Origin of the sequence: Entomohabitans teleogrylli (assembly GCF_001484765.1) — a bacterium.
In the GTDB taxonomy this organism is placed as follows: Bacteria; Pseudomonadota; Gammaproteobacteria; order Enterobacterales; family Enterobacteriaceae; genus Entomohabitans; species Entomohabitans teleogrylli.
This window is the reverse complement of record NZ_KQ947376.1, coordinates 170,342-228,012: the sequence shown is the minus strand read 5'-3', so window position 1 is coordinate 228,012 and position 57,671 is coordinate 170,342. Positions and strand designations below refer to the sequence as shown.

General features: G+C 56.1%; 48 protein-coding genes and 3 pseudogenes (1 of these 51 cut by a window edge). 28 read left to right on the top strand and 23 right to left on the bottom strand.

Annotated elements, in window-relative coordinates; all coding sequences use genetic code 11:
* The first annotated feature begins 193 nt into the window (after positions 1–193).
* Both AQ981_RS01065 and AQ981_RS01060 read left to right on the top strand, forming a co-directional pair.
* Entirely contained in the window at positions 194–898 is a 705-nt protein-coding gene (locus tag AQ981_RS01065; RefSeq protein WP_058909902.1) for a heavy metal response regulator transcription factor, read from the top strand.
* A gap of 250 nt (positions 899–1,148) precedes the next feature.
* Positions 1,149–2,294 (top strand): porin, encoded by a 1,146-nt coding sequence (locus AQ981_RS01060; RefSeq protein WP_058909901.1) that lies wholly within the window; start codon positions 1,149–1,151, stop codon positions 2,292–2,294.
* 203 nt (positions 2,295–2,497) lie between these two features.
* Here the strand turns inward: AQ981_RS01060 and AQ981_RS01055 are convergent, their stop codons facing one another.
* Positions 2,498–2,815 (bottom strand): helix-turn-helix domain-containing protein, encoded by a 318-nt coding sequence (locus AQ981_RS01055; RefSeq protein WP_420809733.1) that lies wholly within the window; start codon positions 2,813–2,815, stop codon positions 2,498–2,500.
* A 265-nt stretch (positions 2,816–3,080) separates the two neighbouring features.
* Here AQ981_RS01055 and AQ981_RS01050 point away from each other — a divergent pair.
* From AQ981_RS01050 to lhgO, 5 genes and pseudogenes are all read left to right on the top strand, one after another.
* A pseudogene (locus AQ981_RS01050) lies at positions 3,081–3,467 on the top strand (LysR substrate-binding domain-containing protein); the annotation flags it as partial.
* A 228-nt stretch (positions 3,468–3,695) separates the two neighbouring features.
* Positions 3,696–4,745 (top strand): TAXI family TRAP transporter solute-binding subunit, encoded by a 1,050-nt coding sequence (locus tag AQ981_RS01045; RefSeq protein ID WP_058909898.1) that lies wholly within the window; start codon positions 3,696–3,698, stop codon positions 4,743–4,745.
* Positions 4,746–4,749: 4 nt separating this feature from the next.
* Positions 4,750–6,708, top strand: coding sequence for a TRAP transporter permease (locus AQ981_RS01040; protein WP_058909897.1), 1,959 nt, complete (start codon positions 4,750–4,752; stop codon positions 6,706–6,708).
* A complete protein-coding gene (locus AQ981_RS01035; protein ID WP_058909896.1) occupies positions 6,705–7,418 on the top strand; it encodes a FadR/GntR family transcriptional regulator in 714 nt (237 codons plus the stop codon). The genes AQ981_RS01040 and AQ981_RS01035 overlap by 4 nt, the downstream gene beginning before the upstream one ends.
* A 2-nt stretch (positions 7,419–7,420) precedes the next feature.
* Positions 7,421–8,605: an L-2-hydroxyglutarate oxidase gene (gene lhgO, locus AQ981_RS01030; RefSeq protein ID WP_058909895.1), complete on the top strand. Its 1,185-nt coding sequence runs from the start codon at positions 7,421–7,423 to the stop codon at positions 8,603–8,605.
* A gap of 33 nt (positions 8,606–8,638) precedes the next feature.
* On the opposite strand, the gene AQ981_RS01025 is transcribed toward lhgO, so the two are convergent.
* Positions 8,639–9,607: an AEC family transporter gene (locus AQ981_RS01025; RefSeq protein ID WP_058909894.1), complete on the bottom strand. Its 969-nt coding sequence runs from the start codon at positions 9,605–9,607 to the stop codon at positions 8,639–8,641.
* Positions 9,608–9,894: 287 nt separating this feature from the next.
* Between AQ981_RS01025 and AQ981_RS01020 the strand changes: the two genes are divergently transcribed.
* Positions 9,895–10,935 (top strand): oxidoreductase, encoded by a 1,041-nt coding sequence (locus tag AQ981_RS01020; protein ID WP_058909893.1) that lies wholly within the window; start codon positions 9,895–9,897, stop codon positions 10,933–10,935.
* A 35-nt stretch (positions 10,936–10,970) separates the two neighbouring features.
* Here AQ981_RS01020 and AQ981_RS01015 read toward each other — a convergent pair whose 3' ends face one another.
* Positions 10,971–11,558: a TetR/AcrR family transcriptional regulator gene (locus tag AQ981_RS01015; protein ID WP_058909892.1), complete on the bottom strand. Its 588-nt coding sequence runs from the start codon at positions 11,556–11,558 to the stop codon at positions 10,971–10,973.
* A gap of 382 nt (positions 11,559–11,940) precedes the next feature.
* Here AQ981_RS01015 and AQ981_RS01010 point away from each other — a divergent pair, with 382 nt between their 5' ends.
* Positions 11,941–12,279 carry a RamA family antibiotic efflux transcriptional regulator gene (locus AQ981_RS01010; RefSeq protein WP_058909891.1) on the top strand — a complete coding sequence of 113 codons (339 nt, stop codon included), beginning with the start codon at positions 11,941–11,943 and terminating at the stop codon, positions 12,277–12,279.
* 93 nt (positions 12,280–12,372) lie between these two features.
* A pseudogene (locus AQ981_RS01005) lies at positions 12,373–13,988 on the top strand (ABC1 kinase family protein).
* A gap of 161 nt (positions 13,989–14,149) precedes the next feature.
* Here AQ981_RS01005 and AQ981_RS01000 read toward each other — a convergent pair.
* Positions 14,150–14,425: a DUF5339 domain-containing protein gene (locus AQ981_RS01000; RefSeq protein ID WP_058909890.1), complete on the bottom strand. Its 276-nt coding sequence runs from the start codon at positions 14,423–14,425 to the stop codon at positions 14,150–14,152.
* Between the two features lie 500 nt (positions 14,426–14,925).
* On the opposite strand from AQ981_RS01000, the gene AQ981_RS00995 reads away from it, so the two are divergent.
* Positions 14,926–15,690, top strand: a complete 765-nt coding sequence (locus AQ981_RS00995; RefSeq protein WP_058909889.1) for a carboxymuconolactone decarboxylase family protein — start codon at positions 14,926–14,928, stop codon at positions 15,688–15,690.
* 183 nt (positions 15,691–15,873) lie between these two features.
* Positions 15,874–16,074: pseudogene (locus AQ981_RS27965) on the top strand (aldo/keto reductase); the annotation flags it as partial.
* A gap of 81 nt (positions 16,075–16,155) precedes the next feature.
* Here AQ981_RS27965 and AQ981_RS00985 read toward each other — a convergent pair.
* The 3 genes from AQ981_RS00985 to AQ981_RS00975 all read right to left on the bottom strand — a co-directional run bounded on the left by AQ981_RS00985 (position 16,156) and on the right by AQ981_RS00975 (position 19,771).
* A complete protein-coding gene (locus AQ981_RS00985; RefSeq protein WP_071608775.1) occupies positions 16,156–17,211 on the bottom strand; it encodes an alpha/beta hydrolase in 1,056 nt (351 codons plus the stop codon).
* Between the two features lie 539 nt (positions 17,212–17,750).
* Entirely contained in the window at positions 17,751–18,398 is a 648-nt protein-coding gene (gene zinT / locus AQ981_RS00980) for a metal-binding protein ZinT (protein ID WP_058909886.1), read from the bottom strand.
* 188 nt (positions 18,399–18,586) lie between these two features.
* Positions 18,587–19,771 (bottom strand): aminotransferase-like domain-containing protein, encoded by a 1,185-nt coding sequence (locus AQ981_RS00975; protein ID WP_058909885.1) that lies wholly within the window; start codon positions 19,769–19,771, stop codon positions 18,587–18,589.
* A gap of 589 nt (positions 19,772–20,360) precedes the next feature.
* Here AQ981_RS00975 and AQ981_RS00970 point away from each other — a divergent pair.
* Positions 20,361–23,459 (top strand): beta-galactosidase, encoded by a 3,099-nt coding sequence (locus AQ981_RS00970; protein ID WP_058909884.1) that lies wholly within the window; start codon positions 20,361–20,363, stop codon positions 23,457–23,459.
* 20 nt (positions 23,460–23,479) lie between these two features.
* On the opposite strand, the gene melR is transcribed toward AQ981_RS00970, so the two are convergent.
* Positions 23,480–24,445, bottom strand: coding sequence for a transcriptional regulator MelR (melR, locus tag AQ981_RS00965; protein WP_058910308.1), 966 nt, complete (start codon positions 24,443–24,445; stop codon positions 23,480–23,482).
* Between the two features lie 386 nt (positions 24,446–24,831).
* Positions 24,832–25,371, bottom strand: a complete 540-nt coding sequence (locus tag AQ981_RS00960; protein ID WP_058909883.1) for a LuxR C-terminal-related transcriptional regulator — start codon at positions 25,369–25,371, stop codon at positions 24,832–24,834.
* Positions 25,372–26,026: 655 nt separating this feature from the next.
* Here AQ981_RS00960 and AQ981_RS00955 point away from each other — a divergent pair.
* On the top strand, positions 26,027–26,506 hold the full coding sequence (locus AQ981_RS00955; RefSeq protein WP_058909882.1) for a hypothetical protein: 480 nt from the start codon (positions 26,027–26,029) through the stop codon (positions 26,504–26,506).
* Between the two features lie 46 nt (positions 26,507–26,552).
* Here the strand turns inward: AQ981_RS00955 and AQ981_RS00950 are convergent, their stop codons facing one another.
* Positions 26,553–27,368: a Cof-type HAD-IIB family hydrolase gene (locus tag AQ981_RS00950; RefSeq protein WP_058909881.1), complete on the bottom strand. Its 816-nt coding sequence runs from the start codon at positions 27,366–27,368 to the stop codon at positions 26,553–26,555.
* Between the two features lie 722 nt (positions 27,369–28,090).
* On the opposite strand from AQ981_RS00950, the gene AQ981_RS00945 reads away from it, so the two are divergent.
* From AQ981_RS00945 to AQ981_RS00920, 6 genes are all read left to right on the top strand, one after another.
* Positions 28,091–28,978: a 4Fe-4S binding protein gene (locus AQ981_RS00945; protein ID WP_058909880.1), complete on the top strand. Its 888-nt coding sequence runs from the start codon at positions 28,091–28,093 to the stop codon at positions 28,976–28,978.
* Positions 28,975–30,300, top strand: a complete 1,326-nt coding sequence (locus AQ981_RS00940; protein WP_058909879.1) for a radical SAM protein — start codon at positions 28,975–28,977, stop codon at positions 30,298–30,300. Before AQ981_RS00945 ends, AQ981_RS00940 begins: the two co-directional genes overlap by 4 nt.
* Before the next feature lie 68 nt (positions 30,301–30,368).
* Complete coding sequence (locus AQ981_RS00935) at positions 30,369–30,995, top strand: TorD/DmsD family molecular chaperone (protein ID WP_082683114.1); 627 nt, start codon at positions 30,369–30,371, stop codon at positions 30,993–30,995.
* Positions 30,996–31,029: 34 nt separating this feature from the next.
* Positions 31,030–33,612 (top strand): molybdopterin-dependent oxidoreductase, encoded by a 2,583-nt coding sequence (locus tag AQ981_RS00930; RefSeq protein WP_058909878.1) that lies wholly within the window; start codon positions 31,030–31,032, stop codon positions 33,610–33,612.
* 5 nt (positions 33,613–33,617) lie between these two features.
* Positions 33,618–34,160: a DMSO/selenate family reductase complex B subunit gene (locus AQ981_RS00925; RefSeq protein WP_058909877.1), complete on the top strand. Its 543-nt coding sequence runs from the start codon at positions 33,618–33,620 to the stop codon at positions 34,158–34,160.
* 12 nt (positions 34,161–34,172) lie between these two features.
* Entirely contained in the window at positions 34,173–35,024 is an 852-nt protein-coding gene (locus tag AQ981_RS00920) for a dimethyl sulfoxide reductase anchor subunit family protein (protein WP_058909876.1), read from the top strand.
* Between the two features lie 55 nt (positions 35,025–35,079).
* Here AQ981_RS00920 and AQ981_RS00915 read toward each other — a convergent pair whose 3' ends face one another.
* From AQ981_RS00915 to AQ981_RS00905, 3 genes are all read right to left on the bottom strand, one after another.
* Positions 35,080–35,451: a cell envelope integrity TolA C-terminal domain-containing protein gene (locus tag AQ981_RS00915; RefSeq protein WP_161969147.1), complete on the bottom strand. Its 372-nt coding sequence runs from the start codon at positions 35,449–35,451 to the stop codon at positions 35,080–35,082.
* Between the two features lie 82 nt (positions 35,452–35,533).
* Positions 35,534–36,046, bottom strand: coding sequence for a hypothetical protein (locus AQ981_RS00910; RefSeq protein ID WP_058909874.1), 513 nt, complete (start codon positions 36,044–36,046; stop codon positions 35,534–35,536).
* A 49-nt stretch (positions 36,047–36,095) separates the two neighbouring features.
* Positions 36,096–37,493, bottom strand: a complete 1,398-nt coding sequence (locus tag AQ981_RS00905) for a tyrosinase family protein (protein WP_161969146.1) — start codon at positions 37,491–37,493, stop codon at positions 36,096–36,098.
* On the opposite strand from AQ981_RS00905, the gene AQ981_RS27825 reads away from it, so the two are divergent.
* The gene (locus tag AQ981_RS27825; protein ID WP_161969145.1) at positions 37,477–37,719 is read left to right on the top strand and encodes a hypothetical protein; all 243 of its coding nucleotides are present in this window, start codon (positions 37,477–37,479) and stop codon (positions 37,717–37,719) included. The two genes, AQ981_RS00905 and AQ981_RS27825, sit on opposite strands and share 17 nt — an antisense overlap.
* A 355-nt stretch (positions 37,720–38,074) precedes the next feature.
* Here the strand turns inward: AQ981_RS27825 and AQ981_RS00900 are convergent, their stop codons facing one another.
* The 5 genes from AQ981_RS00900 to prpB all read right to left on the bottom strand — a co-directional run bounded on the left by AQ981_RS00900 (position 38,075) and on the right by prpB (position 44,112).
* Complete coding sequence (locus AQ981_RS00900; protein ID WP_058909872.1) at positions 38,075–38,287, bottom strand: hypothetical protein; 213 nt, start codon at positions 38,285–38,287, stop codon at positions 38,075–38,077.
* Positions 38,288–38,564: 277 nt separating this feature from the next.
* Positions 38,565–40,451, bottom strand: coding sequence for a propionate--CoA ligase (prpE, locus tag AQ981_RS00895; protein ID WP_058909871.1), 1,887 nt, complete (start codon positions 40,449–40,451; stop codon positions 38,565–38,567).
* Between the two features lie 45 nt (positions 40,452–40,496).
* Complete coding sequence (locus AQ981_RS00890) at positions 40,497–41,948, bottom strand: bifunctional 2-methylcitrate dehydratase/aconitate hydratase (RefSeq protein ID WP_058909870.1); 1,452 nt, start codon at positions 41,946–41,948, stop codon at positions 40,497–40,499.
* A gap of 43 nt (positions 41,949–41,991) precedes the next feature.
* A complete protein-coding gene (gene prpC / locus AQ981_RS00885; RefSeq protein WP_058909869.1) occupies positions 41,992–43,158 on the bottom strand; it encodes a bifunctional 2-methylcitrate synthase/citrate synthase in 1,167 nt (388 codons plus the stop codon).
* Positions 43,159–43,224: 66 nt separating this feature from the next.
* Positions 43,225–44,112 (bottom strand): methylisocitrate lyase, encoded by an 888-nt coding sequence (gene prpB / locus AQ981_RS00880; RefSeq protein ID WP_058909868.1) that lies wholly within the window; start codon positions 44,110–44,112, stop codon positions 43,225–43,227.
* 267 nt (positions 44,113–44,379) lie between these two features.
* Here prpB and prpR point away from each other — a divergent pair, with 267 nt between their 5' ends.
* Positions 44,380–46,011 (top strand): propionate catabolism operon regulatory protein PrpR, encoded by a 1,632-nt coding sequence (gene prpR, locus AQ981_RS00875; protein ID WP_058909867.1) that lies wholly within the window; start codon positions 44,380–44,382, stop codon positions 46,009–46,011.
* Here the strand turns inward: prpR and AQ981_RS00870 are convergent.
* A complete protein-coding gene (locus tag AQ981_RS00870; protein WP_338031282.1) occupies positions 45,989–46,783 on the bottom strand; it encodes a DeoR/GlpR family DNA-binding transcription regulator in 795 nt (264 codons plus the stop codon). The genes prpR and AQ981_RS00870 overlap by 23 nt on opposite strands.
* Before the next feature lie 240 nt (positions 46,784–47,023).
* Here AQ981_RS00870 and AQ981_RS00865 point away from each other — a divergent pair, with 240 nt between their 5' ends.
* The 5 genes from AQ981_RS00865 (at position 47,024) to AQ981_RS00845 (ending at position 52,349) form a co-directional block, all read left to right on the top strand.
* Positions 47,024–48,466: a glycerol kinase gene (locus AQ981_RS00865; protein WP_058909865.1), complete on the top strand. Its 1,443-nt coding sequence runs from the start codon at positions 47,024–47,026 to the stop codon at positions 48,464–48,466.
* 9 nt (positions 48,467–48,475) lie between these two features.
* Positions 48,476–49,714 carry an ethanolamine utilization protein EutH gene (gene eutH / locus AQ981_RS00860; RefSeq protein WP_058909864.1) on the top strand — a complete coding sequence of 413 codons (1,239 nt, stop codon included), beginning with the start codon at positions 48,476–48,478 and terminating at the stop codon, positions 49,712–49,714.
* 326 nt (positions 49,715–50,040) lie between these two features.
* Positions 50,041–50,808 (top strand): basic amino acid ABC transporter substrate-binding protein, encoded by a 768-nt coding sequence (locus AQ981_RS00855; protein WP_058909863.1) that lies wholly within the window; start codon positions 50,041–50,043, stop codon positions 50,806–50,808.
* Between the two features lie 67 nt (positions 50,809–50,875).
* The gene (locus AQ981_RS00850; protein ID WP_058909862.1) at positions 50,876–51,640 is read left to right on the top strand and encodes an amino acid ABC transporter permease; all 765 of its coding nucleotides are present in this window, start codon (positions 50,876–50,878) and stop codon (positions 51,638–51,640) included.
* Positions 51,627–52,349 carry an amino acid ABC transporter ATP-binding protein gene (locus tag AQ981_RS00845; protein ID WP_058909861.1) on the top strand — a complete coding sequence of 241 codons (723 nt, stop codon included), beginning with the start codon at positions 51,627–51,629 and terminating at the stop codon, positions 52,347–52,349. Before AQ981_RS00850 ends, AQ981_RS00845 begins: the two co-directional genes overlap by 14 nt.
* A 37-nt stretch (positions 52,350–52,386) precedes the next feature.
* Here AQ981_RS00845 and AQ981_RS00840 read toward each other — a convergent pair whose 3' ends face one another.
* From AQ981_RS00840 to AQ981_RS00830, 3 genes are all read right to left on the bottom strand, one after another.
* Positions 52,387–52,773: a VOC family protein gene (locus AQ981_RS00840; RefSeq protein WP_058909860.1), complete on the bottom strand. Its 387-nt coding sequence runs from the start codon at positions 52,771–52,773 to the stop codon at positions 52,387–52,389.
* Positions 52,774–52,916: 143 nt separating this feature from the next.
* Complete coding sequence (locus AQ981_RS00835; protein WP_058909859.1) at positions 52,917–54,125, bottom strand: FAD-dependent oxidoreductase; 1,209 nt, start codon at positions 54,123–54,125, stop codon at positions 52,917–52,919.
* Positions 54,122–55,519 (bottom strand): NAD(P)/FAD-dependent oxidoreductase, encoded by a 1,398-nt coding sequence (locus AQ981_RS00830; RefSeq protein WP_058909858.1) that lies wholly within the window; start codon positions 55,517–55,519, stop codon positions 54,122–54,124. Before AQ981_RS00830 ends, AQ981_RS00835 begins: the two co-directional genes overlap by 4 nt.
* 432 nt (positions 55,520–55,951) lie before the next feature.
* Between AQ981_RS00830 and gbpA the strand changes: the two genes are divergently transcribed.
* Entirely contained in the window at positions 55,952–57,415 is a 1,464-nt protein-coding gene (gene gbpA, locus AQ981_RS00825; RefSeq protein WP_058909857.1) for an N-acetylglucosamine-binding protein GbpA, read from the top strand.
* A gap of 124 nt (positions 57,416–57,539) precedes the next feature.
* Here gbpA and tcuC read toward each other — a convergent pair whose 3' ends face one another.
* Positions 57,540–57,671, bottom strand: partial view of an MFS transporter gene (gene tcuC / locus AQ981_RS00820; protein WP_058909856.1) — the 3' end only. The gene runs 1,179 nt beyond the window's last position; 132 of the gene's 1,311 nt are visible here — the last part of the coding sequence; its start codon lies beyond the right edge, outside the window — the gene reads right to left on this strand; the stop codon is at positions 57,540–57,542.

Genomic DNA, 57,671 nt, shown 5'->3' with positions numbered 1-57,671 from the left:
CATGCTCGCCGGAAATGATGGCCCGTCAGCGATATCCTGCAAAAGCGAAATAACCGCGCCAGCGGACTATCCATTCCGGGTATTACAGATTCACCAGGCTTACTGACACGCTTATCAGCAAACAGTCAAATTACTGACAGCCGCCACGTATACAGTAGTAAGGAAAATATCACCTGCTGTAGAAGGAAAGTTGATGAAACTGCTGTTAGTGGAAGATGAGGAAACCGCCTCTTTGTATATCACCCTGGCGCTCAAAGAACAGGGATACACCATCGATGTCGCGAATGACGGACGCGAAGGTTTATATCTGGCGACAGAATACGACTACGACGCCATTATTCTTGATGTTACGCTCCCCCTTCTCGACGGTTTTCAAATCCTTGATACGCTGAGAAGAACAAAACAAACCCCGGTACTCATCCTGTCCGCCAGAGACAGTCTGGATGAAAAAGTTAAAGGGCTACAGCTGGGCGCCGACGACTATCTTACCAAGCCCTTCTCACTGATTGAACTCAGCGCGCGCCTGCAGGCGCTTCTCCGCCGTCGCTCCATAGACCGCCAGGGCATCTCCCTGTTCCAGTTACACGATCTGCAGTTAGACCTGTTATCCCGAAAAGTTATCCGCAGCGGGGTCCGTATCGAATTAACCCAGAAAGAATTTGCGCTCCTCAGCCTGCTGGTCAGATATCAGGGGCAGATATTGTCAAAAATGATGATTGCCGAACGGGTCTGGGATATGAATTTCGCCAGCGATGCCAATGTCGTTGAGGTGGCGATTAAACGCCTGCGATCGAAGGTAGATACTCCTTTTGCGGTCAAACTGCTCCATACCGTAAGAGGAATGGGTTATGTGCTGGAACTGCGCGATGAGCCGGACCGGAACATGGAGATGTATTAACCTGACTCAGCCGTTCTGGTGCGCCAGAATCGATAATTATCCTTCTGACGAATTGAAATCATTAATTCCATAAATGATAAAAATCACTCATTATAAATTTCGCGAAATTAATTATCGCCTGACGTCGATATCAGATCATTTACTTATTTATCAACGGCACAAATTATTAAAAAATCGTCAACACAGCCTGACCGAATCCAGTTAATATCGAAAACGAAAACAGGTATTCATTATTCATCAAGGAGCAGGCATGGCATATAAAATAACAACACCGGCTATTTTATCCGGCGTGACGCTGGTATTGACGTCATTAACATCCCGGGCAGAAATAACTCTACTGGAACAAAATCCACAGGCTGGCGATCCATTGAGTCGTCTGAGTTTTACCGTTGGTGGAAGTATTCGCCCGCAATTCAATAATATGACTGGCGACAGCGATAACGGTTCCTTTCGGCGTAACGGTTTTGACGGCGGTACCCGTTTCCGCTTCGCCGCCGATTATTATCTGTTTGATGATATCAGCTGGATTAGCTATTACGAACTCGGGGTTAATATTCCGGCGCTGTTTGACTGGGAAAATCACTATGCCGAAGGGGCGAATAATACCTCACGACGCATGTTATATACTGGCCTGAAAAGTGATACATGGGGTACGTTAACCTTCGGTCAGCAAAACAGTATCTATTATGATGTGGTCGGCGTGAAGACCGACATCTGGGACTATGGAATGGTCGCCCAGGCGCCGGGCAACGGTATCCACGGTGACTACGATGGTTCTTACCGCTCGCGTAATATGTTGAAATACCAGAAAACCGTCGCGGATATTGATCTTTATGCCGCCTACTTATTTGCAGATTCCGAATATTTACCGGGCAACGGTCTACGTTATAAACGTAAAGGCGGCAGTTCGCTGGGGATTAATTATCGCCTCACTGACGATCTCGACTGGGGCGCGGCGTGGAACTACACCCGGGGCGAAATGCGCGATCCGTCAGGCGCCGGCAATAAAACCTATAATCAGAACCTGCTGGGTACCGCCATGACATGGATGCCGGATAACTGGACCTTTGCTTTCAGCGGCGGCTGGTACCAGAATTTCCTTACCACCAGAAGAGCCGATGTATTTAATTACTTTGCTGATGATGCCTGGGGTATTGAATACTTTGCCGGTTATACTTTTCCGATTGACCAATATGCGATCAAATCCATCCAGACCTACTTTATGGGGGATCATCTGGACTATATTAATGGCCGCAACTACCAGCGCATCGATAATGGTGTTGGGATTAGCGTTAAGCTGGACTATGGTTTGCGCGTCGATTATGAGCACGTATTTACCTCCAGTACCGACAATCTCGGCGATATGAATCTGGTGCGTCTGCGTTACGACTTCTGATTGAAAGAAATGAAATAGTCTACGGCTGAATACTCAGCACAGCCTGTGCCGCCTGATAATTATCATTACCAGGCGGCGCAGAGCAATATAAAGCGGCGGAATAAAATATCCATAACCCTGCCCTGTCAGGTTATCGCGTTCAGTAAATGAACGAAGGCGTATTCTGGCGCTCTGTAAAGAAATTAACCAGCGATAGCCACAGATTATTTTTGTCTGCGTCGGGACATTCGATAACGCAGTGGGGGTTGATGATATTTTTGCGAAAATGCGCGCGTAAAAGATTGCTGTGAATCAAATCCATATTTATCACATATGATAATTATACTTTCATTAGTTTCAACCAGGTCCTTTGCCGCCTGAAGCAGTTTCTTATCCCGAATGTACTGCCCGAGACTGATATTCATCACCTGGGTAAAAATACGCTGTAGATGCCATTTCGAATAGCCGGCGCGTATCGCCACATCTTCGATGCGCAGCGGTTTATCAAGATTGCTATCTATCCAGTGGGTAATCTCCTCCATCACGCTTTTTGATTTCAGCATACCTTACCACTTAGCGTCATTGCCCCTCTCCACCTGGTATCACCGCTGCCCGCGCAGAAAACTGCCTGTCGCCAGCAGACGTATTGAGTTCAACAATAACGACTATACCTGCGCTGGCTGACAGACAGCTGACAGCCAGCGTGCTTCTTTGTCATCATTGCCGGCGGGCAGAAGGCAGGATGAATCTGCTGCGGGCTGTGCTTCGCCGTCGTGACGCTCATCACCTCTTCAGCCTTTAGGAACTCTGGCGGATTTTCAGGCCCAGTGGCCGGGCCTTAATTTGCAGTTTCGGGTGCGCGCCTGCACGGTGGATTTTAATGAAGAGCGCGTGGATCTGGCCATCTACTACGGCGCGGCGCGCTACCCCGATTTGCATCAGGAGCGTCTGATGGCGGAAACCCTGCAGCCGGTCTGCTCTGAGGCTTACCAGCAGCAGCACCGGCTGACCTCTGCGGATCGGCTGAGCGCCGCCGGCAAACTGGTGGCCATTGGCGATCAAACGGTCGCTTCGCCGTTCGGCTATGACCTGATTTGCCCGAAAGAGAACCTCGCCCGCCCGCGCTTTCGGGCCTTCAGTGAATGGCTGAGATCCCAGTGTCGCGCCGATATGCCGGCACCGGTGGGCCGTTAATTCTTCGCCACCGCGCGTTAGTACTCAAAAAAACCACAGCGATAGCCGCAACCGACTATCGGGGTTTGCGCAAACACCAACATTTAACATTTCAATATCAATTTATTCATACATGATCACATTTTAAACACAACCGGCTAGGTGTGCATATTGTCATGTTGTATACAAGTTGGGCTTGTCATCTGAGCCCTATATATAACAACATCACCCCTGGAGAGGCTGCACACAATGAACAGCAAAAGATTCAAGTTGCTCGGCGGTATCCTCGGCATCGCGCTGGTCGTCACGCTGGCCGTTGTCGGTAAAAACGCTAATGAGGGAAAAACCTTTCTCTCGGTCGCTACCGCATCAACGGGCGGCACTTACTACCCTATCGGCGTCGGACTCGCCAACGTATGGAGTAACGCCCTGAAGGAACAAGACGTGCACGTGACCGGTCAGTCATCCGCCGGTTCGATCGAAAACATCGATTTGATGCAAAAGAACGAAGCCCAGTTATCTATCCTGCAAAGCCTGATGGCGGTCGAGGCCTGGGAAGGCGTACGCAATTTTGCGGGGCGACCGTATAAGGATTTACGCAGCATTTCCATGCTGTGGCCCAACGTCGAACACTTTGTGCTGATGGACAACAAATTAAACAGCGGCAACCTCAGCGATATCGGCGCCACCCGTTATTCGGTGGGACCGCAGGCCAGCGGCACCGAACAATCCACGATGATCATTCTGCAGGGCGTACAACTCAGCAAAAAGAACATCGATCCGGAATACCTCGGTTACGGCGACACGATTTCCGCCATGCGCGACGGACGTCTCGACGGCGGCGCGCTCCCTGCCGGGGTTCCCGCCTCCGCGGTGACCGACATGTACGCCAGCGGCGTCCGCGCCCGGCTGCTCGACGTGACCGACGAACAACTGGAAGCCATCAACGAGGTGGCCAACTCATGGTTTCGCTTCGTGATCGCCCCGGATACCTATCCAAACCAGAAACAAGCGGTCAATACCATCGCTCAGCCAAACATTCTCACTACCACCCGCTTTCTCGATGAAAAGACCGTCTACACCCTGACCAAAGCCATGTTTGAAAATCTCGATGCGGTCCATGGCGTTCACAGTTCGGCGAAATACATCTCCCTGGAAAATGCCCTCAAGGGCGTAGGGGTGCCGCTGCACATCGGCGCCTGGCGCTACTACCGTGAAGTCGGTATCGCCATTCCCGATGAGCTAACGCCGCCGGAAGCCAAAACTCTGGCGGACACCACCACCGCACAGCGAGGATAACATCATGAGCACTCACTCTGTTTCCGCCCAGGATCTGGATAAAGAAGCCGGATCCGGCAGCCGCGAACTGACCGGCATTTACCTGAAAATCACCATGGTGCTGGCGATTGCCATTTCGCTGTACGCCATCTGGTCCAACGCTCTGTCTAACTCCCAGGAGTTCTACCGTAATACCATTTTTCTGATAGGTATCCTGTGTCTCGGGTTCATTCTGTTTCCATTTTCGAAACGCCACGCCACCCCGACGTTTAACGTCTGGGATTATCTGTTCATTGCCCTGACGCTGGTGGCTTACGGCTATTTTTACCTCTACTACTATGACCTGCACGTCGTGCGCAAAAGCATTCCCGACACTACCGATTATGTGATGGCCGCCATCGGCATCGCGGTGCTGTTTGAAGGCGCGCGCCGCACCACCGGCTACTTTATCCCCGGGCTTGCGACATTTGCGATTATCTATGCCATGTTCGGGCAGTATTTCCCCGGGATTTTCGGCCACGCCGGTTTTTCCGCCGAACGCCTGCTGTACCGACTGTTTATGACCAGCGAAGGGATCTTTGGTATTACGCTGTCTACCGCCTCGACGGCAATTGTGGTGTTTATTCTGTTCGGCGCCTTCCTGAGCGTCAGCGGCGCCACTCTGCTGTTTAACGATCTGGCGATGGCGGTAGCCGGACGGCGCCGCGGCGGCCCGGCGCAGGTCGCGGTGATCTCCTCGGCGTTAACCGGCTCGCTGAGCGGCAGCGCGGTGGCCAATGTCGCCACTACCGGCACCTTCACCATCCCGCTGATGACCTCCATTGGCCTGACGCCGCGCTTCGCCGGCGCTGTTGAAGCCACCGCCTCCACCGGCGGGATGATCATGCCGCCAATCATGGGCGCGGCGGCGTTCATTATGGCCGGGTTCCTCGGTATCTCGTACAGCACCATTGTGATCGCGGCGATCATTCCGGCGCTGCTTTACTACGCCGCGTTGATCATCGCCATCGACTTTGAAGCCAAAAAGCAGGGGCTTAAAGGGATCAGTAAAGAGAATATTCCCCAGGTGAAAGCGATCCTCAAACAGCGCGGGCTGCTGCTGCTGCCGCTGGTGATTGTGATCGCCACCCTGCTGATGGGACGTACGCCGATTTACGCTGGCTTTCTCGGGATTATTTCGATTATTGTCGCCAGTTGGCTGTCACTGGATACCTCGGTGCGCATGACGCCGAAGAAAATCGCCTGGGCCCTGAATGAAGCGGCGCGCGGCGCGATTCAGGTCACGCTGGCCTGTGCGGCGATTGGCGTTATTATCTGTGTGGTGACCATGACCGGTATCGGCTCCACCCTCGCCTTTAATATCGTAGCCCTGACCGGCGGCACCCTGTGGCTGATTCTGCTGGTGGTGATGCTGGTGTGCATCGTTCTGAGTATGGGACTGCCCTCGACGGCGCTGTATATCGTGGTGGCGGTGACCGCTTCGCCGATCCTGATTCAGGCAGGCGTCAACCCGCTGGCGGCCCACTTCTTCGTCTTCTGGTTCGGCGCGCTGTCCAATATCACCCCGCCAGTGGCGCTGGCCAGCTATACCGCCGCCAGTATCGCCCGCTCCGACCCGATGAAAACCTCGTGGACCGCCGTCAAGCTGGCGCTGCCCGGGTTCGTGATCCCCTTTATACTGGTCTACAACCCGATGCTGTTAATGCAGGGCGCTGATATCAACGTTATTTCGGTTATCCATATGATTGGCAGCGCCCTGGTGGGTATCTACGCCCTGTCCGCCGCCACCAGCCAGTTCTGGAGCATTCGGACCAACTGGCTGGAAAACCTGCTGTTGATTAGCGCCGCGCTGCTGCTGATTAAACCCGGTCTGTATACCGATATCAGCGGGCTGGCTTTGATCGGCGTCGCCGCCCTCAGCCACCTCGCCCGGCGTAAAAAACAGGCTGCCGCCCCCCCTCTGACACAAGGTGAACTGGAGTGATAAAAAAAGTAACCCGTCATAAAGCGTCGCATCAGATACTCGATCAGCTTAAGGAGAAGATCCATGACGGCACCTATCCGGTGGGCAGCAAGCTGCCCTCGGAAAACGAACTGGCTGACGCTTTTGGCGTCAGTCGGGTACCGGTGCGTGAAGCGTTGGGGATGCTGGAAATCAGCGGGATCGTCTCGTCGCGTCAGGGAGGCGGTCACACCGTGGAAAACCACTCGCTGCTGACCGAATACTCACCGCTGAAAATGGAGATAGCCAGCGCTGATGAGGTCAATGCCCTGCTGGAAATGCGCGAAATCCTCGAAAAAGAGGCGGCCAGTCTGGCCGCCACGCGGCGCAGCGACGCTGACCTGCAGATTATTGAGCAGGCGCTGGCGGCGTTTAAACGCACCGCCGGGAAAAAACAGCTGATCGGCCACGAGGAAGACTACCAGTTCCATCGCGCCATTATGCTGGCCAGCCATAACCCGTTTTTGCTGCAAATCCTCGACAATATGCACGAGCTGTATCTTGGCGCGCTGATCTACTCCCTGCAGCACAACCTTGGCAACGATAGCGAACGCCAGCGGGTTATTCAGGAACATGAGCAAATTTATCATGCCATCAGAGAAGGTGATGCGCAGTTGGCGGGACTGGAGATGCTGCGCCATCTGAGCAATGTGAAACGGAAACTCAAACATCAAAACGCCAGGAAACACTGACTATGTATGACTACCTGATTATCGGCGCCGGCATTGTTGGACTGGGCGTCGCCAATGCGCTACAGGAGCAAAATCCTGATGTGCGTATATTAATTATCGAAAAGGAAACTGCCCCTGCCATCCATCAGACCGGACGCAACAGCAATGTGGTGCATTCCGGTATCTACTACAAACCCGGAAGCCTGAAGGCGCGACTGGCTAAGAAAGGCAATACGGCGATTTATGACTTCTGCCGGCAGCACGGGCTGTTCCACGATCGCTGCGGCAAAGCCATTGTGGCGACCCGCCCGGAAGAGCTGCCGGAGCTGGAAAAGCTCTACCAGCGCGGGCTGGAGAACGGCCTGCAGGTCAGCCGACTCACCGAAGAGCAACTGAAAGCCCGCGAACCTTACGTCAATGGCGTCGCCGGGCTGCTGGTGCCAGATGCCGGTATCGTCAACTACCGGGAAATCGCCAGCACCCTGGCGCGGCTGATTACCGAACGCGGCAGCGATATCCGCTACGGCCACGCGGTGACCGCCATTGAGGAACAGGGCCAGTCGGTGCGGGTAACCACCACTGAAGGGCGCTTCGAAGCGCGCTGGTTAATCAACTGCGCGGGTCTGTTCTGCGACCGTATTGCCCGCATGGCCGGCTACCCGGTGGATATGCGTATTATCCCGTTTCGCGGCGAATATTATGTGATGGACAGCTCCCGCAACCACCTGGTCAACCACCTGATCTACCCGGTCCCTAATCCGGACTTTCCGTTCCTTGGGGTACATTTTACGCGCATGTATAACGGTAAACGCGACGTAGGCCCTAACGCGGTGCTGGCGCTGCGCCGTGAAGGCTATAAAAAATCGGATATCAGTCTGCGTGATACGCTGGATGTGCTCAGTTGGCCGGGATTCTGGAAGATCGCCCGCAGCTATTTTGGCGAAGGCATGGCGGAGATGCAGCGCTCATGGAGCAAAAAACGTTTTGTGGAGAGCGCCCGCCAGTTGATTCCGGCGCTGGAAGAGCGCGATATCCACCCGGGTCCCGCGGGAGTGCGCGCCCAGGCGCTGACCATCGACGGCAAACTGGTGGATGATTTTCATATCGTCAAAGGACGACGCTCGCTGCACGTCTGTAACGCGCCTTCCCCGGCGGCCACCGCCTCTCTGGAAATTGGCCGCGAAATTGTCGCCTCGTGGCTGACATGACGGCCCGCCAGCGGGCGGCTATTCCGCCGTCCGCTAAGCGCCGTAAAATCCATTCATCGCCAGCATCAGCAGCGGCGTGGTCACCGTCGACAGTACCGTGGTGATCAGCATCGCGGTGGCGGTTTCCCCCTGCATCACATTAAATTTCTGCGCCATCAGGTAAACATTGACGCCGACCGCCATCGATCCCAGCAGTACCACCACCAGGCTCTCCTGCACCGGCAGATTCACCAGCAGCGCGATCCCCCAGATAACCAGCGGCAGCAGCAGCAATTTCAGCGCGCAGATAGTGTAGCTTTCCCGCAGCCCCTGCTTGATTTTATAGCGCGACAGACTCATTCCGAGCGTCACCAGCGAGAGCGGCGCCGAGACCTGGCCGAGCATCGACACCGGAGTATCAATAATCACCGGCAGCGGGCGCTGCAACAGACTCCAGGCAAAGCCGGTAAAAATACCGATAATAATCGGATTGCGCAGTACGCTGGCCAGGGTGGCGAGGATCCCGGACACCGACAGGCTGCCATTGCGCGCCCACTCCACCGACACCGTCACCAGCGTCCAGAGGATCAGGCTGTTAAACACCAACACCAGCGCCACCGAGGGCAGCGCCGCGGTGCCGAGCAAAATCGTCGCCACCGGAATGCCGAGCATTACATTGTTGGAGAAGATGCCGCCAAGGGCGAACACCGGCGCGGAGACCGGCGCCAGGCGGAAGGTATATTTCGCCAGCAGCCTCCCCACCAGATAAACCACAAAGCAGCCGCCAAAATAGGCGACCAGCAGACGCACATCCACCGCCGGGCTCTGGTAAAACTGGCTCATCACCTTAAACAGCATGCACGGCAACGCCACGGTAAAACAGAAGCGGTTCAGCCCCTCATTGACCGAGGCCGGCCAGCCGGCGAAGCGCCCCAGTCCATAGCCGGTGGCTATCAGAATAAATAGCGGTGACGACAGCACCACCTGGTGGGAAAGTTGCCCGAAAAAACTCACTGTCTCCATTATCCAACTCGCTTCCTTCTGACGCCAACTGACCAGGCAGTATAGGGGATTCCCGCTGCGCCGTCAGTGGGTTGACTGGACAAAGCGCCCTGGGCGTTCGCCTGATGTGACTTTGGTACTCGACGCGATGATCCGGGGCAGACTGCCGCTTACGGCCGTACGCCCTCTGCGCGCCGCATGGCCGCTCGCCAGGTTTAAAGATAGCAATTTAAAAAGTAATCGATTACATTTTAGTTTCTGGCGCAAAGGGTTGTATGCCAGAACACTCTAACTCACGAGGAAATCACATGACTGCTCCCGTTCGCGTCGGCCTGCTGGGCTATGGCTATGCCAGTAAAACTTTTCACGCGCCGCTTATCAACGCCACGCCGCAGATGGAGCTGGCGGCGATTTCCAGTAGTAATGCGGATAAAGTCGCCGTCGACTGGCCGCAAGTCCGGGTGCAGGCAGACCCGCAGGATTTAATCAACGATCCGACGCTGGATTTGATTGTTATCCCCACCCCGAACGATACCCATTTCCCGCTGGCGAAAGCGGCGCTGGAGGCCGGTAAACACGTGGTGGTGGACAAGCCTTTCACCGTTACCCTCGCCGAAGCCCGGGAGCTGGAAGCGCTGGCTCAGCAGCGTCAGTTGATTCTGTCGGTATTTCATAACCGCCGCTGGGACAGCGATTTCCTGACCCTGCGCGGGCTGGTGGAGCAGGACACCCTCGGCGAGGTGGTGTATCTGGAGTCCCATTTTGACCGCTGGCGCCCGGAAATCCGCCAGCGCTGGCGCGAACAGGGCGGCGCCGGTAGCGGTATCTGGTACGATCTGGCGCCGCATCTGATCGATCAGGCGCTGGTGTTGTTCGGTATGCCGACCGCCATTACTGCCGATCTGGCGCAGTTACGCCCGGGGGCCCAGGCCACCGACTATTTCCACGCTATTCTCTCCTGGCCCGAGCGTCGGGTGGTGCTACACGGTACCGTACTGGCGGCCGCCGAGTCCCCGCGCTACGTGGTGCACGGGCGGAAAGGCAGCTATGTGAAATACGGGCTCGATCCCCAGGAAGAGTGTCTGAAACAGGGGCAGCGCCCCGGCGAAGCGGCCTGGGGAGAAGATACTCGCCACGGCGTCCTGACCCTGGCCGGCGGCGAGGGGCTTCGCGAGCAACCGCAGGCAACGCAGCCTGGCAACTACCCGGCTTACTATGCGGCGATTGGCGCCGCGGTGCGCGGCACCGGCGAGAATCCGGTTCCCGCCAGCCAGGCTATCAATGTGATGCGTCTGATTGAATTGGGCATCGAATCAGCCCGCCGCCAGAGCACCCTGCCGGTTGCCTGAGCGGCCCCGGGGCGCAGTGAACCGGGCGCGGGGTATCATTGCCCTGCGTCGCTTGATTCAGAAAGTGCCCGCCATATCGCCTCAAAGCCAATGCTTTTGAACGATTCAGACTGTTCCGGGTGCCCGCTGGCAAACTCCATAGTGGTTTCCGCCAGGCTGAAGAAAATCGCATCGCCGAACAGGCGGTTTTCCGGCCGCAGAAACTCGTCACTGATACAGTGCCGGGACAGTTCATGTAGCTCCGGGTAGAGTTCTTCGCAGCGCTGGTGCGTTTCCACAGTGATCTTGTCGGAAACCGCCAACTGGCGCATCGCCTGGTGATAAACCGGGTTCGCCAGCCCCCAGTCGATAAGGCTGTTCCACACCTGGCGGGTGCGGGATTTCATGTCCACATCGCGCGGCATATTAGCCATCATTGCCCGGCACAGCCCCTGCTTGAGATGAAAAAATACTTCATTGAGTAACTCATCTTTGGTTGAGTAATAGCGAAACAGCGTACCTTCCGCCACACCGGCCTGGCGCGCTATCTGTGCCGTAGAGGCCACGACGCCGGAACGAGCCACCGCGCCGATCGCCGCTTCCAGCAACGCCATTTTTTTATCCTCACTCCTCGGTCGAGCCACTCAATATCCCCCTCTCAGACAAAATGATGCGTGATTGAAACATGCCAGCCGCCTGGCTGCAATAAGCGGCGCGGTGATGCGTAATTGTGCTTGACGACAGATTCATCGCATCTATAATGAGTGCCTACTCACTCATTATGAGTGTGCGCTCTGAATAATTCAAGTTGCGGGGACACAATCCACGCCCTGCCGCCTGAAGTATAACGGATACAGCAGGACCAATCAGAAGCAACACTCTGGTACTCGCGCTCATAGAGCGCCATCGCAACAGGGTCGTGGCGATGACGCGCAGTTTTAAGGATCACCCTTTTCCGCCACTGGCGGCCACAGTTTTAGCGCCCTGTTTCGGGCGTCGGTACTTTGTTCCGAAGGGAGAAACATTATGGATATACCTGCTCAGGTTATCGAAACTCTGCTGGTCTGGATTGACAAAAATCTCGACAAGCCGTTGCGTATTGAAGACGTGTCGCGCCATGCCGGGTATTCGCGCTGGCATCTGCAGCGTATGTTCCTGAAATACACCGGGCAAAATCTCGCCCGCTATATTCGCGAACGTAAGCTGACGCTCGCCGCCCGGGATCTGCGCGACACCAATGAGCCGGTGTTTGAAATCTGCATCAGATACGGGTTTGATTCCCAACAAACCTTTACCCGCCTGTTTTCCAAAACCTTCCTGCAACCGCCGGGCATGTATCGCAAGTCCTGCGCCGCGGTGATATAGAGCGTGCGCTGAATGCTATTCTGAAGAGGTATTAAACGTTTACCGCGCCGGGTTATCATAGTGATAACCGGCGTTAAACAAAGGATAGCCCACTTGCTAAAAATGATTCTGGCCACCGCCCGGGACCGGGCGCGACTGGCGGAGATCTCCGCCATTCTGATCCGCTATGGACTCCAGGATGTCGTGCGCCTGCTCGGACTGAGCGGGTTAATCGGCAAGATTTCCGGCCACACGCAGCCAGACGATACCCGCCCCCTGCCCGAACGCCTGTGCGCCGCGCTGGAAGAGGCGGGCCCGACATTTATAAAGCTGGGCCAGATACTGGCCACCCGCAGCGACCTGCTGGAACCGGCGTGGACCGATGCGCTCAGCCAGTTGCACAGCAGCGCCCGCCCGCTGCCGTGGCATGTACTGGAACCCCATGTTCACCAGGCGCTGGGAGCTGCGCCGGAAACGGTTTTCGCCTGGTTTGACCAACAGCCGCTGGCCAGCGCCTCTATCGCGCAAATCCACCGCGCGCGCCTGCACGGCGGCCAGGAAGTGGTGGTGAAAATCCAGCGTCCGGAGCTGGAAAAAACCCTGCGCGCCGATCTGCGGCTGCTGCGCTTTCTGGCGGAAACTATCGAACAGCAAAGCCCCGAACTGGCGCGCTTTCGCCCACAGCAACTGGTGCTGCATCTTGACACCGCCCTCAGTCAGGAACTGGATTTTTGTTATGAAGCGGCCAACGGCGAGCGGATACGCGAACAGTTTCGTGATGCGGATGAAATAGCGATCCCGCGAATTTACTGGCAGTGGACCACGCCGACGCTACTGGTTCAGGAATATCTTCCCGGCACCACCCCGCATAATCCTCAACAGTTAGCCGACGCCGGTTTTGACGGCGCCCTGCTCGCCCAACGCGGCGCGGCGGCATTTCTCAAAATGGTGATCGAGCATCGCTTATATCATGGCGATCCGCACCCCGGAAATGTGATGGCGTTGCCCGGCAACCGGGTGGGATTCATTGATTTTGGTATGGTCGGCCATCTTAGCGAAACCCGGCGTAACGAATTGCTGTCGCTGCTGCACGCCCTGAGCGAGCGCGATGCCGGCGGGATCGTCAATGCGCTAATCGCCTGGTGCGAACCGGGCGAATTATCGGTTACAGAACTGGAACTGGCGGCCAGCTATTTTCTCGATCGCCAGGGCAGCGTGCCCCTGCAGCTCGGTAAAGCGCTCACCGATATGCTGGCCACCGCGCGCGAATGCTGCTGTTTAAAGCGCTCATCACCGCCGATGGGGTACTGAAACGCCTCGATCGCCAGTTTGACATTGTCGCCACCCTCAAACCGTTGATTCAGGCGCAGGTCGCCAGGCGTTACACCGACTACGCCAGCAGACGCCGCCTGATGCAACTGGGCAGTCAGGTGCTGGACAGCAGTCAGTCCCTGCCCCAGACGCTACGCCTGATATTGCGGCGCCTGCGCCACGGCAGGCTCCAGGCCGATATCGCGCTCACTAATCTGGACAAGCTGGGTAAATCGCTGGAAAGCGCGGCCGCCACCCTGGCGATCGCTATCGTCACTGCCGCCTTTGCCCTGGCGCTGGCGCCGTGGCTGATGAACAGCGATGTCCGGATACTGGGGATCCCTCTGTTTCCGCTGCTCGGCGCCGGCTGCTTTTTCTTTGGCGCCGGCTGGCTGCTATGGCGGCTACGCGGTAAATAGACTATTGCCGAAAAGCCCGCGCGAGCGACCAGGGACGCGAAATAACAACAGACGATTTGCCAGACAGGAGGGAGATGACGGTTTGCCGGAAGCGGCGGACTGGCGTTATCCAGCCAGAAATCCGAACCGGCCAGCGCCGGTCCGGGTCAGCACAGTAGTAATTACTGCATACCCATCGCTGATTTCATCTGCGCCAGCGCATCAACACCCTGCTGGCAGGCTGCGGTTTTGCTTTCTGCCGGCAGCGTTTCCATCTGGGTTTTCGCCTGATCCAGTTGCTGCTTCAGCATATCGGCCTGTGCTTTGGTCGCATCGCTCTCCGACAACTGAGTCACCAGAGCATTCATTTCGGAGAAATATGTCTCGCAGGCATCACTGGCCGCCAGTACAGAGAAAGAAGACATTAAAATAACGCCAGAAAGTAAAATCTTTTTCATCCTGAATCCTTATTAATCATAGAAAATATCTGGCATATCGCGATATATCAGATATTGAGTCCGGAAATTGCCGGCAATACGCTTGTTTGCGGCAGCGCGGATCGTAACAGGCGCCGGGGATGAAAGACTAAACCATTCCCAAACGCGCCTGACAACTCAGATATTTCCATTCCGATCGCTGCTGCATATTTTCAGCGTAATATGTCGCGAATAAGGCATATTCTGCAAACGGCAGCACAAATACGCGCCGTGTGATACCAGACGGTGCTATTCCTGTATTCGGCGCCAGAATTATCGAATAATTATTTGCATCAATCGTCGCGCTATCTTTCCCCCCGCACACCCGCCCCTGAATAATTTATGAATATTACTCATAATGCTTATCCCTGACAGGTGATTATCAATCCATAGAAAGCCGATAATATAATTGAGATTTAACGCTGTGCCTGATGCCGGACGGTAACTGGCATCGTAACCTGAAAGGATGAAGAGGTTGACCGATGAAAAAAACAATACCCGTTAAAACACTCAGCACCGCGGCTTTACTGATCGTCAACAGCATTGGTGTCTTACATGCCGCCCCTGTGACCCCGGCAGTATCAGAAATAAGCCAGCAGTCGACGGTGTCCGCAGCGCTGTCGGCACGCCAGCAATCTATTCCGGTCATCGCCGCCTTTATGGCGAACAGCAATATGGAAAAGCTTAATGCCGCGCTTAACCAAGGGCTGGACGCCGGGCTGACTATCAATGACGCTAAAGAAATCCTTATTCAGCTCTATGCCTATTGCGGGTTTCCGCGCAGCCTTAATGCCCTGAATGAACTGATGAAGGTGATTGACGCCCGCCAGCAGCGCGGGATCAGCGATGAGGTCGGGAAAGAGCCGCAGGCCCCTGTGCCTGTCGGCGATGAACTGCGCCGCGTTGGTACCGCTAACCAGACGCGCATCTCCGGCGCGCCGGTGCAGGGTCCCCTGTTTGAATTCGCGCCTGTCATTAATCAGTTCCTGCAAAGCCATCTGTTTGGCGATATTTTTGCCCGCGACAATCTGGACTGGCAAAGCCGCGAACTGGCGACGGTCGGCGCACTGGCCGCCACGCCGGGGGTGGAGTCGCAGTTGTTGTCGCATATGCGCGCCAGCCTGCGGGTTGGACTGACGGCAGACCAGTTGCGCCAACTGGCAGAGGTGCTACGCGGGAACGGAGAAAGCGCCGCCGCCGCGCGGGCAGAACAGGCGCTACAGCAGGCACTGGCCAGCGCAAGCTGAACAGATGCCAGCGCTGATGAGGAAATCAGCGTCAAAACAGGCGTGAAAATCGGCTGGCAGGGAAGGTTTTCAGAACATATTCCTGCGGCCCGACCAGGCTGCCCCATCAGTTTAATCATCGCCAGCCGAAACAGCAGACAGGGTTCAGTTCCATTAATGAATCCTGCTTATTAACCGTCCACTGGGGTGAGCAACTTCCATCCGGAGCGGATTGCGGACCTTATTGCCTTCAACAACATTGTGCCTGCGGTAAACGAGATTGTAATCAACTACTGTGCCGTGTATGCGCAACTGCGGTATCCTGCCCGAAGCGTGGACGCCTTTGCAGAAGGGAAAAACCATCTGTTCAAATATCTCCCGTTAACCGCGATCGGCGAAAAATATGAATTGCTCAGCAATGAAGGCCGAATCTAAATAATGATAAATATTATACCCCGGTGGTACACCGGGGTAATGGATTAAAAATTACTTTGTCCCATAGAACGCTTTAAGCACATCAATCGTTTGTGCCACTGCTGCTCTTGTCGGAGCTGTGTCTGTTAAGCCATTTAACATCATAAAGTCATGAGTGGTGCCATTATAACGAACCGCTGTCACTTTCACCCCGGCGTCTATCAGTTTCTGCGCATAGGCTTCTCCCTCATCACGCAGAACATCATTTTGATCGGTAATAATAAACGTTTCCGGTAACCCGGAGAGCTCTTCAAGGCTGGCCTGTAACGGCGAGGCGAGCTTTTCACTGCGTTTGGCTTTATCTGGGGCATAGGCATCCCAGAACCATTCCATCGCTTTTTTGGTTAACCAGGGACCTTCAGCAAAACTGGTATACGACCCATCATCAAATTTAGCATTCGTCACCGGGTATAATAACACTTGCAAACCCAGCTTCGGTTCATTTTTATCCTTACTCATTATCGCGATAGCGGTCGCCATATTCCCGCCAACACTATCACCGGCAATGGCATATTTATCTTTGGAAAATTTATACTTATCAGCATCCTTAATCAGATCCTGTATTGCGGCATAAATTTGATGGAGCGGTTTAGGATACTGAGCTTCAGGAGAAGGGGTATAAATAATACTGGCAACAGCGATTTTAGCGCCTGCGGTAAATTCTCTTAACAATCTATCGTGCGTATTTTCATCCCCCAGAACCCAACCTCCGCCATGAACATAAAAGAGTACCGGGAGCTCACTCTCTGTGCCTTTCGGCCGCGTAATGCGTACTTTTACATCACCAAGAGATTCTCCCTGCGCCAGAGTAATATCTTGCGTATCCACATCAGGTTTTTGTACCGGCTTTGCCTGAGCGTCTGCCAGCACTTTTCTGGCATCCTTGTAGCTGAGCTCATACAAAGGCGTTTTTGTCGCTGCAGCCACCTCATCCATAAATGTCTTAACATCTTTATCGAGCCATGGATGCTGGGATGTCGGGGACTCATCCCCTGTTGTTGCCGACAATGCCACGCCGGAAACAGCCATTAATCCAGCAGTTATAAGCAACAGCTTGACTTTATTCATAATAACGGCCTCAATGAGTTATTAAAACGATGGTTTGCCAAAGAACAATAATTTCAACAGGTATTTGCTTTTTTTGCACATTATTGCTACGGGCTGATAGTTAACCCTGTGCCAGGGTAACTAATATGAATATTAGAGGGCCGCTATTACTTTTGCAGATTATTTCTGCGCTCCGCCGTTCGGCTCTTCACCTCCCATTCCACGGAGAAATGACAGGCGTCTGATTGTGATACATTTTTCGTTGATATATAAAAATCAATATATTACAATAAGATTGAATAGCCCCCCATTCATAGTTCCCGCAAACTTTCCGATAAAGTACCAGTCTGAACAGGTTTATTCACTAATGAAATCCACATCCGAATTTCATTATTTATGAAAGCCATATTCTTAGTGTGAAAATAATGATCGTCAGTCATAAACCGCCACCCGATGGCTCTACGAGAGGCGGCGCGTAACAGACGAAGGTGCCCTTTTTTTGTTCAGAAGGCAGCCGCCCGGCGATAAGGAGACCTTCCGTAAGCCCTTACCTCCCTCACTTAATGATGCAGCATCTCATCAACAATCTGATCTTTGCTCAGCGAATAAGGGTAAAACGTCGGCCAGTTCTCCATCTCTTTCAGTAACGCATCCTGAGACTGGTTACCCATATAAATGTGAAAATGCTGCGACTGGCGCGGAGCGATTATATGATCGCTGAATTGAACATATTTCGGCGCCTGGCTGTTTTTATCCGAACATTCAAACAGGTAACGCACGCCCTTTTTCCCGGAAGCATAGTGCAGGATTTTAAAACCTGAATAGGTATAATCGCAGGCCGCCACTGTTTTCCCGGTATGGAATTCAATGACATTATTTTCAATGCCGATCATATCAATATCGGTGGCATACCCCGTTTTATAATATGCCCGATACTGCTCTACCGTCTTATCCCCCTTTTTAGCTTTCTGCCTGAGGACCGGATCCAGGGTGCCATCCAGCAACCAGGGATTAATCGACTGCCAGACCCCATCCCAGTCGCTGAGGGAGCGCGCTTTGACATTAGCATCGTCAAAAACCCCTTCACTGGCCTGGCGCTCCATTTCCGACATCGGCACTCCATGGTCGTGGTGGCTGTGAGCAAACGCCGCAGTGCTGGTGAACAGCATGCCGGCACTGAAAACTACGCCAGAAATTTTTCTTATCATAACGCCCTCCTGAGCAATCAATAGCACCAAAAGATAAACGTTATAACATAACAATTAAAAATGGCAATATTGATAAAATTGATGCTCTGGAACGGTCACATCAGTCAGTTCTGCATTTCTCATTTTACCCAAAAAAATACGCCACCCTTACGGATGGCGTATGGAATATAAACCTGAAGCAGCCCGTTTCAGGGCAAGGCTTTTTTCAGGCGCGCAACTGCCTGTTCCAGCTCGCTGCGGGTCGGCGTCGCATAGGACAGACGCAGGGTCCGTTTATCCGCATTATCGCTGTAGAAGAACTCGCCCGGAACATACACCACCCCTTCCTCCAGGGTGCGGGAAAGCCACGCAGTGGTGTCAAAGTCGTAACGGAATGTCGCCCACAGGAACATCCCCCCCTGCGGCATATGGAAAGTAATATGCTCGCCCAGTTCGCGGTTCATCTGCTCCGCCAGGAAGTGACATTTATCCCGGTATGCCTCGCGGATCATGCCAATCTGATCGGCCAGACGATTAAGCGAAAGGTAACTGGCGGCCATCGCCTGCGACTGGGCGCTGGTATGCAGATCGGTAGCCTGCTTAACAATCGCCGCTTTCTGGCGAATCCAGTCCGGCAGCACTACCCAGCCAACCCGTAGCCCGGGCGCCAGGATCTTGGAAAAAGTAGAAGTATAAATCACATGCCCGTCAGCGCCGGCTTCCGCGGCATGCTGATACAACGTTTTAAAGGTCTGGTCGGTAAAATTAATTTCGCCATAGGGATCGTCTTCGATAATGACGAAATTGTACTGCTTCGCCAGCTCCACCAGCTTACGACGCCGCGCATCGCTGAGCACCACCCCGCCCGGATTGCCGAAAGTCGGGACAATATAGACCATCTTCACAGACTGGCTTTGCAGCAGAATTTCCAGCTCATCGACAATCATGCCGTCTTTATCGGTGCCGACTGAGCGGATATCCGCCTGCGACAGTTGTAGCACCTGCAGGGCCGCGAGATAAGTCGGGCGCTCAACCACCACTTTATCGCCGGGGTTAACCAGCGTTCTGACCAGTAAATCCAGCGACTGCTGGGAGCCGGAGGTCACCAGAATATTGTCGATACCGGCGGTAATGCCGCGTCCGCGGCACAATTCGCTGATAGCTTCGCGTAGCGGCGGGAAACCTTCGCTCAGGCCGTACTGGAACGCATCCAGAAAATGCCCTTTCATTACCTTGTCAGTGGCCATCTCCAGACCGGTTCTGTCAAACAGTTCAGGGCTGGGAATGCCGCCGCCGAGCGAGATCACCCCCGGCATTTTACTGTGTTTTAACAATTCCCGGATGGCGGAAGGTTTAAGCGCCTCAACGCGTTTTGCCAGATGTTGTTGTAACATACTTTATCCTGCTTATTTTTATTTAGCTGATATTTCCAGCCAGATCATCGGTTGCGATCTGGAATTATTTCTTTATCCATTCCCTGCAATGGTGATAACCACTTTCAGCCACAAGGCAAAGAGCAAGGATCATTCTCTTAACCCGCTTTATATGCCAGGAATCAGCCGGGCAGACCCACAGCGTCTGCCCGGCTGCAAATACAATACTCCGTAATATCCGCCAGGCAAAGCGTGTCGGAAAAGTTATTTATTTCACTATTACGCGTTCCATGGCATATCAGCAGCAGAAAATAGTTATCAATGGCGATACTTAATCACCGTGAAAAATAATTGTCTTCCGCGTCAGAAATAACTGACTGCTGCGCCGCAAATTACCCCTGAAATAGGCCAATCGCCGGCGTTTCCCCATAGCGGCATATCCCCCGTCACAATATGCTATGCTCTCCCCGGCCCGCCGCAACGCTTTCCCGCCAGGCGCGGCGCTTTTCAGCGGCAACCGGAGAAGCGGGCAGATGGATGATTGAATACCCGGGACGTAATTTTGGCCATAATGGTGAACGAATAACAATTTTCCATTAAAGAGATACCCATGACCCGCACCTCCGACCCGTCAGCAGACGCGCTGAGTATCATTCTGGCACGGCGTGACCATGAAAACCCCGGCGTCTGCGCTATTAACCGGCTGGATGCCCATCCTCCTTTTCACAGTTGGCGCAATGCTGAGGAAGCGCGGGAAAATCATCCCTCTCATCGGCTACGCAGCCTGAACGGTCAGTGGACGTTTAGCTACTTCCCGCGGCCGGAAGCGGTGCCGGACGCCTGGCGCTACGGCGATCTCCCGGCGGCAGTCAGCATCCATGTCCCCGGAAACTGGCAGCTTGACGGTTACGACGTCCCCATCTACAGCAATATCAACTACCCCTTCCCGCCAGACCCGCCGCGCGTACCAGCTGACAACCCCACCGGATGTTACTCGCTCACATTCAGCGTCGATGAAAGCTGGCTCAACGACGGGCAAACCCGCATCATCTTTGATGGCGTCAACTCCGCGTTTCATCTGTGGTGTAACGGCCAGTGGGTCGGCTATGCCCAGGACAGCCGTCTGCCGTCAGAATTCGATCTCAGCGCCCTGCTGGTCGCCGGCGATAATCGCCTGGCAGTGATGGTGCTGCGCTGGTGTGACGGCAGCTACCTGGAAGATCAGGATATGTGGCGAATGAGCGGCATCTTTCGCGACGTCTCCCTGCTCCATAAACCCGACAGGTACATCCGCGATCTGCGCATCGTCACGCGCTTTAATGACGATTATCGTCGCGCAGTGCTTGATGCCAGCGTGGTGGTCAGCGACGGCGCGGCGCCCGATGCCCTGCAGGTCACGCTCCAGCTATGGAGCGGCGCGCAGTTGATTGGCGAAACCCGGTCCCCGCCGGGCAGCGAGATCATTGATGAGCGCGGCGCGTACCAGGATCGAGTCACGCTGCGGCTGGCGCTGGATAATCCCGCGCTGTGGAGCGCCGAAGTTCCGTTTCTGTACCGCGCGGTCGTGCTGCTGCATAGCGCAGATGGCAAACTGCTGGAAGCGGAGGCCGCCGATGTCGGGTTCCGCGAAGTCGCGATTCGCAACGGGCTGTTGCAGGTGAACGGTAAGCCGCTGCTGATCCGCGGCGTCAACCGCCACGAGCACCATCCACAGCGCGGCCAGGTGATGGATCGCGATACCATGGTTCAGGATATTCTGCTGATGAAGCAGCATAACTTTAATGCCGTGCGCTGCTCTCACTACCCTAACCATCCGCTCTGGTACAGCCTGTGCGATCGCTATGGCCTTTATGTGGTGAACGAAGCCAATATTGAAACCCACGGCATGGTGCCAATGAACCGCCTCAGCGATGATGCGCAATGGCTGCCGGCCATGAGCCAACGGGTAACCCGCATGGTGCAGCGCGACCGCAATCATCCATGCATTATCATCTGGTCGCTGGGCAATGAATCCGGCCATGGCGCGAACCATGACGCGTTGTATCAGTGGATCAAGGCCAACGATCCCACTCGCCCGGTACAGTATGAAGGCGGCGGCGCCGACACGGCGGCAACCGATATTATCTGCCCGATGTACGCACGGGTGGATGAGGATCAGCCGTTCCCTGCGGTGCCAAAATGGTCGATCAAAAAGTGGCTGTCGCTGCCCGGCGAACAGCGGCCGTTAATTCTCTGCGAATACGCCCACGCCATGGGCAACAGCCTCGGGGGCTTCGATCGCTACTGGCAGGCGTTCCGCCAGTATCCGCGCCTGCAAGGCGGCTTTGTCTGGGACTGGGTCGACCAGGCGTTGACCCGCTATGATGCCGATGGCCGCCCGTGGCTGGCCTACGGCGGCGATTTCGGCGATACCCCGAACGATCGACAGTTCTGTCTGAACGGTCTGGTCTTTGCTGACCGTACCCCACATCCGGCGCTGTACGAAGCGAAACACGCCCAGCAATACTTCCGCTTCCGTCTGCTGCCCGGCGCTACGCGGCGGGTGGAGGTGGTCAGCGAATACCTGTTCCGCAGCACCGATAATGAAAAACTGTACTGGACAATCGCGCGCGACGGCGAGCCGGTCGCCGCAGGTGAAAGCGTGCTGGAAATCGCCCCCGGCGCCAGCCAGATAGTTGTCATTGACGATAGCAATATTGCGCTGGCTCCCGGGCAGTTATGGCTTACGCTGCGCGTTGAGCAGCCCCGGGCCACGCCGTGGTCCGCCGCCGGGCACCTTGCCGCCTGGCAGCAGTGGCCGCTGGCAGAAACGCTGAACATCCGCCCGCATCCCGCACAAAGCGTAACGCCGCGCCTGGCCCGCAGCGCCAGCCACTTCATCGTTCAGGTCGCCGACCGGTGCTGGGAATTTTGTCGCCGACGCGGTGTGCTGGTTCAGTACCGGGTAGCCGGTGAGGCGCAGTTGTTGACGCCGCTGGAAGATCAATTTACCCGCGCGCCGCTGGACAACGACATCGGTATCAGCGAAGCGGCAAAGCCTGATCCCAATGCGTGGGTGGAGCGCTGGAAATCCGCCGGTCACTATCAGGCCCGGGCGCAGTTGCTGGAGTGCGCTGCCGATACCCTCTCCGGCGCCGTCCGGTTAACGACCGCTCACGCCTGGCAACACGCTGGCCAAACACTGTTTATCAGCCGCAAGGTTTACCTGATAAGCGGCGACGGCAGCCTGGAGATTACGGTGGATGTGGATATCGCCAGCGGTACGCCACCCCCGGCGCGCATCGGCCTGACGTGTCAACTGGCGCAGGTCAACGATACGGTGCGCTGGCTGGGACTCGGCCCCCATGAAAACTATCCGGACCGCCGCGCATCCGCCCTTAGCGACAGCTGGGCGCTACCGCTGGAGGCGATGTATACCCCCTACGTGTTCCCGAGCGAAAACGGCCTGCGCTGCGACACCCGCTGGCTACGCTACGGCAACCATCAGTGGCGCGGGGGGTTTGCTTTCAACATCAGCCGCTACAGCCAGCAGCAACTGGCGCGTACCAGTCATCGTCATCTGCTGGTCGCAGAACCGGGGTGCTGGCTGAACCTCGACGGTTTCCATATGGGCATCGGCGGCGACGACTCGTGGAGCCCGAGCGTTGCGCCCGAATACCTGCTCAGCGCCGGCCATTATCATTATCGGATCTACTGGGAGACCTGCTGAATACCCGGGCAGACGCGGCATTACGATCCACTGCCCGCCAGTGTTGCGGGAGACGCCGCGTGGCTGAGCCGCCTGCTGGTCTGGCTGAGCTGGCGGTATTTCTGCGGTGTCATGCCGGTGTAACACTGAAAGGCGCGGTAAAAAGCGCTGGCGGATCGGAATCCGACCGCCCGGGCAATATCCGTCACGCTGCGGTCGCTATCGCTCAACAGGGCGCACAGGTGGTTAATGCGCATCGCCGTAATGTACTGCCGCATGGTGAGTTGCATCACGCGCCGGAAAACCTTTGCCGCATAACCGGCATTGAGCCTGACATACCGGGCCACCTCGTCAGCGGCAAGCGGCCGGTGGTAGTTAGCAGCGATAAATTCCAGCATCTGGCTGACATAAAACTGCCCATGTCTGGAGATGCCATTATTCAGCGCGTTCGGCGCACCGGGCGTCAGCCGCACCCGCCAGTCGCAAAGACTAAAGCGGCGCATCATCAGCCCGACTTCATCAATCGCCAGCTGGCGAATCTGCGTATCCGGGCTGCGCAACTCCCGCTCCCAGCGCTGCACTTCAGTATCGCTGAGCGGCTGCGCGGCACAGGTCTCAACCACGCAGCCGTGGGTCACCTGCTGCACCAGATCGCGCGGCAATGACCAGCTCAGAAACAGGTGCATCGGCAGATGAAAAATCGCCATCCGCCGGCAGCACCCCGGGCGAGTGAGCCGGTGCGGTACACAGGCCCAGAACAGCGCGACATGGCCCTGTTTGATCGGCAGCGTCTCACCGTTAATCAGGTATTCGACATCTCCGCCAAAGGGCACATTCACCTGCAGGTGGCCGTGCCAGTGGCAGGAATCCATCACCCGCGGCTGGCGCAGCATGATTTCGGGTTGCGGGAATTGGGCATCCGGCGACAGCGAGCCGTGCGCCGGGGAATCAGGGTCTGCGCACGTTAGCGGATCGCAAGAAGGACTGGCGGTAAGACAATTTTCCATAACCTCTCTGCCTTTTGTTTCTGCCTTATCCGAATCCTGCCACAGGCGGCCAGCCAGCAGGACGATCGCTTCCACATTTCCATCAGATTTCCAGGAATTTTCGCGCCTTTGTCGCTGCGACAGCATAATCCCCCGCTACGATGTGTTAAAACAGGTCTCTCCCGGCGGCTGACGACGCTGGTTAACGACCCTGTTAGCAGATTAAAGCGCAGCGGGCATATGATAATTTGCCGTCATTGGTCGGTATCTGTTCGTTACTGGCGCAGGCCGGGTAATTAAAAATGTGCCAATGTATTATTCTGGCCAGGACCCGGTGGTCTTCTGCTCAGCAGGGCCAAAATATAATGCAGCATGCCATTCTGTGTTAGTCAATCTCCGGCATAAAATCAACTGCAATATAACTTTACGGTATTTTTTTTATTATCTTCCTGAGGGGGGATAGCCGCTCGCACCGCACGCATATATTTCGCCATCAAATACAACGCATGAGCGCTTTCAAAGCCAAGCTTTTTCATTAGCCCGCGTTTATGGTTGCTGACCAGCTTATGTGTTACGCCCATCACTTCCGCATAATCATTTACCGGCAGGTCGGTTTGCAAAAAACATAAAAAATCTCTTTCATGACGCGTCAGATGTATCTGCTCACCCACCGGAATACCGTCAGTAACATGATCAATAATATGACCAATGGCCAGCGACCGTCCCTTACTGACAAAGCAGTAAAGCTGTTTATTCATCGTAAAAGACACCATACCTTTATGCATCGGGAAGCTATTAATTAAGAAATGGAATCTCGCCCCGGGGACTTTATAATATGTCGCGCATTGTAAATCGACCACGCTAACAGAATGCGGTAGCTTTAAATGTTGAACCAGATGGCGAATGCTGCTATTGAAAAAAACATCATGACTAAAAATATTAAACATATCATATCCCTCTGACGCAGAATATTCACCTGCAACCACACCGACATGCGCAATATTTTATAATTAGTGATGCAGTCAGTTTCGGGAAGTTATATAGCACGCAAAACAGAAACAATATGTCAACCAGCAGGTGAATAACAAATAGTGTAGATTTATAAGGCAGATATGTCCATGCAGACAATCCATAAGAAAGTTCCAGGCAGAAAAATAAATTACGACATAATTAACCGACCTGAAAAGCGGATATCTGATACTCTCACTGACTTATCACTAAGATTTTTCCTCAGACTCTTCATATACCCTCACAAGATATCAGAATAATCATCTAACAGATCGCTTAACAGAAGCACAAAGGAATAAAAAAAACCGGATTTCAGTGTGATTATTTATCCCGTAATACCGTCACAGGCAATATTTCCTTGCGGTATTATAGAGGGATAACGGGATGATAACCCAGGCCAATCTATGATGGTATCACCAGCCAGAGTTAATCTTCCACGCCTGAGGGAAGATGTGCTGGCACGGGTCACTGCGCGGACCACCTGCATTCCCCCGGTAAATTATGTTACGTTATAGCAGACGGCCAACACATTCGCTGGCGGAACCTGATGCCGCCGAATGTGCCGGAGAGAGTGGTTGGTTAACGGAGGGGTACATGAGTCAGGGAAAAAAAGCGATATGGGGTCTGTTGATCTTCGCTGCGGCAGTTTTTCCCGCTAAATCCGCGCAGATAAGCTGCGAGGAGAGCGTTAAACAGGCAAACCGGATGTTGATTGCCAATAACGGCATACCGGTGCGCAATGAGCGTAAGCTGGCGATGATGCTCCAGGATCTGAACCAGAGTAATAACCTGCCTGCGGAATATGTCACCACGGAGCAGGCCAAAAAACAGGGCTGGAGCGGTAATCCGCGCGATTCGCTGTGGAAGGTTTGGTCGCTGAACAAAAAATCCATCGGCGGCGATCGCTGGGAGGGCGAACCACTCCCCGGCGCACAGCAGTGGTTTGTCGCCGACCTCGAAGTGGTGCGCGGGCTGCGCAGCGACAAACAGCTGATCTACAGCCCGGAATCATCCACCCGCTATCTGGTCACCGGGCGAAATACCGCGCCGGTCGCGCTGGAAGCCTGTTATTAAATCCGCCGGTCGCGCGCGCCTGACAGGCCGCGCGCCGAAAAGCCCCTTAATCAGCAAACGGCGGCTTATTGCCCAGTACGGCATCAATCACCGCCAGCGCGCCGCCCTGATTATTAGAAAGCGTCGGATAACGGGCGACTTGCTTCACCGCTGGCGCGGCATTTTCCATCGCGAACGACCAGCCGACCAGTTCCAGCATCTCCAGATCGTTGCCGCTGTCGCCAATCGCCACCGCCTGCTGCGCAGCGATACCCCAGCGATCCATCAGGCGCTGCAGACCGCTGGCCTTGTGAGAGCCGGGAATAATCAAGTCCACAAAGCCAAAACCGCTGGTGACCGGTTTCATCACCCCATCAAGAGAATGGTGCAGATTATCCAGCAACGCCGGGATCTCGCTGTCCGGCAGATTGAGGGAGAATTTAAAGATAGTGTCGTCGATGGCCTGCACGTCGTTCACCGACTGCAAACGATGATAGTGGCGCGACATCAGATCGATAAACGCCTGCGGAGCGCCCTGCATATAGTAAGCGCTTTCCAGGCCGCAAATCACAAAATTGAGACTGCCGCAGGCTGACAGTGCCGACAGAACATGCAGATATTGCTCGCGGCTCAGGAGAGCATGATGAATGCGTTCACCGGCGTCCACCACCAGCGCGCCATTTTCCGCCACAAAAGCGATACGATCGGCAATTTCCGGGAAAAACGAAATCAACTGGTAATACTGGTTGCCGCTGGCCACCACAAAGCGGATCCCCTGCTCAGTCAGAGCCTGGTACTGTTGCAGAAAGCGGGGTTTGTCGTAGTGTTTTTTATCGTCAAGAAAGGTGCCATCCATATCGACCGCGATGAGCTTAATCTTCATACTGCCTGTTGTGCCTCAATGTGTTAACAAACGCTTCACATTATAGGCGCTGGCAGATTTTTTTGATAGATATCACATTGCGCGCTCTGCGAATCTGTCCGTGGTCCGCCAGGGATGCGCCACTGAGGGGTATTTTGCTGCTCGCTAAATCGTTATATGTTTATCTATATATTGATGATGCTTTGGGCAAAAATATCCATTTTCAGGGTAATTGTCCTGGTGCTGGCCTTATGCAACCACTCTTTGACTGCGCAAAAATTAACAATACATTCCCGGTCAATGAATAAATGTCTGAGTAAGTAACCGGTTCATACCTGAACCGTTAATTTATCTTAAATATTGCCATCAAATGATAATGGTTATCAGTAATATAGTTACCCTGTCAGAAAAATATCCTGGTAAAATCTCAAATAAACAAGCCAGGTAATCAATCAACTAACATAACCAACTGATTAACATTAAATAAAATAAAAGAGTTATTTTCCCGGACGGTGAATTTTTCTTAATTACGGATATCAGTTAAACGATAAAGTCACCCGCGTAGTCACATTATCTGAATTTATTTTCTGGCTTCATCGAAGGGTGAAACCCATGCCATCAATTGATCGTAAGCAAAATTTACCCGCAATAAACATTTATACTCCCTAAGAAGTAGATTAATACCTGCCAGCGTTCTGTCACCGCGACTGAACGGTTTCTTTGCATATTTTGAGTAACGGAGCATGTTTCCCGTAATAACCACCGAGTGCTTACTGGAGAAAAACGCGTTTTCCTCCTGCCGCCAGTGTATTGCCGTATGCGACGCTCAGTCATTCAGCCTGTCGGGCGGACGTGTGCATCTGAATAGCGCCAGTTGTCACCAGTGCGGGCGCTGCGTCGCCGCTTGCCCGATAAACGCGATTGACGGACAAGCGCCGGATCGACGCGTTATTTCCGGCTGGCTGCTCAGTTCCGCCTCACCTCCCCCCTCGGTGAAAGAATTACTGCTCTATTACGCCGCCGGCATTGTCGCTATGCGTATTGCCGCGCACCACGACGGCTGGCTGGCCACAGCGCGGCAGGCCAATGCCTGCCTGGCGCAGATGGGCAAACGGCCCTTCACACTGGAAACCGCCACCGGTCACGATGAGGCCGTGTCAGACTCCCGACGCGCATTATTTGGCCTACGGCGGCTGACAAATCCGCTCGCCCGTAGCGGCCTGGCGGGCGCCTCGTTGGCGCAAGCCTTTCCGGGGTTCCAGTTCACACGGCTGGAGATTGACTCACCGCGCTGCACGCTCTGCCTCGCCTGCGCCCGGGTTTGCCCCGGGTCGGCGCTGACCATTAGCGCCAGGGATATCGCTTTCGATGGTTCACGCTGCAACGCATGTCGCCTGTGTCAGGATGCCTGCCCGGAAAAAGCAATAGATTTAATCGCCGTCGTCCAGCCGCTGGCGCCAGAGCGTATCGGGATCCACATCGTGCCGTGCCGCGCCTGCGGCGAACCCTATGCCTCACTGAACAATGCCCCGGCGACGTGCCCCGCCTGCCGAATTAAGCGCCGGCTGAATATCCCCGCCAGCGCCATCGGCCAGGCCAGCCTTTCCCTTTCTCGCGAGGATAACCGATGACCTCAATCCCGCACACCATTCGCAATCCGTGGTTCAACAGTTATGCCCGCCGCTATGCGGAGATAGAGCGCCAGACCCTGCAGGCAATCGAAAATTATGGCCTGGCATTTAACCACGACGACACACTGGCGCAGCGCGCTGAAACGCTGAAGACCCGCCTCGCCGCCGCTGGCGCCACCTTCGCGAACGGCGGGAAAAGCATTCACAGCCACTGGCTGTCCAGCGCCTGCCGGGCCTGCCGTACCGGGGAAGGCAGTTACACCACGTTCCTGTCTCTGAAATGCCACCGCGATTGTTATTTCTGTTTTAATCCCAATCAGCAGGGCTATGACTATTTTCAGACTCAGCAGCGCGATGCCGGGGGCGAGATAGCGCAACTGGCCCGGGAAAACGCCGCGCTCAGCCACGTGGCGCTAACCGGCGGCGAACCGCTGTTGCACAAAGCGCAAACTATTGCCTTTTTCTCCGATCTGGGGCGCCATTTCCCGCAGGCCCATTCGCGGCTGTATACCGCCGGCGATCCGCTGGATAGCGCCACCGCCCGCGCGCTACGCAACGCCGGGTTACAGGAAATCCGCTTCAGCATCAAGATTGACGATACGCCGGAAAAACAGCGGCGGGTGTTGAAACGCATTGCCCTCGCCAGGGAATTTATTCCCGATGTGATGGTTGAGATGCCGGTGCTGCCCGGTAGCGGCGAACAGATGCGGAAGTTGCTTATGGAGCTGGATGCCCTTGGAGTGGACGGCATCAACTTGCTGGAGTTTTGTTTCCCGCTGAACAACGCCGCCGCTTACCGGGAGCGGGGCTTCACTCTGAAATATCCGCCGTGGCAGGTTTATTACAATTACTGGTATGCCGGCGGGCTGGCCATCGCCGAAAGCGAGAATCTCTGCCTGGAGCTGATGCTGTTTGCGCTGGAGAACAAGCTGCAATTGGGCGTGCACTACTGCTCGCTGGAAAATAAACATACCGGGCAGGTTTACCAGCAAAACGCCGGCTACTCACCCCCGGAGACTCTGCTCTTCTCCGGAATCGACTATTTTTTCTACAGCGCCAAAGCTTTCGGCGACGATATTCCGGCCGTGGAACAACAACTCAGGCAACACGACATTGCCTTTACCCGCAATCTCCAGCACCACTTTATTCAGTTTAACCCTCAGGCTATCCCCCTGCTGCGCGACACCGGCGCTGAACTGTGCCTCTCCTCTTTCATCGTTGAACGAGACGATCGCCATCAGGCGCTGATCAAGGAAGTCAGAGTCACCCCCATCACTCCCGCCGGCTTTTCGCTGGCCGCCATTCAGGGAACCGTTTCATGAAGACAATGAGCCGTCACGACTATTTTTATGCCCGCCGCTTTGCCTAGGATCTGCTACGCCGCCTGTTTATGGAGGAGCCGACGCCGGCGCTGCTCAACTATCTGAAGCAACAACAGCCGTTGCGCCTGCTTCAGCACCCGGAAAACGCGCCGGCGGTGAATGATGCGCTGGCAGAGATTGAACTTTTTCTGGCGCAGCGGGAATTTCGCGCTGGTGAAGCGGATTTTGAAGATCTGCACTGGGATTACACGCGCCTGTTTATCGGCCCCGAGGCGCCCCCCGCGCCGCCGTGGGAATCGGTATATGTCTCCCGGGACAAGCTGCTGTTTCAGCAGAGTACTCACCAGGTGAAACAGTATTACGAAAATTATGGTTTTACCCTGCCGGGTAGCGAAATTGAGGCCGCAGACCATATCGGCTTTGAGATGGATTTCCTCTACCACCTCAGCGAGCAAACCGTCGCCCGCCTGGAAGCGGCAACGGATGAGGATGCCGATTTCCAGGCGCTACTGCACGTCCAGCAGACCTTTTTGCAACGGCATTTGCTGGCCTTTGTTACCCCGTTCAGCCGCAATGTTTACAACCATGCGCAGTCCGGCTTTTACCGGGCATTGAGCACGGTGCTGGAACACTTTGCTCACCAGGATGCACAGCGGCTGGCCCGGGAATCAGGTATCCAGGCGCAACCCGCCTGAATGAGAAAACATAATTAACAATAAGGAAAGAGCAATGGATGAACATCACCCTTCTGGTTTAAGCCGGCGTTCATTTATCCAGTGGACCTCGGCGGTGACCGCGATGGCCGCGCTGCCGATAAGCCGCGGACTGCGCGCCCAGCCTGACGCTGCTCCGCCGCCGACACCGGTCACACAAAACGGCCAGTGGAAACCGGTGGCCTGCTGGCATAACTGCGGCGGGCGCTGCGTGAACAAAGCGCTGGTGGTTGACGGTATTGTCGAACGCCAGAAAACCGACGACGTACATGCCGATACCCCGGACTATCCCCAGCAGCGCGGCTGCCTGCGCGGTCGTTCCCAGCGCAAACAGGTGTTCGGCGCCGATCGGTTGAAATACCCGATGAAACGCAAAAACTGGTCGCCGGGCGGCGGCGATCGTTCCCTGCGCGGCCGCGATCAGTGGGTGCGCATTAGCTGGGATGAGGCGCTGGACATTGTCGCCAGCGAAACCAAACGGATCCGCCAGAAGTACGGTAATGAGTCGCTGTGGGTTACCGGCCAGAACGGCACCCATTATTTTAACGTTTACGCCGCTTCCGGCGGTTACGTCAGCGACTGGGGCACCACCTCCTGGGGGGCATGGAAAGAGGCGCCGGCTTATATGGGGCTATTTGAGGGCTTCACCACCTTCGGCGCCAACGACCGCTTCGATATGCGCAACTCGCAGTTGATCGTGATGTGGGGCGCCAACCCGGCATGGAGTAGCCCCGGCAGCCCGACCTGGCATTATCTGCAGGCGAAAAAAGCCGGCGCGCGCTTTATCTCTATCGACCCGAGCTACACCGATACCGCCTCGCTCACCGATGCGCAGTGGTATCCGGTCAACCCCGGCACCGACCACGCGCTGGCGCTGGGTATCATGCACACGCTGCTGGAGGAAGACGATCCCGCCACTAACCCGCTGATTGACTGGGATTTTCTCCATCGCTGCACCATTGGTTTCGATCGCGATCATATGCCGCCGGGCGCCAACCCTGACGACAATTTTAAAGATTATCTGCTCGGCACCTTTACCGGCGAGCCGAAATCCGCCGCCTGGGCGGCAAAAATCTGTGGCCTGAGCGAGGATGACATCCGTGAACTGGCGCGCCAGATCGGCGGCACCCAGCGGGTCGCGCTGATGACCGGCTGGGCGCCGGCGCGCATCCACAATGGCGAAGGCTGGGTACACGCTTTTTCCACCCTCGGGTTTATGACCGGCCATATGGGGCGCCCGGGGCGCATGACCGGCGTCAACTGCCACTTCGCGGCGGGCAATAACGGTACCCGCCTGCTGATGGGCGGCGCCAACGGCCTGCCCACGGTGGCGAATCCTGTCAAGAAAAGCATTAACCATAACGAACTCAACCGCGCACTGCTGGAAGGCAAGTTCCGCCAGCGCGGCGTCGGTGATGTCGATGTCAATATCCAGATGATTTTCCACTCGTTCAACGCCGTGCTGCAGACGCGCGCCAATATCATGCAAAGCATTGAGGCGTACCGCAACGGCATTGAGTTCGTCGTCACACCGACGTATGTTCTGCAGCCATGCGCCAAATATTCCGACGTGGTACTGCCGGTGACCACCGAGTGGGAACGCGAAGGGATGATCCTCAACCCCAGCAACCGCGAAGTATTGATTGCCGCGGTTAACGTCACCCCGCCGCTGTATGAAGCGAAAAGCGACCAGTGGATTGCCAAAGAGCTGGGTAAACGTCTTGGCGTCAACGTTGATGAACTGTTCCCGACGTCAGAAAAGCAGCAGTTCTTTAACACGCTCCAGGGCGCCACCATCATCCTGGAAGACGGGTACACCAAAGCGCCGCTGCTGACCATTACCGCACAGGACATTGCCGACTGGCAGGTCACCGGCACGCCGCAGCAGGGGCGGATTACGCTCAACGAGTTCCTGACCGTTGGTAAATACCAAATCGAACGCCGCGAGGGCGACAACTACGGTTATATCGCCTATGAAGATTTTGTACGCGATCCGCAGAGCCACCCGCGTCCCAGCGAAAGCGGCAAGTTTGAGATTTACTGCCGTCAGTTAACCGAAAAATCCAGAGAGTGCGGCTGGACCGAAATCCCGCCCATCCCCAAATACATTCCCGCCGCCAAAGGTTATGAAGCGAGCTTTACCGACTGGGACAGCGGCACGAAAGGCGATTACCCGTTCCAGTTGTATAACCCGCACTATCTGCGGCGCTCGCACAGTACCCTCGACAACGTTCCCTGGCTGCGCGAAGCCTGGCCTTCCGCGGTTTATATCAATGCCGCCGACGCCCGCCGTCTGGGGATTAAAAATGGCGAAACGGTACTGGTGAGCAGCGCGTCCGGCAAACTGCTGCGTCCGGCCTGCGTCACCGAAACCATGAAACCCGGCGTTGTCGCCCTGCCTCACGGCAGTTGGGTCAACATTGATGAGAAGACCGGTATCGATCTGGCGGGAGCGGATAACACCATTTCCGAACAGGTCGCGACCGGGCTGGGAACCTCTGGCTGGAATACCGTGCTGTGTAATGTAGCGAAATGGCATGGCGAACAACTGGTGGAAGACGCCAAATTACCGCAGCGAATCATCTTTAACGAGGCGTAACGCACATGGAAAAACAAGTTGGATTCTATATTAACGTCGCGACCTGCATTGGATGCAAAACCTGCGTCGTGTCGTGTAAGGACAAAAACGACCTCGAAGTCGGGCGCAATTTTCGCCGTGTGTACGATCTGGAAGCCGGCAGCTTCCCGAATCCCCAGCGCTGGCATTTGTCCATCGCCTGTAACCACTGCGACAACCCGCAGTGCGTCAGCCACTGTCCGACCACGGCCATGCACAAGCGCGCCGAAGACGGCGTGGTACTGGTGGATCACGATAAATGCGTCGGCTGTCGTTACTGCACCTGGGCCTGCCCCTATGAAGCGCCGCAGTACGACGCCGCACTGGGGATGATGACCAAGTGCGATACCTGTATCGACCTGCGCGCCGCGGGGGGAAATCCGGTCTGTGTGGATTCCTGCCCAATGCGCGCCATTGAGTTCGGCCTGATCAGCGATCTGCGTAAAAAATACGGCAGCAATGCGGATATCGCCGGTTTACCCAGCTCCAGCATCACCAGTCCGAACCTGGTGGTAGGGCTGAAAGGATAAGGGAGACATCACATGCATGAATGGCCATTAGTCATCTTTACCCTGCTGATGCAGGTTTCTGTGGGCTGTCTGGCGGTGGCGCTCCTCTGCCACCTGCGAACAGGCGGTACGCTGCGTCCCACCCACGCGCTTGCCGCGATGCGCCTGCCGCTGCTGAGCGCGTTTATCGCCGGCGCGCTCGGTCTGCTGGCGTCGATTTTCCACCTTGGCAACCCGCTGCATATGTTTTACACCCTGACGCACATCGCCAGTTCGTGGATGAGCCGTGAAGTGCTGGTTACCGGCATTTATATGGGGCTACTGTTTATCAGCGTGGCGCTGGCGATGCTGAAACAGCGGCTGGCGGTTGGCATATTAATGCTCGCCCTGTTAGCCGGGCTGGTAGACATCTATGTGATGTCCGCTATCTATGCCAATACGCTGTTCACGCTGTGGGGCGGCTGGTTTACCTGGAGCGGTTTCTACGGCAGCGCGCTGCTGCTCGGCGGAATGCTGACCTGCACCATGGTCATGCCGGTGCTGAAAACCCAGGGCTATCAGACCGAGGCCGGCCGGGTGCTGCGCATCTCTCTGGCGGCCTGCGGCGCGGGGATTCTGTTACTGCTGCTTTCCGCTTCGTCGCTGTTGACGATGGTGGGCCAGCCGGCATCGCTGGGCATCACCGGTAAAACGCTGCCAGAAGGCTTATTTAACCTGAGCATTCTGCGCGTTGCCCTGCTGTCGCTGGGAATGTTTACCGCCGGGCGCCTGCTGTGCAGAAATAGCCACCAGCGCTCTGCTGGCGCCGTGCTGGGTCTGTCATCACTGTGCATTGTGGCGGCGGAAGTGGTGGGACGTTACGTGTTCTTTAGTCTGGGGGCCTGACAGGCCTTCTGACAGATAACGGCCCGGATCCGGGCCGTTATCCCCGGCACCGGTATTACGGATGGAAGTCTATTGGTATCCCCTGCTCTGTAACCTGCCACTCTGCCGGCAGGTACGGGAATGCATCTTTCTCCAGCATGCGATCCAGCGTCTTTTTCATCGCCCGGCAAAACACTTTATCCCCTTCGGCAATCGTCACTGCGGTGGGCTTTTCACCATTTTTCTGCTGCAACCGCAGGGAACAGGTCTTCCCCTGATATTTTTTCTGGTTGGGGAGATAGCTGTAAATTGTTTTCTGAAGAGCCGCGGCATAGTCCACTGCCGTCTCCGGACGCTGCTGGTTATTTTCGATTTCCCTGGCCGAGTGGCGCGCCTGGCAGCCAACCACTGCCAGCAATAGCCCCACCAGCAATGCTTTCCCTGTCATAAAATAACCCCTGTTATCCTGGTATCCGGTTACTGATTTCGCCGCAACCATACCGCTACCCGGTACGACAATGCCAGCACACTCACTGGCTTTCTGCGCCGTTGGCCCACAGTTCGATACGCTCAATAGTGGGCTGGCTGGCGGTCGCCACCGGATGATTTGGCTGCAGAATAATATTCAGCACCTTATTATCATCCCGGCAGTCAATTTGCAGCGTTTGCGCAAGGAAGAAACTGAGATTTCTCGCCTGCCCTGGTACAGCGCCAAAAAAGTTAATCTGCCCCACCGCCACGCGTTGCGGACCGGTCGGCTTATCGACAACAGGAAGTTCGAGAAATATCTGCCAGGTGGCTTCAGGATCGGCACAGGCGCGTATCCCGCGCAGCATCAGAGTTAGGTTTTCCCGCCGACAGTCGATGATGCCATGTCGGGCAACGAGCTTCAGTTGCAGGGTAGTTTCAGCGCTGCCTGTCGACAGCGCCGTGAGTTTTTTCCCCGTCGCCCCCAGCAAAATCGGCGGCGCGGCGTTTACTGAGGCGCAAAACGCCAGTGCAAGAAGCAGAGTGAAGCCGGTTAGCTTACCGCAGAAACGCATTCTCCACCCCGCTTTTGATCGTCGGATTATCGCCGCGGCAATACCGCCATTACTCAATCACAAACTTAATTTTCTCAATCATTGGCATGGCGGCGTCATTGCCTTTCGCCGTTGGCGACAGGGTAATTTGCGGCGTGGTGATTTTCTCCACAGCCAGCATCGCCAGCGTCTTCTCATTCAACAGAATGCTGTACATCTTCGGCTGGGAGGTTAATTCCGTAGCGTTGTCTTCGCCATCATGGTGATGAGAACCCGGAACGCCGAAGAAATTCACCTGGCCGACAAACGACGGTGAGCTGGTCGATAAATCCCCCACCGCACTGCCATGTACAAAAACATTATAGCTACCGTTAACCACGTCATGAGCGCTCAGTCCTTCAAAACGCAGAAAGACCCGCGCTGACGAAGTCTGCTTTTCGAGTAAATTGTCAGAAAAAAGCGTGACGGATCCCCCTTCAGGATTCAGCGCCAGCGTTGTCGATTTATCCCCCAGGGTAACTTGCGGGGCACTGGCCACCAGCGCCAGTTTCTTCGCCATCACCTGCGTCTGGCCGGTAAAAGGAATACTGCCTGCCGGACGTTCGGCATAATGCGAATAGGCGCTTTGCGGTACAGAGAGATAATCCGCTACTTTCACGACATCCGCTTTTCCTTCCGCGGAGGCAAAGACAAAGGTGGCATTTTTGAAGGCGTCGTCGTCAGGGTTTTTACCGCCGGCCTGGTTCCAGCTGGCCCAGATTCGGTCTACGTTGGCGTGATGCACCCAGAAAACCGGATCGCTGGCGGCCCAGGGAACGGAGGCCATTCCGCGACGATTACCGACATCAACATGCAGCGCGCCGTGGGGGTTATTGTCCAGATTGGCGCAAAAACCGGCATCGGAAGCGGTGGCGGAATAAAAGTTGGATTTCATACAATCGAGGGTCAGCGCCGCGCCGCCTGGTCCCTCGGTGATATTGTGCCCTTGATTCGTATTGTCCCAGCGATCTTTACGATACAGTGAACCCCACAGCGCATCTCCCGGACGGCGAAACGCCTCGGGAATACTCTGCTGGGCAGGATCGGTGTAGTCCCACCACGGCAGTGTGAACTGCGCTTCGCCGGACACCTGGCGAATGATATTTTCAAAAAAGGCGACAAACATACGGTGCCACGGCAGGAAAAAGTCTTCCCGCTGTCCGCTGTGGGCCTGGCAGGTATCCCACATTTTATCGGCCAGTTCTTTGTCATAGCTGGCCGATGGATAGATACGGCTAATTTCGCCCGCTTTGGTTCTGTCGCCGCGCACAAAATGGGTATACCACTGGAATTCCCAGTTCAGCGGATTCCCTTGCGGATAGAGACTGGTATCCATCATCTTCGCCACGGCTTTGGCATAGATCTCAAGCATGGCTTTACCTTCCGACGAGCTCACGCTGTAGCGCGTAAGAGTGTTATTAGTCGGCATAGCAAAAGCCTTAAAGGATTCCGGCAGCAACAATCCCCCAACGACAATTGCGCCACCTTTAAGTACATCGCGACGTGAAAATGCCCCCATTGGTGTAACCCTCGATTTGCTGTGTGTGTTGCCGCATCAGCCATTACCCGGCGCGGCGTTGAAAATAGAAAAAGCAGAAAATAAATTGAATTTAGCCAGAGAAAAAATAAAAGCAAATCCATTCCGGGTAATTTAAATTAAGTCATTAAAAATCGCCTGAAAATTAAATATAAATTATATGATATTTTAAAAAATAAGAATATATCAAAGGTATTTACCTCGACACCCACAAAATAAAAAGCCGAATGTTTTATTAAAACAAAAACAGACCGACCAGTTCTGCTATGGAAAAAAGATATGATGTTTCCCGCCAGAAGGTGGCATTACGATAACCGGATAAAAAAAGATACCAGGGAGTTGGAGGACAAAGCAGAAAAACAGTTAACAATAACAGTAAGACGAAAAACTCATATCAGACACTCGGGCGTCAACAGATACCATCTGATTCCTGTTGTTTATCAGACACCAGACCCGGTCTGGAGGCACAAGCCTCAGCGCTTTACCTGTCCATTTTTACTCTTCTTTCCTTGCGCTAACTTCACATGTAAAACAACGACAATAATGATTGTCGGAATCATGAATTCAATCCAGTACTCAGGTATAAACAGGGTATACAATAACCACAGGGCAACGAGTAAAGCAACGGCTAACTCGGTAATCAGAAATTTTTTCACTACATATTTCAACACGCTATTTAAATCCATTTTACTCGTCCCCGAATCGAGCTTCCCGGATTCCGCTTCAGCATAAAGAAGACGATATATTCAGAAAGCCACATAATAAGTCCGTTTGTTTTATCCATTATTTGATGACAGTTTACTGGTAAAAAGATATCGGCATCAAGTCCGATTAAACGCCTATAAATCCGGATATTACTGATTTAATCCCTCTCTCCGGCACAAAAAAGGCCCGCACAATTCACTCATGCCGGGCCAGCGTTTAATGCATTCATCGTGTTATGACATATCCGATGTTACCCCGTTATTCACCCAATGCCCGCTGTATCTCCTGCAGCGCATTCGGGTCTTCGATGGTGGTCAAATCCCCCGGGTCACGGCCTTCGCAGATAGCCTGCATGGCGCGGCGCAGCATTTTCCCGGAGCGGGTTTTTGGTAGCTGCGAAACAAAGTAAATCCGCGCCGGGCGGCCAAAGTGGCCAATCTGATCGTCCACCCGGTGTAGAATTTCCTCCTCCTCATGCTGCGCCACATCGCGCAGTAGCAAAGTGTCCCCCTGCTTCGGGATCACGAACGCCACCGCGACCTGCCCCTTCACGGCATCCTTCACTCCGACGACCGCCACTTCCGCCACGTTGCCATAACCGGAAATACTCTCTTCGATTTCCCGGGTACCCAGTCGGTGACCGGCTACATTGATCACGTCATCGGTGCGCCCGAGAATAAAGTAGTAGCCGTCTTCGTCGCGTATCCCCCAGTCGAAGGTGGCATAGACCTGGCGTTCGAACATCGACCAGTAGGTATTCACAAATCGCGCATCATCCCCCCAGATGGTCTGAATGCACCCGGGCGGCAATGGCCCTTCGATCACTACCATGCCCTTCTCGTTGGCCGCACACGGCTCGCCGCTGTTCTCATTGAGCAGTTGGACGTTGTAGCCGAACATCGGCACCCCCGGGCTGCCCAGCCGGGTCGGACGTTCGTCCAGTTCCCGGGCGATAGCCATAATCGGCCAGCCGGACTCGGTCTGCCAGTAGTTATCGATAACCGGAATACCCAACGTTTCGGTTACCCAACTGGCAGTCGGTTCATCGAGCGGCTCCCCGGCCAGATACAGCACTTCCAGCGATGAAATATCGTGGTTGCGGATCTGGGCGGTGGGGAATTTCTTCAGAACCCGAATGGCGGTCGGCGCCGAAAACATGCGGCTGACCTGGTATTTCTCGACAATCTGCCACCATACTCCGCAGTCCGGCCAGGTGGGCGTGCCTTCAAAGACGATCGTCGCCATCCCGGCCAGCAGCGGCGCGTAGACGATATAAGAGTGTCCGACTACCCAGCCGATATCCGAAGTACAGAAGAAGACTCCCCCGGCCCGGCCGCCGAAAATCGTCGCCATGGTGGTGGCCAGCGCCACCGCATAGCCGCCGACATCGCGCTGCACCCCTTTCGGCCTCCCGGTAGTGCCGGAGGTATACAGGATACAGGAGGTCTCACTGGCCTCCAGCCAGACCACCGGTATTTGGGCATCCAGATGCTGTTCGCGCAGTGTCGCATAATCGACATCGCGCCGGGCGACCTGCGGCATCTCCGCCAGACCGCGATCCACCAGCAGTACGTGACGCGGCGGGTTGCTGCACAGGCTGATAGCATCATCAAGCAGCTTTTTATAGGGGATCACTTTCCCCGCCCGCGAACCGGCATCGGCGGAAACAATCAGCACCGGACGGGCGTCATCAATGCGCGCCGCCAGGCTGTGAGAGGCAAAGCCGCCAAATACCACCGAATGAATAGCGCCGATACGCGCGCAGGCCAGCAGGGTAATGTGCGCCTCGGCAATCATCGGCATATACACCAGCACCCGATCGCCGCGCGTTACCCCCAGCGCCAGTAGCATCGCCGCGGTGCGATTCACCTCGCGATGCAGCTCGCGAAATGTAAAAGTTCGCTCCTCCCCGGTCTCCGCCGACACGGCAATCAGCGCCAGCGCATCGGGCTGGCTCTCCAGCCAGCGGTCGATGGCGTTGTGACACAGATTGGTCGCGCCATCGCAGAACCAGCGGGCGAATGGCGGATTACTGTAATCCAGGGTTCGGGTAAAGGGCGTCTGCCATTCAATGCGCTGCGCCTGCTCCCCCCAGAACCCGTGCGGATCGTCTATCGAACGCTGATAAAAAGTCGCATAAGACATGGTTGTCTCCTTCTGAACACCGTCAGATCTGCCCCGCCTGGCTCGTCAGATAACGAACAGGTCGAGGTACTCATTTACCGGCATCTGCTCCAGGCGCTGCCTGTCCAGGGAGACATCCAGAATGCGCTGCTGCTGGCGGGCCGGGAACTGACGCGCCAGGTTAGTCTTAAATTTCTCAATCAGTAACGGAATGCCCTCGTCACGGCGCCGGGCGTGACCGATGGGATATTCCACCACCACCTCTTCAAAGCGGCTGCCGTCGCTGAACTCCACGGTGAGAGCGTTGGCGATGGAGCGCTTCTGTGGATCGTGATAATCGCGGGTAAACGCCGGGTCTTCGTGGCAGGTGGTTTTCTCGCGCAGGGCGTCAATACGCGGATCGCCGGCCACGCTGTCCTCATAATCCGCCGCGGTCAGGCGCCCGAACAGCAGCGGGATCGCCACCATGTACTGGATACAGTGATCGCGGTCCGCCGGATTATTCAATGGCCCCTGCTTATCAATGATCCGGATGCAGGCTTCATGAGTGCGGATGGAGACCCGGTCAATATCGGCGGCGGTTTTACCGGCGTCCTGCATCCTGCGGTACAGGGTCATAGCGGCTTCCACGGCGGTCTGGGAGTGGAACTCCGCCGGGTAGGAAATTTTGAACAGCACATTTTCCATCACATAGGAACCATACGGACGCTGGAAGCGGAATGCCTCGCCCTTAAACGACACATCGTAAAAGCCCCAGGTTTTCGCGGTCAGCGCCGAGGGATAACCCATTTCGCCGGTGCGCGCCATCAGCGCCAGCCGCACCGCCCGGGAGGTCGCGTCCCCCGCCGCCCAGGACTTACGGGTACCGGTATTCGGCGCATGGCGATAGGTCCGCAGCGACTGGCCGTCCACCCACGCCAGCGACACCGCGTTGAGGATCTCATCGCGGGTCAGTCCGAGCATTTCCGCCACTACGGCCGTAGAGGCCACTTTCACCAGCAGCACATGGTCCAGACCGACGCGGTTAAAGGCATTTTCCAGCGCGATACAGCCCTGAATCTCATGGGCCTTAATCATCCCGGTCAGCACCTGCTGCATGGTCAGCGGCGCTTTACCCATCGCGACCGCGTTGCGTGACAGCCAGTCGGCCACCGCCAGAATGCCGCCCAGGTTATCCGAAGGATGGCCCCACTCCGCCGCCAGCCAGGTGTCATTGAAGTCCAGCCAGCGGATCATCGCGCCAATATTAAACGCCGCCTGTACCGGGTCGAGCTGGTACTGGGTGCCGGGCACCCGGGCGCCGTTGGGCACCACCGTTCCCGGGACAATCGGCCCCATCAGTTTTTTACAGGCCGGATATTCCAGCGCTTCCAGCCCACAGCCCAGGGTATCCAGCAGGCAGTAATGGGCGGTGTTGTAAGCCACTGCGGAATCAATGGCGTAATTCATCACGTAATCGACAATGTCGACAATTTCGCGGTCGAACGGCGGACGTTGGTTAATCATCGGCTGGGACATAATATTTTCCTGTTTTGGTTTTTTTCAGAGGTAACACGGCGCGCTACAGGCGCTGATCCAGCGCCACAAAAGGACGCTCTTCCGGCCCGATGTAGTTAGCCGAAGGACGAATAATTTTGTTATCCTGGCGCTGCTCAATAATATGCGCCGACCAGCCGGTAACTCTGGCCATCACAAACAGCGGCGTGAACATTTCGGTGGGGACGCCCATCATGTTGTAGGAGACCGCCGAGAACCAGTCGAGGTTGGGGAACATCTTCTTGGTTTCCCACATGACCGACTCCAGCCGGTCGGCGATGTCGTACATCTTCATCGATCCCGCCTCCCGGGAGAGCTGTTGGGCGATGTTTTTAATCACCTGATGGCGCGGGTCGGAAATGGTATATACCGGGTGCCCGAAACCGATGATCACCTCTTTGTTGTCAATACGCCGGCGGATGTCCTGCTCGGCTTCATCGGGGGTCTCATAACGTTGCTGAATCTCCAGCGACACTTCGTTAGCGCCGCCGTGCTTCGGCCCACGCAGCGCGCCAATCGCGCCGATGATCGCCGAATAAATATCAGAACCGGTTCCGGCGATAACCCGGCCGGTAAAGGTCGAAGCGTTAAATTCATGCTCAGCGTAGAGGATCAGCGAAGCATGCATCGCTTTCACCTGGCTTTCCGGCGGCGTCTGGCCGTGCAGCAGGTGCAGGAAGTGGCCGCCGATCGAATCATCGTCGGTCTCCGGCTGGATGCGTTCGCCGTTATGGCTGTAGTGGTACCAGTAGAGCAGGATCGATCCCAGCGATGCCAACAGCTTGTCGGCAATATCCCGGGCGCCGGAGACGGTATGGCCGTCTTTTTCCGGCAGAGTACAGCCCAGCGCCGACACCCCGGTGCGCATCACGTCCATCGGGTGCGACGCCGCCGGCAGCGCTTCCAGTACGGTACGGACGTTAGCCGGCAGGCCGCGCAGCGCTTTCAGGCGCGTTTTATAGGCCTGCAGCTCATCGCGGTTGGGCAGTTTGCCGTGGATCAGCAGATAGGCCACCTCTTCAAATTCACAGTGGCGCGCAAGGTCGAGGATATCGTAACCGCGGTAGTGTAAATCGTTGCCGCTGCGGCCTACCGAACACAGAGCGGTATTACCGGCAGGCACGCCGGACAGGGCTACGGATTTTTTGGGTTTACCGGCAGTCGTGGTTTGCAAAATGGTCGCTTCGCTCATACTGGCCTCGTCATTATTTTAAGTGTGTAGGGTACAACCGGGCCTGTGTCCTGACAGAACAGGCCGTTAATCGCCGCGTTTGCGGGCAAATAGCGCGTCGAGTTTCTCTTCGAACTGGTAGTAGTTGATGCTTTCGTACAGCTCGCTGCGGGTCTGCATGATGTCGATAACGCTTTTCTGGGTGCCTTCCTGGCGCAGGACGTTAAATACCTGCTCCGCGGCGCGGTTCATGGCGCGAAACGCCGACAGCGGATACAGCGCCATCGCGACGTGGGCGCTGCGCAACTCTGCGGTGGTGAACAGCGGCGTGGCGCCGAACTCGGTGATATTGGCGAGGATGGGCACCGATACCGCATCGGCGAACTGCCGGTACATGGAAAGTTCGGTGATAGCTTCCGGGAATAACATGTCGGCGCCGGCCTCAACATAAGCGCGAGCCCGCTCGATAGCCGCCTCCAGCCCTTCCACCGCCAGCGCGTCGGTACGCGCCATAATCACAAAATCGGCATCGGTGCGGGCGTCCACCGCGGCTTTAATGCGATCCACCATCTCTGCGGTGGAGACAATGGCTTTATTGGGGCGGTGGCCGCAGCGCTTGGCCCCCACCTGATCTTCGATATGCAGCGCCGCCGCGCCGGCTTTACTGACTGATTTCACAGTGCGCGCCACGTTGAACGCCGAGGCGCCGAAGCCGCTATCAACATCCACCAGCAGCGGCAGCGGACAGACATCGGTGATACGGCGGATATCGGTCAGCACATCGTCCAGGGTGGAAATCCCCAGATCCGGCAATCCCAGCGATCCGGCCGCCACGCCGCCGCCGGAAAGGTAAATCGCCTGAAAGCCGGCCCGCTGCGCCAGCAACGCATGGTTGGCATTAATAGTCCCGGCAATCTGTAACGGCGTTTCTTTACTCAGCGCCTGGCGAAAGGCCTGTCCCGGTGTACTCATCATGTACCTCGATTGTTATCCAAATGTGACTTTCAGATAATCAATAGCAAGAGGTGTGCCAGAAAGGCGATAAATAGACCGCGCCGAAAAAGCCGAAACAAAAATCAATAAAATCATCTCATTATGAATATCAACAACTGCAAAGACAGGCGATGGAGAAAAAAAGCGCTTCAGCTAACGTTTCAAAAAATGTTTCACCTGCTTTCTTTGAAACAATCATGAAACAACGCTACAACAGATCGGGTCTCCACTGTATTCAGGTGCGCCGCCATGACCGACCCTTTCAGTCCGCCCGCGACCGGCTCCGCAAAACCGGTGATCTGGACCGTTTCCGTCACCCGGCTGTTTGAGCTGTTTCGTGATATCAGCCTCGAATTTGATCATCTGGCGACCATCACGCCGATCCAGCTCGGCTTTGAAAAAGCGGTACAGTACATCCGTAAGAAACTGGCCACCGAGCACTGCGACGCCATTATCGCCGCCGGCTCCAACGGCGCTTACCTGAAGAGCCGCCTGTCGGTACCGGTGATTCTGATCCGTCCCGGCGGCTTTGACCTGCTGCTGGCGCTGGGCAAAGCGCGTCGGGTCGCCGATCGTATCGGCGTAATTACCTACAAATCGCCGCTGCCGGCGCTGCAGGAGTTCCAGAAAACCTTTCAGCTACCGCTGGAACAGCGCAGCTACGTCACCCGCGAGGACGCCCGTACCCAGATCGGTGAACTGAAAGCCGCCGGTATTAAAGTGGTGGTCGGCGCCGGGCTGGTGACTGAACTGGCTGAAGAGGCCGGCATGGCGGCTATCTTCCTCTATTCCGCCGCCACGGTGCGCGAGGCGTTCAGCGATGCGCTGGACCTTACCCGGCTGGCGCTGGCAGGAGCCAGGCGCAACGGCGATTACCTGCATCAGGACACGTTGCGGCCGCGCTACGGACTGGAGGATTTACTCGGAGAATGCCGGCAGATGGAGCAGGTACGGCGCACCATCATGCTGTATGCCCGTTCCCCGGCGGCGGTACTGCTGGAAGGCGAAACCGGCACCGGTAAAGAGTTGGCCGCCCAGGCGCTGCACCAGGAATATTTTGCGCGCCGCGGCGGCCGCGGCAGGCGTCTGAATCCCCCCTTTGTCGCCATTAACTGCGGGGCGATCGCCGAATCGCTGCTGGAAGCGGAGCTGTTCGGCTATGAAGAAGGCGCTTTCACCGGCTCCCGACGCGGCGGGCGCAGCGGCCTGCTGGAAACCGCTCACGGCGGTACGCTGTTTCTGGATGAAATCGGCGAGATGCCGCTACATCTACAGACCCGGCTGCTGCGGGTGCTGGAAGAGAAGCGCGTCACCCGGGTTGGCGGCCAGCAGCCGGTGGCGGTGGAGTTTCGGGTGATCAGCGCCACCCACTGCGATCTTGGCCTGGCGGTCGCCAGCGGCGCTTTCCGCGCCGACCTGTTTTACCGGCTGAGCGCCCTGCGCCTGCGCCTGCCGGCGCTGCGCGAGCGCGGCGACGATATCCGCCTGCTGGCCGGACGCTACCTCACCCAGTCCCTGGCGGCGCTGAATATTCCGCTCAGCGAAACGCTGCGCGCCCGGATAGCCCTGTGTATCCCGGCGCTGCTGAGCTATGGATGGCCGGGCAATATTCGCGAATTACGCAATATCGCCGAACGACTGGCGCTGCTGCTGGGTAGCGGGATGGTGAATGATGAAAACGATCTGCGCGCCCTGATGCCGGAGCTGTATGCCTGCGGCGACGAAGCGCCGGGCTTTTCCGCGCCGTCGCCATCGACGCTTGAAGTACTGGCATTGTGCGACGGGGATCGCGCCGCCGCCGCCCGTCGGCTGGGCATCAGCCGCACCACCCTGTGGCGCCGGCTGAAGGAGGAGCGGGCTACTGCGCCGCCAGCACCGTGACGTGGGCCGGAAATGTCAGTTGCCCGAGGCGCTGCTCGGGGTCGGTAGTGACCAGAAAATGCACCGATTTCCAGTCGCAAACCAGCGCCGTGGCGCGACTGTCCAGCTTATGGCCGTCCGCCAGCACAATGGTCTGGCGGCTCTGCTGGATCATTTGCCGGGCGATAGCCGCCTCATCAATATCCTGGTCCATGATGCCCGACTGCGGGCTGACCGCGCCGGCGCCAATCACCGCATAATCGGCATAAAACGCGCTGATATTCTGTAGCGCGATGGCGCCCACGCATTCGAGTTTCGAATTACTGAACTGCCCGCCGATCAGGATGACCTCGGTGGTGCTGTTTTCATGAAAGATATTCGCCACCATTGGCGAATTAGTAATAACCATCAGATCGTTAATCCCCACCAGTTGGCGGGCAAACTCGAGGGTGGTGGTGCCAAAATCAATAAACAGCGAATCTCCCGGTTTGATCAGGGATATCGCCCGCCGGGCGATAGCCTTTTTGTCTTCTTCCGCCAGCCGGGCACGCTGGTTGAACGCCAGTTCAAAACCGAACTGGCTGCTGACCGCCCCGCCGTGCACTTTACGGATATGGCGCAGCTCTTCCAGTTTGTTTAAATCGCGGCGGATGGTTTCCTGGGAAACCTGAAAATAATCCGCCAGTTCATTAACAAAGACCTGCCCGGAATTCTTCAGCATCTCCAGGATGATGGCGCGCCGTTCGGCGGCGTTAGAGTAATCCATCCCCTTGTTTTCCTGACTGTTGGTCATATCGATTCCCACGCTTTGCGACTCCCGGCAGTGTTCCCGAAGCCGCTGGCGATGTCAATCGGCCGACACGGGCGCCCCTGCCGGGCAATGTTAACAGTCGGATAAGTAAAAAGTATGAGACCGATCACGGATAGTTCATTTATTGTGACATTTATGTTGATTATGCGTGTTAAAAAGATCTTAAATCACCAAAACAGTCAAAAACACAACACACAACCCACATAAAACACAGAGTTCAGTATGCTTAACCAACGCTATGCAGCCATTGACCAGGGAACCACCGGCACGCGGGTAGTGGTGTTCAGCGAGGATGGACGCTACGTCTCCCCGGCGGCGATACCACACAAACAGCTCACCCCCAATCCCGGCTGGGTGGAACACGATGCGCTGGAAATTCTGCGCAATATTCGCGCCTGCCTGGGAAAATGCGATGTGGTCGACGCCATCGGCCTTGGCCACCAGGGAGAGAGTATCGTCGCCTGGGATGCCCGCAGCGGGCAGCCGCTGTATAACGCCATTATCTGGCAGGATCAGCGGACCGAAAGCACCATTCGCCAGTTAAAAGCGGATGGCGTTGAGGCAATGGTGCAGTGCCGATCGGGCCTGCCGCTGGATACCTATTTCTCCGCCAGCAAAATGGGCTGGGTGATGAAGAACGTGCCCGGCGCCCGGGAACTGGCGCGCCGCGGGCAGTTGCGGATGGGAACCATGGACAGCTTTTTTCTGTTCCACCTCTGCGGCGTGCACGCCACTGATTACAACTCCGCCTCCCGTACCTCGCTGTTCAACATCCATACCCTGACCTGGGACGAGGAGCTGTGCCGGCTGTTTGAAGTTCCTCTCTCCGCGCTGCCGGAGGTTCGCGACAATATCGGCCACTTCGGCGAAGTCTGCTATGAGGGGAATCGCACGCCGCTGACTGCCTGTATTGTCGATCAGTTTGGCGGCACGTACGGTCATGGCTGCATGGAACCCGGGCAAATGAAGATCACTTTCGGCACCGGCGCTTTTTTGCAATCGATTACCGGTCGCCAGGTTCCGGATGCCGACGGTTCCGGGCTGTTGCCGACTCTGTGCTGGAAATTTCCCGGCGAAGCCCCAGTCTATGGGCTGGATGGCGGAGTCTATAACGCCGCGTCGGCCATCAACTGGGCGCGTAAAATTGGCCTGTTCAGCGACTTCGATGAGTTCAACCATTTTCCCGCTCAATCGGCTATTGCCCGCGGACTGGCCTTTGTTCCGGCACTGTCCGGCCTCGCCTGCCCGTACTGGGACCGCTCCGCCGCCGGCGTCTGGGCTGGGTTATCGCTGGAAACCACTCGCCAGGATATGTTGCAGTCGATTCTCGAAGGTATTGCGGTACGCGCCGCCGAAGTGATTTATGCCATGGATCGCGTGCGGCCGGTAGGAGAAACCATTTCGGTCGACGGCGGGCTGTCGGCAAACCGCTATTTCAAACAGTTTCTCGCCACCCTGATCCAGAAACGCATTGTGGCTCCGGCAAACCGCGAGATGACCGCGCAAGGGGTCGCCCTGCTGGCCCGCAAAGGACTGGGTATCGCCCATCCGATGAACGTTCACCACCACCATGACACCACCCAGCCCGAGCCCACCGATCTGAGCGCTTATTTTCATAAGTATCAGGAGGTTATTTCCCGGGCTCGCCATTTACGCAGCGAATGAGAGGCCATCATGTTTGATCCTGGTAATATCGTTATTTACATCATTATGGCCGGAACCCTGATCGGGGCCGTCGCCTCTATCGTCCGGCCGGAAAGCGGGCTCGGCAAAGAATTTGTTAACGGTATCCACTCTATTGGCCCGGTGTTTCTCGCCCAGGCCGGTATTATGGCGGCGATTCCGATTCTTTCCTGGGCCATTACCCATAGCGTCGGGCCGCTGTTCCAGTCCCTGGGCTCGGATGCCTCTATCGCCGCCCTGTCGATCATCGCCGTGGACATGGGAGGATATCAACTGGCGGATGCCATTGCCGCCAACCGTGATATGTGGATCACCGCCATGCTGATCGGCTATACCTCCGGCGCCAGTATCGTATACCTGATTCCGGTGGGGCTGGTGATGCTGCGCCAGCGGGACCACAAATATCTGGCGCTGGGCGCAATGGCCGGGCTTATCAGTATTCCGTTTGGGGTACTGATTTCGCTGATGATCATCACCCTGAACCATATTCCGGTACGCGATATCATCTCCACTACCTCACCGGCCAGCCATTATCTGGCTATCGATTTTACCCACGCGCTGACCCTGCTGTCGCCGCTGTTTGTATTTTGTCTTCTGCTGGCGCTGGGGCTGAAATTCCGCACCACAATGATGGTGAATCTGTTTTTACTGTTCGGCAAAATTATGGACGCCTTTATCAAACTGGTGCTGGCCGCGTGTATCATCGAACACTTCACCGGCGTCTTTCGCGCCGTTTTCGGCGGCTGGGTCTTCGATCCGCTGTTCGCCGATGAAAAAGAGCTGTACCGCGCCATTGAGATCGCCGGCTATATTGGCATCATGCTGGCGGGGACCTTCCCGGTCTGCTACCTGTTCCAGAAATACTGCCGTCGTCCAATGCACTACCTGGGCCAGAAGCTGCGCCTCAGCGATGCCGGCGCGGTAGGCATGGTGATGGTGCTGGCCAATATCATCGCCGTCTACCACCTGTTCAGTAACATGAAAGCCAGAGACAAGGTGCTGTGCGTGGCGTTCGGCATCTGCGCCCAGGCGACGCTCGGCGATCATCTGGCCTTTACCGCCAATTTCCAGCCCACCCTGGTGGTGCCGATTATGATCGGCAAATTTGTTGCCGGCGCGCTGGCGGTAGCGATTGCGATATTTATTTCCGTCCCGGCGGCAGAAAAAATGGAACAGCGTGAAAACGATCGCCCGGAAAATCATCCAGCGCTGGCGAAAGCATCAGCCTGATAAATATATCTGAGTAGCTATTGACTATTTATTAATATATCTGGTTAACGTCGTGTCATTACCAGGTTAATTTTTACCACCTGAATATTATTCCGGGTATTACAGCCAGGCCGCCTTAGCGCGGCCTTTTTTCTGAGCAGACGCGCTATTCGCGACAGGTTTTATCTGAATGGCGCGGCTATTTTGCCGGATCGACGCGCAAACGCTCGCCGTCTAAATAAAAAACGTGTTACAGCGCGCAAAGTCGCCAGCGGCTATTGCGCGCCCGGGAGGATATATGTCATTTTATGCATTGTTTTTGCATAAAAATATACCAGGGGATAATAATGTTAAGAAAAATCATGATAACAGGATGTATGGTGGCGGCGCTGGCCAGCAGCGCGATCGCGATGGCGCAGACTTATGTGGTCGGCTCCGGCGGCACCTATCGCCCGTTTGAATTTGAAAACAGCCAGAAACAGTTGGAAGGCTTTGATATCGATATTATTAAAGCCATCGCCAAAGCAGAGAATTTCGACATTAAACTGGTGAATACGCCCTGGGAAGGGATTTTCGCCACCCTCAACTCCGGCGATCGCGACATCATCATTTCCGGTATCACCATTACCGACAAACGAAAGATGATGGTCGATTTCTCGCAGCCCTATTTCCCGGCCCAGCAGGCCATCGTCGTGCCGGAAGGTTCAAAGGTCACCGCGCTGGCGGACCTGAAAGGTGAGAAAGTCGGCGTGGTGAACTCCAGCACCGGGGACATTGTGGTGTCAGAAGTGCTGGGTAAAAACAGCACCGCGATTAAGCGGTTCGACAACACCCCGCTGCTGCTACAGGAGCTGTTTGAAGATGGCGTCAGCGCCGCGGTCGGCGACGTTGGCGTGGTGAAATACTACATCAAACAGCATCCGGAAAAAGCCTTCAAACTGGTGGATGACGCCAAATTCGAACGCCAGCATTTCGGTATCGCGGTAGCCAAAGGCAATGAAGAATTGCTGAAGAAAATCAACGACGGCCTGCAAAAAATCATCGCCGATGGTAGCTACGCGAAAATCTACCAGACCTGGTTTGACGGCGACGTTCCCACCCTGCCGGCACAGTAACCCGATTTCATCTCTCTGTTTCGCTGCCAGCTCCCGGGCTGGCAGCCTTGTTTCCGGATAGGATGCTATGACAGGCTTTAACTGGTCGATTATTCAGGAGTATGGCCCGCTGTTTATGCAGGGCGCCTGGATGACCATCAAATGTACCATTATCTGTGTCATTCTCGGCACCCTGTGGGGGTTAACCCTTGGGCTGGGGCGTATGGCCCACGCTGAACACGGGCCGTGGAAATTTATCCTGCGCTGGCTGGTGCAGTTCCCGGTGCGCTTCTACGTCAGCGCGTTTCGCGGCACGCCGCTGTTCGTGCAAATCATGGTGGTGCACTTCGCGCTGGTGCCGCTGTTTATCAACCCGCGTGACGGGGTGCTGGTGACCAGCGGCCTGATGAGCAGCGAATTCGCCCGCTACCTGCGATCCGACTATGGCGCGTTTCTCTCCTGCATTGTGGCGATTACCCTTAACGCCGGCGCCTATGTGTCGGAAATCTTCCGCGCCGGGATTCAGTCTATCGACCGCGGCCAGATGGAAGCCTCCCGGGCGCTGGGCATGCCGTGGTGGAAGAGCATGCGCAAAGTGATCCTCCCCCAGGCTTTCCGGCGTATCCTGCCGCCGTTGGGCAATAACGCGATTGCCATCGTTAAGGACTCCTCGCTGGCGTCGGCGATTGGCCTGGCGGATCTCGCCTACGCGGCACGTACCGTCTCCGGCGCTTACGCTACCTACTGGGAGCCCTACCTGACCATTTCACTGGTTTACTGGGTGATTACCTTCCTGCTGGCGCAGGGAGTCAACGCCATGGAGAAGAGGTTCGGTAAAAGTGATTCACGTTAATAATCTGCATAAACACTTTGGCGACAGCCACGTCCTGCGCGGCATCAGTTGTGATATCCAGCCCCGGGAAGTGGTGTGCATCATCGGCCCTTCCGGCTCCGGGAAAAGCACCCTGCTGCGCTGTATGAATGCCCTGGAGCAGGTCAATGAAGGGGAAGTCACGGTCAATGGTTTCGCGCTCCACGACCGACGCTCCAACCTGAACGCAATGCGCGAAAGCGTCGGCATGGTCTTTCAGCGCTTTAATTTGTTCCCGCACATGACGGTGCTGGAAAACCTGATCATGGCGCCGTTGTCCCTGAATAAGATGTCGCGCAGCGAAGCCATCGCGCTGGCGGATACTCTGCTCGACAAAGTGGGCCTCAACGACAAGCGCGACGCCTGGCCCTCCAGCCTGTCCGGCGGCCAGCAACAGCGCGTGGCGATCGCCCGGGCGCTGGCGATGCATCCGTCGATCATGTTGTTCGATGAACCAACGTCGGCGCTGGACCCGGAACTGGTGGGCGAAGTGCTGGCGGTGATGAAAACCCTCGCTGAAGAAGGCATGACCATGGTGATTGTCACCCACGAAATGGGTTTTGCCCGCGAGGTGGCGGACCGGGTGATTTTTATCGATCAGGGGATTATTCAGGAACAGGGAACGCCGGAGCAGATTTTCAGCGCGCCGACCAACCCGCGCACCGCGGCATTTCTCAGTAAAGTGTTATAACACGCTGTGGGCGGCCGCCTGGCCGCCCTGGCTGTCCTTATTCAGCGGTGATTTCCACCAGATTACCGTCCGGATCGCGCAGCACCGCTTCGTAAAAGCCATCGCCGGTATAGCGCGGACCGCTGACCAGAATACCCTCCTGCTGCGCCCGCTGCGCCAGACTATCCACCGCCGCCTTATCCCCGACGCTCACGGCAATATGCGCCCAGCCGCAGCATTCAGGATTTAACGGCGCGTCCGCCAGTTGACTCAGGGTCATCAGTTCAATGGTGGCGCCTTGCGCCAGATGGACAAAGCGCGAGGAAAAACCCGGGCGGTTGCGGCTGTCATACTGTTCACCGACCCGGGCGCTAAACCAGTTTTCCCAGAAGTGGGCCTGGGCATTCAGATCGCGGGTCCATAAGGCGACATGGGTAATTTTCATCTCTGTTCCTTTTATTTTACTCAACGGTTAATAGAGATGTGTCACTGAATATCGGAGTACCGGCCCCCCGATAAGGGGCCGGTTTATTATTATGCGGCTATTCTGGCAAAGGCGCTGTGGATTGTCACGGTATTACTCCCCGGTCAACCGGCCGCCACAATCAGCGGCTCGTCGGGGGAAATCAGCGCGCTGTCGATGCCCCTGAGCAGCACCCGCCGCTCCGGCATGCAGCGGTGCGTACGGCGGTACAGCTCCCGATCGCCGCTGCGCACCACAATCTGGCCGCGCCACGGCGCGTTGACCCGCACATTGAGCGTCACAATACCGGCATTGGGGCGTAGCACATTCGGCGCCGCGATGCGGAACACCTCGTCCAGCGCCACTGTCACCCGCGGTACCGCTGCCGGCGGCAACGATAATGAGCGCGCCGCCGCCGCGCCAACCCGCAACCCCTCCTGATAACACTGGTCGCCCATATCCGCCGGATGCGTCATATTTCCCACCGCGTAATAAGCCGGATCGGAGCAGCATCCGTGTTGATCGAACACGGGCCGTCCGCTGTCCGGCTCGCAGGCCAGGTGGCTGCCGCGAATCAGGGTATATTCACCGGTAAAACGACCGGTAAAAATCACGCTGTCGCAGGCCAGTTGTGTCACTTTGCCGGCGGGATCGCTGAACTCAATACTTTCCACCCGCTCCAGGCCATTAATCCGCGACAGATGGGCATTCAGGTATACCGGCACGCCCAGCAAGCGGGCGAACAGCGTACAGAACCGCCAGGCAACCGGCCGCGGATTGTCGTCAATCATCGCCAGCGCGCGGATCCCGGCATTACGCAGCGTCCACAGAGCCGAAAAACTCACCAGCTCGCTGCCCACGATCACCGGGCGCGTGCCGGGCAGTAATTTTTTCAGGTAGATAAACTGCTGCAGCGCCCCCGCCGTTAAGATCCCCTGAGGACGCAGACCGCTCACCAGCCGCGGATGGCGCGGCGTCTCCCGCACGCCGGTGGCGATAATCACCCGCTGCGCCTGCAACATTTCCAGACCGCGATCCGAGGTCACCTCCAGGCGCCCTTCGGGCAGCAGGCGCAGCACATTGGTTGCTGTGCGTATCTCGCATCCGCTCCCCAGCCGCGCGACGTTTTTCCGCGCCCAGCGATGACCGCTCATCGGACGATAGCAGGTCTGGACGCCAAACGTTGGGTGGCGGCAGTGGCGCGGCACGCCCCCCGCTTCGTTCTCGCGTTCGACAATCAACAACCGCTTTACCCCGGCGTCCTGAAGCGCCCGGGCGGCCGCCAGTCCGGCAGGCCCGGCGCCGATGATAATCACATCATATTGACCGTTCATTTTACCTTCCCGACCACCAGCGTATTGTTCAACCGTTGTGCGGCAATCTCCGCTATCTGATTGCTGCAAAAGAATCCATTGCAGCGCCCCATCATGGCTCTGGTGCGCCGCCGCAGGCCGCCAATACACTCTGGCGGAATGGCTGAAGCAAACGCGGCCTCTATTTCACGCCGCGTCACCAGTTCGCAGTGGCATACCACGCCGCCGTGTCCCGCGCACTGGTAATCGCGCCCGGCGTATTCCGACAGCCCCGGCATCGTCGGCCAGCGTAAAGTCTGCGGCGGATGCAGCGCGAACGGCGCCGTAAAGTTATCCCTGAATAGCTGTTCCACATGGCCGGCGATACCCAGCGCCGCGGTTAAACCGGTGGAGCGAATACCGCCAACGGTGATCCACTGCTGCTGCGGATAATCGAAAATCCGGTAGGCTTTTTGTTCCGTGGCCGGCCGTAGCCCGGCATAGGTCGCTGTGACACTGTAATCGGAAATCGCCGGTACCAGTTGACGCCCTTTCTCTATCAGCGATTCCAGTACCGCCTCGCTGACTTCCGCCCGTTCGCGATCCTGCTGCTCTTCCGCCGTGGGGCCGAGCAGCAGGTTGCCGAAAATGGTTTTACAAATCAGCACCCCTTTGGTGGTGGGCGTGGGCACCGGCAGAATAATCGCATTCACCAGCGGCGCGGCGGCTTTGTCGAAAATCAGGAACTGGCCTTTGCGCGGGCGAACTTCAAACTCCGCTTCGCGCCACAGCCCATCAACCCGATCGCCGTAGTTACCGGCGCAGTTGATCACCAGCTTAGCGTGAACCTCTCCCTGCGCAGTAGTCAGCCGCCAGCTATCCCCTTCGCGCCGGGCGCCGGTCACCTCACAGTTGAAGCGATAACGGGCGCCGTGCATCACCGCCTGGGTCAGATACGCCAGCGGCGCGCTCCAGGGATCAATCACATATTCTCCCGGCACCAGCACGCCCCCCAGCGCCCCCGGCGCGAGGTGCGGCTCGCGCTGGTACAGCGTCGCCACATCGATCTGCCTGACATCCGATACCCCGTTTTCATGGGCCTGGCGGACAATACCCGGCAACAGCGCCAACTGTTCATCATTCCATGCCACCACAATCGCCGCGGTTTTCAGCAGCGGCAGATTCATCTGTTCGTGAATCTCCAGGTATTCCCGATACCCTTCCTGCATACAGCGCACTTCCAGACTGCCCACCGGAGCATCAAATCCGGTGTGCAGGATGGCGCTGTTGGCCTTACTGGCGCCGGAGAGAATATCTCCCCCTTTCTCCAGCAGCAGGGTCCTGGCGCCCATCAGGGTAAAGCGACGCATTACCGCGCAGCCAACCACCCCGCCGCCAATCACCACCACATCGACCGATTCAATGGATTGATTCATCTTCGTCCTCTCACCATACCTTTTGCTGTGATGAAAACACAAAAACAACACAATAACAACACAAAAACCACTTTATAACCACATAGAAAGGCCAATGCGTGACCCTGACAGGCGATTTTCGCCCCATTCCGCCGCTGAAAACCACACCTTCGCCACACCATTTTCCTGATAACGGTACGCGCCTGGCGCAACCATCAATGAAAGATAAATAACGCCAATAGTTATTCCCCGGAAAAGGGCCCCGACTATATCAATTAATAGTTCTCCGGCGCCGGGGTTATTAAACCGCTGCCGGCGATAACAGGGGCCATTATTTATTTCCCGCGCAGGCAAGCGCTATTGCGACCAATTTTCTCCACGGCAGCCAATGACTTATTCCCGGATATCTTCATACACTGACGTGGCTGTATTAACCTTCTAATGGACTATAGGATGAAACTTTCCAAAATTGCGCTCGCCGTGGCAACATTAACCGTTGCTTCTTCTGCATTAGCACACGGCTATATTGAATCCCCTGCCAGCCGTGCGTATATGTGTAAACTTGGCCAGAATGTCGACTGCGGTTCCGTACAATACGAACCCCAGAGCGTTGAGCGGGCATCTGGCTTCCCGTCAGGCAGCCTGCCGCCGGACGGACAACTGGCCAGCGCCGGGATTGCCAACTATTCCCAACTGGATAAACAGAGCATGAATGCCTGGACCAAAACGCCGATGACGGCGGGGATGCACGAATTTGTCTGGCACCATACCGCCCCGCACAAAACCACCAACTGGCGTTATTACATTACCAAGCAAAACTGGAACCCAAATAAACCGCTGACCCGCGATCAATTTGAATTAACCCCATTCTGCACCATCGATGGAAAAGGTCAGGCCCCTGCGGTAACCCAGTCAATGAATTGTAATGTTCCGCAGCGTACCGGTTACCAGGTTATTTATGGCGTATGGGAAATTGCCGACACCACCAATAGTTTCTATCAGGCGATCGATGTCGATTTCGGTAATGGCGGCAATACCACCCCAGATGCGACCCCGGATGAAACGCCTGGCGTGGTCTCCGAGTGGAGTAAAACCCTGAGCGGCCAGATATCCGGTAACGATCTGGCGGCAGGCGATAAAGTGATTGTGCGCTTCTTTGACGCCAACGGTGAGGTGATCGGTATGCGTACCGAACTGACTATCTCCTCTGCTCAGCAGGGTGATGCCAGTCAATGGGCCTACGATCTGGCGGAAAAAATTAATGCCAGCCACAGCGATGTCCGCGCCGGCGTCAAAGATGAAAGCGGTAACGTAAGCCCGATTCACGGCGCTAATAGCATCTTTGTTCGCGAAGGCAGCACGTTGCAAAGCGTCGCCGTCTCCTATGAAGAACAGAAAGCGCCGGTTAACGAAACTGTGCAGGTTTCCGGCGTCCAGTACAGCAAAATCGAAAACGGCCAGGCAACGGTCAATTTTCACGTCAACACCCATGGCGATGTGAACTTTGAAGCCCACGTGATGAACCACCACGGCGCAGAAAAAGGTTACCTGAAACAGGATATGAACAACGTCAATCAGGATGTCACGCTGACCCTGAATGATGTGACCGCTGGCCACCATATGCTGAAGTACTATGCCACCAATAAAGCCGGCACGCTGTTTGCCCAGGATGTTATCGACCTGCACCTGGAAGACGCCGCCGCGGCCAGCCATACCGGTAATTACGACTTCTCGTTCCCGGACGGCCTCTCTTCATACAAAGCCGGTACCGTGGTCCTGCAGCCGAAAGATGGCAAAACGTATCAATGCAAGCCATTCCCGTATAGCGGATATTGCCTGCAGTACAGCCGCTATGCCAACCAGTACGAGCCGGGCGTTGGTTCACACTGGAAAGAGGCGTGGGTGCTGAAGAACTAAATCCTTTCCCGCTCTTCGCAGAGAGCAACACAAGTCAGACGCCGGTCGCGGGCGGCGCCTGTCGACGGAGAAAGGCCTCAAAAACGGGGCCTTTTCCCGTCAACCGCAATGGACCCAACAACGGTCAGACGCGCTGCCTGGCCGCTTCCGGCTGGTAGCCGCGCGCCAGGCGCAAAAACAGCATCGCCGAGGCCGCCAGACCGCAGAGCGCCGCGCACATCAGCCACCATGCCGGCGAGCTTTTACTCCCGGTCAT

Bases quoted from the DNA above. Each gene is read 5' to 3' on its own strand.
- AQ981_RS00915 (WP_161969147.1), bottom strand. From the start codon at position 35,451: ATGACAGGGAAAGCATTGCTGGTGGGGCTATTGCTGGCAGTGGTTGGC.
- AQ981_RS00865 (WP_058909865.1), top strand. From the start codon at position 47,024: ATGCTTAACCAACGCTATGCAGCCATTGACCAGGGAACCACCGGCACG.
- AQ981_RS00960 (WP_058909883.1), bottom strand. From the start codon at position 25,371: ATGTTTAATATTTTTAGTCATGATGTTTTTTTCAATAGCAGCATTCGC.
- AQ981_RS00920 (WP_058909876.1), top strand. From the start codon at position 34,173: ATGCATGAATGGCCATTAGTCATCTTTACCCTGCTGATGCAGGTTTCT.
- AQ981_RS01055 (WP_420809733.1), bottom strand. From the start codon at position 2,815: ATGGAGGAGATTACCCACTGGATAGATAGCAATCTTGATAAACCGCTG.
- AQ981_RS00945 (WP_058909880.1), top strand. From the start codon at position 28,091: ATGTTTCCCGTAATAACCACCGAGTGCTTACTGGAGAAAAACGCGTTT.
- AQ981_RS00850 (WP_058909862.1), top strand. From the start codon at position 50,876: ATGACAGGCTTTAACTGGTCGATTATTCAGGAGTATGGCCCGCTGTTT.
- prpC (WP_058909869.1), bottom strand. From the start codon at position 43,158: ATGAGCGAAGCGACCATTTTGCAAACCACGACTGCCGGTAAACCCAAA.
- AQ981_RS00955 (WP_058909882.1), top strand. From the start codon at position 26,027: ATGAGTCAGGGAAAAAAAGCGATATGGGGTCTGTTGATCTTCGCTGCG.
- AQ981_RS00995 (WP_058909889.1), top strand. From the start codon at position 14,926: ATGAAAAAAACAATACCCGTTAAAACACTCAGCACCGCGGCTTTACTG.
- AQ981_RS00905 (WP_161969146.1), bottom strand. From the start codon at position 37,493: ATGCCGACTAATAACACTCTTACGCGCTACAGCGTGAGCTCGTCGGAA.
- AQ981_RS00925 (WP_058909877.1), top strand. From the start codon at position 33,618: ATGGAAAAACAAGTTGGATTCTATATTAACGTCGCGACCTGCATTGGA.
- AQ981_RS00830 (WP_058909858.1), bottom strand. From the start codon at position 55,519: ATGAATCAATCCATTGAATCGGTCGATGTGGTGGTGATTGGCGGCGGG.
- prpB (WP_058909868.1), bottom strand. From the start codon at position 44,112: ATGATGAGTACACCGGGACAGGCCTTTCGCCAGGCGCTGAGTAAAGAA.
- eutH (WP_058909864.1), top strand. From the start codon at position 48,476: ATGTTTGATCCTGGTAATATCGTTATTTACATCATTATGGCCGGAACC.
- AQ981_RS01020 (WP_058909893.1), top strand. From the start codon at position 9,895: ATGACTGCTCCCGTTCGCGTCGGCCTGCTGGGCTATGGCTATGCCAGT.
- AQ981_RS00930 (WP_058909878.1), top strand. From the start codon at position 31,030: ATGGATGAACATCACCCTTCTGGTTTAAGCCGGCGTTCATTTATCCAG.
- AQ981_RS01000 (WP_058909890.1), bottom strand. From the start codon at position 14,425: ATGAAAAAGATTTTACTTTCTGGCGTTATTTTAATGTCTTCTTTCTCT.
- AQ981_RS01025 (WP_058909894.1), bottom strand. From the start codon at position 9,607: ATGGAGACAGTGAGTTTTTTCGGGCAACTTTCCCACCAGGTGGTGCTG.
- AQ981_RS00900 (WP_058909872.1), bottom strand. From the start codon at position 38,287: ATGGATTTAAATAGCGTGTTGAAATATGTAGTGAAAAAATTTCTGATT.
- prpR (WP_058909867.1), top strand. From the start codon at position 44,380: ATGACCGACCCTTTCAGTCCGCCCGCGACCGGCTCCGCAAAACCGGTG.
- AQ981_RS01065 (WP_058909902.1), top strand. From the start codon at position 194: ATGAAACTGCTGTTAGTGGAAGATGAGGAAACCGCCTCTTTGTATATC.
- lhgO (WP_058909895.1), top strand. From the start codon at position 7,421: ATGTATGACTACCTGATTATCGGCGCCGGCATTGTTGGACTGGGCGTC.
- AQ981_RS00970 (WP_058909884.1), top strand. From the start codon at position 20,361: ATGACCCGCACCTCCGACCCGTCAGCAGACGCGCTGAGTATCATTCTG.
- AQ981_RS00975 (WP_058909885.1), bottom strand. From the start codon at position 19,771: ATGTTACAACAACATCTGGCAAAACGCGTTGAGGCGCTTAAACCTTCC.
- AQ981_RS00935 (WP_082683114.1), top strand. From the start codon at position 30,369: ATGGAGGAGCCGACGCCGGCGCTGCTCAACTATCTGAAGCAACAACAG.
- AQ981_RS00985 (WP_071608775.1), bottom strand. From the start codon at position 17,211: ATGAATAAAGTCAAGCTGTTGCTTATAACTGCTGGATTAATGGCTGTT.
- AQ981_RS00855 (WP_058909863.1), top strand. From the start codon at position 50,041: ATGTTAAGAAAAATCATGATAACAGGATGTATGGTGGCGGCGCTGGCC.
- AQ981_RS00835 (WP_058909859.1), bottom strand. From the start codon at position 54,125: ATGAACGGTCAATATGATGTGATTATCATCGGCGCCGGGCCTGCCGGA.
- AQ981_RS01060 (WP_058909901.1), top strand. From the start codon at position 1,149: ATGGCATATAAAATAACAACACCGGCTATTTTATCCGGCGTGACGCTG.
- gbpA (WP_058909857.1), top strand. From the start codon at position 55,952: ATGAAACTTTCCAAAATTGCGCTCGCCGTGGCAACATTAACCGTTGCT.
- AQ981_RS01040 (WP_058909897.1), top strand. From the start codon at position 4,750: ATGAGCACTCACTCTGTTTCCGCCCAGGATCTGGATAAAGAAGCCGGA.
- AQ981_RS01010 (WP_058909891.1), top strand. From the start codon at position 11,941: ATGGATATACCTGCTCAGGTTATCGAAACTCTGCTGGTCTGGATTGAC.
- AQ981_RS00890 (WP_058909870.1), bottom strand. From the start codon at position 41,948: ATGTCCCAGCCGATGATTAACCAACGTCCGCCGTTCGACCGCGAAATT.
- AQ981_RS00910 (WP_058909874.1), bottom strand. From the start codon at position 36,046: ATGCGTTTCTGCGGTAAGCTAACCGGCTTCACTCTGCTTCTTGCACTG.
- AQ981_RS00950 (WP_058909881.1), bottom strand. From the start codon at position 27,368: ATGAAGATTAAGCTCATCGCGGTCGATATGGATGGCACCTTTCTTGAC.
- melR (WP_058910308.1), bottom strand. From the start codon at position 24,445: ATGGAAAATTGTCTTACCGCCAGTCCTTCTTGCGATCCGCTAACGTGC.
- AQ981_RS00940 (WP_058909879.1), top strand. From the start codon at position 28,975: ATGACCTCAATCCCGCACACCATTCGCAATCCGTGGTTCAACAGTTAT.
- AQ981_RS01045 (WP_058909898.1), top strand. From the start codon at position 3,696: ATGAACAGCAAAAGATTCAAGTTGCTCGGCGGTATCCTCGGCATCGCG.
- AQ981_RS00840 (WP_058909860.1), bottom strand. From the start codon at position 52,773: ATGAAAATTACCCATGTCGCCTTATGGACCCGCGATCTGAATGCCCAG.
- zinT (WP_058909886.1), bottom strand. From the start codon at position 18,398: ATGATAAGAAAAATTTCTGGCGTAGTTTTCAGTGCCGGCATGCTGTTC.
- prpE (WP_058909871.1), bottom strand. From the start codon at position 40,451: ATGTCTTATGCGACTTTTTATCAGCGTTCGATAGACGATCCGCACGGG.
- AQ981_RS00870 (WP_338031282.1), bottom strand. From the start codon at position 46,783: ATGACCAACAGTCAGGAAAACAAGGGGATGGATTACTCTAACGCCGCC.